Below are 57671 nucleotides of genomic sequence, written 5' to 3'. Positions count from 1 at the left end.
CAGGCCGCAGGTTTCCTTGAGCTTGAGCGCCGCTTCCAGCGCGGCGCCGAACCCGTAGCCGCGACCGACGACGAACAAGTTGTGCACCCCGGCCAGCCCTTGCTCCAGTGCACTCCAATCGCCCTCCCAGCCACGGCGCAGGTCGTTGGGAAGACCTGCGATGGCGGCATGCAGCTTGTCATCGTTGGCCCAATGCGCGGTCAACTGCAATACGGCAGCGAGTGTGGCGAGATAGCTCTTGGTCGCCGCCACGCTGCGCTCGGGACCCGCGCGCAGCGGAATCACCGTATCGGCCAGTGCCGCCAGCGGCGAGTCTTCCACGTTCACCAGGGCAATCACATAAGCACCGGCCTGCTTTGCCGCTTCCGCGCTGCGCAACAGATCGGGGCTCTTGCCGGATTGCGATATCGCCACGAACAGCGCGCCATCGAGCTTCACGTTCGCATCGTAGATGGAGGCAATGGATGGCGATGCCGAGGCGGTGACGAGGCCAAGCCGTGTTTCGAATACGTATTTCGCATACGCGGCAGCATGATCGGAACTGCCGCGTGCGCAGGTCACGATAAAGCGCGGCGGATTCGCGCGCAGGCGTTCGCCGAGCGCTTTGAGGATCGATGCGTTCTGCGCAAGCTGCCGTTCGACGGCGGCGGCGCTTTCCTGCGCCTCGTTGTACATCAGGGTGTCGCGAGCGGATTTCATGGAGACTCCGGAAAAAAATAAGGCGCAGCATGCACTGCTTCCTCTTCCCGCCGGAAAGAGGATTGAGGTGATAGGTAAGCGGGAATGATCAAGTCTGCCGCGGCGGCGCGGTCGACCCGCGTACCACCAGCTCCGGCATGAAGCCTTCGTTGGCCAGTTCGTTGCTGTTCTCGTGCTGCAAACCGCTGATCAGGCGCAGCGCTGCATGCCGCCCGATTTCGCTGGTCGATTGGCGCGCCGTGGTCAGCGCCGGCCATGCCTGCTTGGAGAATGGGCTGTCCTCGAACCCGGCAATGGACAGATCCCACGGCACGTCCAAGCCGGCCGAACGCGCCGCGGCGAGCACGCCCGCGGCAATCTCGTCGTTGCAGCCGAAGATTGCCGTGGGCGGCTCCTTCAGCGCCAGCAATTTGCGCGCGCCGCGAAAGCCGTCGTCGAAGGCGTAGCGCCCGGGCAGGATCATCTTGCGGTTGAGCGCGATGCCGTAATCCTTCAGCGCATCCGCATAGCCCTGGTAGCGCTCCGGACTGGAACGGTGATGCGGTTCGCCCCACAGGAAACCGATGCGCGTGTGCCCGAGCTGGATCAAATGCTCGGTGATCGCATATGCCGCGTCGTGATCGTCCACGTAGACGCAAGGCATGCCGTCCCTGGGGTCTTCGCGCGAGGCGATGATGCGCACGAAGTCCACATCGTTCGCCTTCAGCGTGGCGAGCAGGGCGGATTGCTCCGACATCGGCGGGGCCAGGATCAACCCGGCCAGGCGTGCGCGCTGCACCAGCGATACCAGCTCTTCGGCTAGGCCCGGTGCGGTCGAATCGCAGGGATAAATCTGCAAGCCGAAACCTCGCTCGCGGCAGGCCGACAGCACGCCGTTCTGCATGTCGATCACATAGTGTGCGTTCGGGTTGTCGTAAACCAAGCCGATCGCGTACGCGTGCGAGCTGCTGCGCAAGCTGCGTGCCGAAGGATCCGGGTGATAGCCGAGCTGTTCGATCGCCCGCTCCACCTTTTCGCGGGTCTCGGGTCGTACTGCCGCCTCGTGGTTGATGACGCGCGAAACCGTCTTCAACGAAACGCCGGCGTGTTTGGCGACGTCCTTGATGGTGGGGCTGTGCAACGAGAGATCCTCCCGGGTATTGGGTGGGCATCGTAGCCCAGGGCCCCGGCTTGATGGTGGTGAAAGGGCATGCGCCTGACATCACCAGGCAACCGGGCCTGCTTGATGCGCCAACGCGGCCCGCATGTCCCTCGAGCACCTGCAATGCGGCCGTGCGCGGTTTGGCCGGACGGCCAGTCCGGCGCTGCGCCAGGCACGAACACCGGGCGGGTACTGGGGAACCATGTAAGCCACGCTGAGACATCAAATAGGCTCTTAGCCTGCGTGCGCGCCCACGTTATGCCCGCGCATCCCGTAGTACAGGATGTACAGATAGCACGGCACGATGACAATCACGAACGCGAGCTGGAAGTCGATGTACTGCTTGAGGTGCACGAACGCCTGCGGCAGCAATGCGCCGCCCACGATGCCCATGACCAGCACCGCCGACCCCAGCTCGGTATGGCTGCCCAATCCCTTGATCGCCAGCGGGAAGATCGCCGGCCACATCATGGCGTTGGCAAAGCCCAGCGCGGCCACGAAGGCCACCGATACGTAGCCGTGCGTAAGGAAGGCGCCGATCGCGAACAGTACGCCGAGCACCGCCGATACGGCCAGGTAGCTCTGCTGCGAAATGACGCGCGGGATCAGCGCCGAACCAATGAGATAGCCGGCCAGCATGGACAGCATGGTGTAGGTGGTGAAATGTGTGGTTACCTGCAGCGGCAGGCCGAAGCCCTGGCCGTAGGTATTGATGGCATCGCCCGCCATCACCTCCACGCCCACATAGAGGAACAGGCAGAGCACGCCCAGCCACAAGTGCGGGAAGCTGAAAATGCCGCCCTTGCCGTGGCCAATCGAACGTTCGCTGTTGGCGCCGGAAGGTTTGATCTCCGGCAGCGAGGAAAGCAGGATCCAGATCGCCAGCACCACCAGCAACCCGGCCAGGCTCATGTACGGCCAGAACACGCGCGCGGCGAAATCATTGAGCAGGCTTTCGCGCGCTGGCCCTTCGGCCATGCCGGTCACCTGGCCAAGGAAGGTATCGATGCCCTTCATCACCAGCGCACCGAACGCCAACGGTGCCAGCGCGCCGGCCACCTTGTTGCAGATGCCCATCAATGCAATGCGCTGCGCAGCGCTATCGATGGGGCCAAGAATGCTGATGTACGGATTGGAGGCAGTCTGCAGCAACGACAGCCCCGCGCCGATCACGAACAAGCCGGTGAGCGCGCCCGAATAGATGCGAATGCGCACGAACTCGCCGAACAGCGCAGCGCCGACCGCCATGATGAAAAGACCCAGCACCATGCCCTTTTTCATGCCGGTGCGCTTGAGCACGGCACCAGCCGGCAAGGCGAGCACGAAGTACGACACGTAGAAGGCAAACGGCACCAGGAACGCGTTGATGTCGTCCAGCGTAAACGCCACTTTGACGAACGAAATCAGCGGTCCGTTGAGCCAGGTGAAAAATCCCATGATGAAGAACAGCACGCCGATGATCATCATCGGCAGCAAAGTCGACGTGCGTGGTTCGTCGGCGGTGTAAGTGGTGGACGACATGTAGCGCTTTCCCCGTGGATGAATCCGATGCCGGCAACCGACATCACCGTGATGCAAGACGATCCGGTCCTTTATTGTCCTCAAGGCACAACGTTGTCAATCGAAGGCGTTTTGCAGCACCGACAACGTGCGTCATTTGGTCCTATCGAACGCCTTGATGTGATGCATCGCAGCAGTTTTGGAGCTAGGCCATATGGCCTACATGATCGACCCAAAAATGACGGCATGTCAAAGGGTTAAAAACTTGCACCTGTAACCATGGGCGATGGCATATCGCACTGCGGCACAAGTCCCTGGCGCGCCCATGTTTTCCCCTGTTGACAGCGTTGTCATTCCTGACCAGACTCCGTCACCGAAACGCGCTGAGAGGGTTGCCTGCTGGTTCTGTAGGCAAGCGCGAACAAAACCGTGAGGAGGGGGCGTGGCTCAGGCTGTGGTACATGGCAAGGCGCAATCGGTGCCGTCACCGGAGCCAGCGTTCCTGGCCGCTGATGTCGGCGGCACGCATGCGCGCATCGGCCTGGTCAGCCCGCATCCGGATGGCCGGCGCCCCGTTACGGTGTTGGAATACCGCCGCTACGCCTGCGCCGAATGGCCGAGCCTCACCGCGGTATTGAAAGATTTCGTCACGCAGCTCAGCGCGGGCACGCATGTCGATCATTGCGCCGTGGCCAGCGCCGGCTACGTACTGGGCGATGCCATCGTCAACGACAACCTGCCGTGGCCGGTATCGATCCGCGACATCCGCGAGAGCCTGGGTATCTCCCGCCTTGCCGTCATCAACGACTTCGAAGCGGTCGCCTACGCCACGCAGTTCATGACCCAGGCCGATACCGTGCCGGTGATCGAAAGCAGCGCGCCGCAAGTGGCCGGTCCGGTGCTGGTGATGGGGCCGGGCACGGGCCTGGGTTCGGCGGTGCTGCTGCCCGGCAAGCCGCACGCCACCGTGCTGGCGACGGAAGCGGGACAGATTTCGCTCGCGCCCGGCAACGAATTGGAAATCGACATCCTGCGCTGGCTGGCGCGCGATCGCGCGTATGTCTCTTACGAGCACGCGCTGTCCGGTCCCGGCCTGCTCAATCTTTACAACGCCATTTGCGCCTTGCGCGGTGCAACGCCCGGCCTGCAACTGCCGGCCGATGTCACGCGCAATGCAGTGGAACGCACGGATGCGGCCGCCGTGGAAGCCTTGAACGTGTTCTGCGGATTGCTCGGCAGCTTCGTCGGCGACCTGGTGATGCTGTATGGCGCGCGCGGCGGGGTGTATCTCGCCGGCGGCATCCTGCCGCAGATTCGCGATCTCCTGCTGTCGAGCACCTTCGCCGAGCGCTATTTCAACAAGGGCGTGATGCGCCCTTTTCTGCAACAGGTACCGGTTCGATTGATGGAGCACGGCCAGCTCGGCGTGATCGGCGCCGCTGGTCTGTATCTGGATGGTCAACACGCGCATTGAGTTGCGCGACAGGTGTAGTGGGAAAAGGGGGGTTCAGCAAGAACCGGGCGCAAGCCCTTACGTCATGCAGTACGGACATGCCGCGAACGTTTCCGTGCTGATAAACGCCTCTGTGGGGAGGAAGCCATGTCACATCGCAAAACTCAGCTTGTTGCGAGCATCATCGCCGGCTTATGTTTGTCCGGTGCACTGCATGCGCAAGCGACGAGTCAGGCTGCCACGACCGGTCCCAGTGACCAGCCGGCGCAGCAGGATGCGCACACCCAGAAAACCGATGCCAAGCAGCTTTCGGCCGTCACCGTCACCGGTATTCGCGCAAGCCTTGCCAAGTCGCTGGATACCAAACGCAATGCCGATGCCGTAGTCGATGCGGTTACCGCCGAGGACATCGGCAAGTTTCCCAACACCAACGTCGCCGAGGCGATGTCGCAGATTCCCGGTGTGACCATCGACCGCCGCTTCGGCCAGGGCGAGCGCGTCAGCATCGACGGCACCGATCCCAGCCTCAATCTTTCTTTCCTCAACGGCCATCCGGTCGCGCAAACGCCGTGGCTGCTGGGCGAGCAGCCCAATCGCGGCTTCGACTACACCCAGCTCGCGCCGGAAGTGCTTGGACGCCTGGAAGTCTATAAGTCACCGATGGCCAGCATGCCCGAGGGCAGCGTGGGCGGTACGGTGATCATGCATACGCGCCAGCCGCTGGATCTCGATCCCAACACGATCACCGGCTCGGTGGGTACGGCCTTCAACGACCAGGCCGATCGCGGCCGGCCCAACGCCTCGGTGCTGTACAGCTGGCACGACGCCGCGCGTACGTTCGGCGTGGCGGCCTCCATCGCGCATTACGAAGAACAGGTGGATCGCCAGGGCACCGAGATCTTCGGCTACAGCACGGCGTCGCAGATCGCCGCGGTGAATCCCGCGATAGCCACCGAGGTGGCGAACGGCCAGCTCAACCCGGCCGACAAGATGCCCCAGGAAGTGAACGGTGCCTGGTTCCAGCAGCACCGCAAGCGCGACAGCGTCACCTTGGCGTTGCAATACAAGCCGATCGAAAACCTGGAGCTGGGTTTGAACGGTTTGTACATCCGCGAGAATTTCCAGAACTCCAACCAGTCGTTGTACGGCATCACCACCGACCATCCCACCGGCATCACCAGCCTCACTGCCAACGGCGCGGGCCTGATCTACCAAGGCCACTCGTGCGGCAACGAAACGCCCAGCTGCCCGGACGATGCGCAGACCATCCTCGACGAGAACGTGCGCCAGTCGGTCGTGACCACCCGCGGCGTGGACTTCAATGGCAAGTACCACGGCGATGGCTGGAACATGAGCGGCCAGGCGGGCATCAGCACCGCCGGCAATCCGAACGCGACGGTTGCGCTGTTTTCGCCGCGCTACAACGGCGGCTACACCTGGAACGCCGCGAACGGCGAGACGTTCGATAATCCCGCCGCCGCGCGCAATCCAGGCAACTGGGTGCTGGACAACAACAGCTACCTCACCCGCACGCCGATGCACGCGCTGGATCGCTACGGGCAACTCGACTTCAGCAAGGATTTCCAGAGCTTCATCAACCAGCTGCAATTCGGCGTGCGCTATACCAAGCACAACGAGCGTTCGTCCTGGGATCGCTACTACGTGCCGACCTCGATGAACGGCACCACCATGGCTGACGTGGGTGCGGTGGGCTACACGCCCAACATCTTCAGCAGCTTTCCCGGCATGTCCGGCGACTACCAGCGTCACATCCAGGCTGGCGACCAGACGGCTTACGACTGGATCGTGGCGAACACCCTCGGCGCCGGGGTGCAGCCCGACCCGGCCACCTATCTCGGCAACACCTGGCGTTTGACGCAAAGCGCGAAGGCCGCGTACCTGCAGGCCGATTTCGCCAACGACAACTGGCATGGCAACGTCGGCGCGCGCTACGTGCGTACCACCATCGACACCCTCGGCTACGAGGCCGGCGCCAACGCCGCCCTGCCGCCGCCGCCGGGTTCGGCGCAAACCAGCTCGCGCACCTTCAACGACCTGTTGCCCTCGATCAACGTGGCCTACGACACCAATCACGATGTGGTGCTGCGTGCCTCGGCGGCCAAAGTGATCGCCTGGGCGCCGTACAACGAACTGGTCAACAACACCTCGCTGGTAGACGACCAGCTCACCGGCAGCGGCGGCAACAACAAGCTCGATCCCTACAAGTCCTACAACGTCGACTTTTCCGCGGAGTGGTACTTCTCGGAACAATCGGTGCTGGCGTTCTCGATTTTCCTGAAGCACATCGACAACTACATCCAGACCAACGCGGTGGTCGAGCGCCAGTTCAACTCGCTGTTCGGCACCAATGCCTACACCGCCCTGGAAAACCTGCCGGCGAATCCCGGTGGCCAGGGCAACTGCGACAAGCAAGGCTATTGCGACTACAGCGTGCTGCGTCCGGTCAACGGCGGAGGCGCCAACGTCAAGGGCTTCACCCTCAATTACCAGCAGCCGTTCGGCGATACCGGCTTTGGTGTATCGGCCAACTACACCTACTCGCACGGCAAGGCCAACAACGGTGAAGACCTGCCCTACAACTCGCGCAGCGCCGTCAACTTCAGCCCTTACTACGAAAAGGGCGCATTGAGCGCGCGCCTCACGCTGGGCTACCGCAGCCGCTATCTCGCCGGCGGTTACGTCGCCGGCGCGCCGCCGGCCAGCGTGGGCAACTACACCGACCTGAGCGGCAGCATTGCCTGGCAATTCAATCCGCATCTCTCGGTGAGCTTCGACGCGATGAACCTGCTCAACGAGAACTACTACCAGTACGACAGCACATCGGGCCTCACGTGGAACACGTACACCACCGGACGCCGCTATCTAGCCAGTGTGCATTTCAAATTCGGAGTACCGAACGGGAATGAGTGATGACCACCAAGCAGCGACAACGCTCACTTCCCAACCCTCTCCGTAGCCGGAGAGGACCATCCATGTCGTTGAACAGTTAGAGGGGAGGAAAGAACATGTCACATCGCAAGACCCTGCTTACCGCGAGCATTGTCGCGGGCCTGTGTTGCCTGTCCGGTACGTTGAATGCGCAGGATGCGAGTCAGTCGACGACCGCCAACAATGGTGTTGGCGCGCTGACCAAGAGCCAGGACACGACGAACAGCGCCACCAGCAAAACCAACGCCAAGGAATTGGCCACCATCACGGTTACCGGCATCCGCGCCAGCCTTCAGGCATCGATGGATACCAAGCGCAACGCCGACGCCATCGTTGATGCGATCACTGCCGAGGACATCGGCAAATTCCCTGCCACCAACGTTGCCGAAGCATTGGCCCAGGTGCCGGGCGTCACGCTCGATCGCAGCATCCCTGGCACCCAACGCGTCAGCATCGACGGCCTGGATCCCAGCCTAAACGTCAGCCTGCTGGACGGCCATCCGGTTGCGCAGGCGATCTGGCTGTTTGGCGACAACCCCAATCGCGGTTTCAACTATTCGCTGCTGCCGCCGGAAATTCTCGGCCAGCTGGAAATCATCAAGAGCCCCGAGGCGCGCATCGTCGAAGGCAGCCTTGGCGGCACCGTGCTCATGCACACCGTGAAGCCGCTCGACGTGGCCTCCAACACGCTCAACGGTTCGTTCGGCGTCAACTACAACGACATGGTGGGCAGCCAGCGCCCCAATGGCTCGGTGTTCTACTCCTGGCACAACAGCGACAAGACGTTCGGTATCGACGTTTCCGCCCAGCACTATGAGGAGTACACCTCGCGCGAGGGCATGGAGAACTATGGCTACAGCACCGTGGCGTCGGTCAACGCGGCCGCCGTCGCCGCAGGCAATAACACCATCCAGAACGAAATCAATGCCGGCAGCATCAAGCCGGGCGACCTGATTCCGAACGAACTGAGTGCGGCCAATTTCCAGCAGACGGAAAAGCGCAGCAGCATCCTCACCAATATCCAGTACCGCCCGAATCAGAATTTCGAGAGCACGCTGAGCTTGATGTACATGCGTGACGACCTCGACAACGTCAACCAGTCGACGTATCCGTGGGCCACCAACAAGCCGGCCGGCATCACCTCGCTGACCGAAGGTCCGAACGGCATCATCACCGGCGGCAGCTCGGTGGGTACGCCCTGCTTCAACACGACCAGTTGCACCAGCAATGCATCCACGTTCTCCGATAACTATGCACGCGGATCGGCAGTCACCACCAAGGGCGCGGATTGGAAGGGCACGTACTTCGGTGATGGCTGGCGCCTGAGCGCAGACGCGGGCGTAAGCAGCTCGCGTAACCCGATGACGTCCTTCATCAAGGAAATCTATTACGGCGGCAGCTTCAACTGGAACATCAACAACGGCGTCCAGTTCACCGACCCGAGCACGGCCAACAATCCCAATTACTGGGCAGACAATGGCTGGGGCGGCAATGAGGAAACAATCCTGTACAAGGCTCGCGACACCTACGGCCAACTCGATTTCAGCAAGGATCTCGATGGCTTCGTCAACGAGGTGCTGGTAGGCGTGCGTTATGCCAGCCACTGGGAAAGCCAGGTGGAAAATGCCTATACCGGCCCGCAACAGTTGACCTTGAACCAGATTGGCTATGGCGGCCTGTCCAATTTGTCTGGCATGTCGGATCTGGGACTCTCCGACAGCTTTGTCCGGCACGTTCAGACCAGCGGCTTCAATGCGATCAAGAATGCAGTGCTCAGCACGCCGGGCTTCGGTGTCAACAAGGATGCCAACGTCTACTTCGACAACACCTGGGCAGTGCAGCAGGAGAACGAAGCCGCCTATGTGCAGGCGAACTTCGGCACTGACAACGTGCATGGCAACGTCGGCCTGCGCTTCGTCGATACGAAGTTCACCGCATCCGGCTACAACGTTCCCGGTTATTGCGCTGCCGCCGATACATTCAACTGCGACTTCGGCCCGGGTTTCGGCTGGGTAACGTCCAAGAAGTCTTTCACCAACGTGCTGCCGGCCCTGAACGTCGCCTGGAACATCACGCCGAACCTCATCCTGCGCGGCGCAGCGTCGGAAACCGTTGCCTATGCTCCGTACAACCAGTTGGCCCCGTACTTCGAAGCCAACGACACGGTGCTGACCGCAACTGCGGGCAATCCGGGTCTGAAGCCCTATCGCTCGGCCAACTTCGATGCGTCGATCGAGTGGTATTTCAACGATGAATCGATGTTTGCGGCGTCGGTGTTCTACAAGGATGTCCTCAACTACATCGTCAATGCCGCCACGTACCAGAGCCGGATCAACGGTTCCTGGACCATTCCGGGCTACATGCAAGCAAACGGCAACGCGCAGGTTGCCGCCGGCCTCTGCACGAGCGCCGGCGTTTGCCAATACAGCGTAACGGCACCCGTCAACGGCGGCCGCGCCAAGGTCAAGGGCGCCACGCTGAGCTACCAGCAGGCGTTCGGAGACAGCGGCTTTGGCATGCGCGCCAACTACACCTACTCCGATGCCAGTACCGCGAGCGGTGGTTGGCTGCCGTACAACTCCAAGAACTCCTACAACATCGGGCCGTATTTCGAGAAGGGGCCGTATAGCGCAAGCGTGTCGTACAACTATCGCGACGCCTATCTGGCCGGTGGCTACGTCGCGGGTGCTCCGGCTACCTATGTCGACGGCTTCAAGGAGCTGGATGCTTCCGCAGGCTATCAGTTCAACAAGAACTTCTCGGTCACGCTGAACCTGCTGAACCTGCTCAACTCCAAGTACTACGCGTACCTGGGCAGCAAGACGCAGTTGTCCGAGGAGTATGTGACCGGCCGCCAGTTCATGCTCGAGGCGCATTTCAAGCTCTGATCCAGGTTTCTTCTTCCCCGCCAAGGACCTGGTGATGGTTTGCCAGGTCCATTTTTTTTAAGGGTGGCGATTGCCTCAAGGAGTTGCCGAATGAAGTTTGTTGCACAGTTGATCGTGGCTTGCCTTGCCTCCTGCGTGTTGAAGTCATGGGCGGCAGCGCCGACGATTCTGGTCGATCAGGTCGGCTACGAACGGGCAGCCGGAAAGCAGGCAATCATTTCGGCCGACGCCGGGCAGGCGCTACATGATTTCGAGGTAATCGACGCCGGTACCGGCAAGCCGGCGTATACGGGCTCGTTGCAGGACACGGGCGCTGTGCATAACTGGGGCAAGCAGCACTACTGGCGTGCCGATTTCTCCGCGTTGAAAACACCGGGCCGTTATGTCCTTCAACTGAAAAATCACGACGCCTGCATCCGCTCCGACGAATTCCTGATCCAGGACAACGTACTGGAGCGCAACACGCTCTCCAACGTCATCTATTACTTCAAGGGCCAGCGCGCCAGCGGACTGATGGACAAGGCAGATCGCCGGCTGGCGAGTCCGGATGGCAAGCCCGCTACGCTGGATATCCATGGTGGCTGGTACGACGCCACCGGCGACTATGGCATCCATCTGTCGCACCAGAATCTGACGTCGTATTTCAACACGCAACAATTGCCGCTGGTGGCCTGGAGCTTGTTGCGCAGCTATCAGCAGCTTGAAGCGCGGCATGATCCGGATTTCAGCCAGTATCTGCGCCGCTTGCTTGACGAAGGTTTGTTCGGCGCCGATTTTCTGGTGCGCGACAAGCGGCCGGACGGCTCCTTCTATGAATCGATCGACGCGCCGGGCAAAGACAAGCTTGCGCAGGATCGCCGCATCGGCGATCCCAACTGGCGTACGCAGATCAAGCGCAGCGCCGGTGATGCCGGCGCGCAAATCGAGCAGCCACCGCATGGTCCCCACGCCTATGAGTCCAGCTTCCGTGCCGGCGGCGGCGTGGCGATTGCCGCGCTGGCGCTGGCCAGCACGATGCCTGCCACCGGTGACTTCACCCGGCAGGACTATCTGCGTGCGGCGGAGGATGCGTATCGCTTCCTGGATGCGCACAACAAGGAACTGCTCAACGATGGCGTCGAGAACATCGTCGACGACTACTGTGCGCTGCTGGCGGCAACCGAACTCTATCGCGCCACCCATGATGAAGCCTGGCGGCAGGCGGCCGACCGTCGCGCGCAGAGCTTGATGGCGCGCCTGGTAACGCATGATGGTCAAACGGATTACTGGCGCGCCGACGCGGGAACGCGCCCGTTTTTCCATCCGACCGATGCCGGGCTGCCCGTCGTGGCCTTGCTCGAATACGATCTGATTGCCACGCCCGCGCAGCAATCGGCGGTGCGTGATGCGGTGCGTCACTCGCTAGGCTACGAATTGCACGTGACCGATGAGGTCAACAACCCGTTCGGCTATGCCCGCCAGTTCGTGCGTATGGGTAACGGCACATTGCGCACCGCCTTCTTCTTCCCTCACGACTCGGAAGCCGCGCCGTGGTGGCAGGGCGAAAACGCACGCATCGCCTCCCTGGCCGCCGCGACGCGCATGGCCGAGCCGCTGTTCTCGGGTGATCCCGCGTTTCAGGCGAAGCTGGAAGACTACGCGTGGAACCAGCTGCACTGGATACTCGGCCGCAATCCGTACGACACCAGCATGCTGATGGGTAGCGGCCAGCGCAATGCGCAATACATGTTCTTCCGTTCCTATGAGTACACGAGCGCGCCGGGCGCGATCATCAACGGCATTACGGCGGGCCTGGATGACGAAGACGGCATTGCCTTCAACCTCGGCTATGCGCAGACCGGACGCGACGATGACTGGCGCTGGACGGAGCAATGGCTGCCGCACGATGCATGGTATTTGTATGCGGTGAGCTTGCCGCATGATTGAATGCGCTAACCCACCCACATCCGGTCTTCGTTTCATCCAACAGGAAAACGCATGCGATTCGCCGCCTTATTGCTTTGCCTGACCTGGTGTGGCTTCGCCCACGCCACGCCTGTATCGCTGATCCCGCTCCCCGCGCAACTCCAGCAGGCGAATGGCGCGTTCAAGGTCGTCAATGGCACGGTCATCGTCGTTCCTGCGAATGATCAGGCTGCCCACGATTCGGCGCAGTACCTCGCCGATCTGGTGGCCCGTGTTCGCGGCACCCATTTGCAAGTGAAAGAGGCTTCGTCGGATCGCGCCATCGTTTTCCAGCGCAGTGCCAAGGCCTCGCACGCGGAAGGCTACACGCTGGATGTCACGCCGCAAGGCATTCGTATCCAGGCCCATGACGATGCCGGCCTGTTTTACGGTGCCGTCAGCCTCTATCAACTCCTCACGCAGAACGCGCAGCAGGGCGACGTGCAAGTTCCCGTGTTGCATATCAGCGACTGGCCCCGCTTCGCCTGGCGCGGCGTGATGCTGGATTCCGCGCGCCATTTCCAATCCGTGGACGACGTCAAGGCGCTGCTCGACCAGATGGCCCAGCACAAGCTCAATGTGCTGCATTGGCATCTCACCGACGACCAGGGTTGGCGCATCGAGATCAAGCGCTATCCAGACCTCACGCGTATTGGCGCGTGGCGCACGCCGCCGGATGCCGGACACGATGGCGAACCGCTGCGTTATGGCGGCTTCTACACACAGGACCAGATCCGTGATGTGGTGGCATATGCAGCGGTGCGACACATCACCATCGTTCCGGAAATCGACATGCCGGGCCACGCGCAGGCCGCGGTGGCGTCGTATCCGGAAATCGGCGTTACCGGCAAGCGTCCATCGGTATCGGTCGACTGGGGCGTGAATCCCTATCTCTACAACGTGAACGATGCGACGTTCCAGTTCATCGACAATGTGCTGGATGAAGCGCTGGCCCTGTTCCCTTCGCACTACATCCACGTCGGTGGCGACGAGGCGATCAAGGATCAATGGAAAGCTTCGCCCGCGATCCAGGAAAAAATCCACGCGCTGCATCTGAAGGACGAAGATGCGCTGCAGGGCTGGTTCATCGGCCGCATCGGCAGTTACCTGTCGGCGCATGGACGGCGATTGATCGGCTGGGATGAAATCCTCGACGGCGGCGTGCCGGCCGATGCCACCGTGATGTCATGGCGTGGTACGGACGGTGCGATCAAGGCGGCCAAGCTGGGTCATGACGTAGTGATGTCGCCCGCGCCGGATCTTTATCTGGACAGCCTGCAAAGCAACCTCCCCGATGAAGCGGCCGGCCGCGACCCGGTGCGCAGCCTGCAAGACGTCTATCGCTTCCAGCCCATTCCTGCTGTGTTGAATGCCGCGCAGGCCGCGCACGTGCTGGGCGTGCAAGCGAACATATGGACCGAGCACATGCCGAGCATGCGCCACGTCGAGCATGCCGCCTTCCCACGCCTGGACGCCTTGAGCGAAGTGGCATGGTCGCCGGCTTCTTCCCGCGACTGGACAGGTTTTCTTGCGCGGCTGCCGGCGCAGTTCCAACGTTATGCCGCGCAGCATGTGGACGCCGCCGATAGCGCCTTCGCGCCGGCCATCCAGTTCGACGCCAATGCCGCGTTGAAAACCGGCAAAGCATTAGTGACGCTTTCCGACCAGGCCGGCTATGGCGCCATCCGCTACACCACGGATGGCAGCACCCCGGACCGCCATGCTGCGCTGTATGGCAAGCCGTTCACCGTGGCATGGCCGGCCACGATCAAGGCGGCGGTGTATGCGGACGACGGCGAGACCCTGGCTACTGTGCGCACGCGCGTGATCGATCGCGGCCACCTGCTGTCGCGCGCGGGTTTGGAACTCACCAATTGCGCGGGCAGCGATTTCCGTTTGCACGTGCAACCCATGCCCGATGCCACCAGCATGACGCCGGTCTACGCCGTCAACGTTTTCGATACGTGCCAGCAATATCCGGCCGCGCCACTGGATGGCATCGCCTCGATTCACGTCGAAGTGGCAAGGCTGGAGCGCAACTACGCGCTTGCACACGACATCAAGCTGGTGTTGTCGCGGCCGCATAGCACACCCTACGGTGAATTCGTTGCGCATCTGGATCGTTGCGATGGACCAGTGCTGGCGACAGCGCCGCTGCCCGATCCATCGGCCAGTGCGCGGCGTTTCGCAGTCGATGCCACACTTCCGGCACAGCATGGCGCACACACTTTGTGCCTGGTGTTCACCGCACCGACCGATGGGCCGTTGTATGCCTTCGATCGGGTATCGCTGGTACCTGCTGGCAAGGATAAAACCAGACCGTGAGTAAAAAGCTGTTCCCTTCCCTGCTTGCGGGGCAGAGCCAGGTTCAATGGACTTGAGGGGTTCAATCGCCTCGGATCCAATGCTCGTCATTCCGGCGAAGGCCGGAAGCCAGTTGAGTACATCGTGCGAAGCACGCAAAATCATTGTGCCGTGTGCTACGCACGTCATTTTTTTACTGGATTCCGGCCTTCGCCGGAATGACCAACGAAAGTTTCTGGCAATCGGAAAAGCTTGGGCCCGGAACATGGGACCAGGGCGGGGTGCGAGCGCGCGCTAAAGCACAAGCAACCCCATTCGAACCCTCCTCTGCTGTCACAGGAGAGGGACCCATCACGGAACCCCAGCGCGCTACGGATCTTTGCAATGCGTCCGCGTAATAAGCATCGCGGTCGGCGTCTGCCAGGGTGCAATGGTCGTGGCTGCCAGAATGATGTCGGCTTGCGCCACGTGCAGGCACCGCGCTGTTACGGATGGCTAGTCGTGGTTGCTTGATTTATCCACGGCATTGCGCGAATGCGTTCGACATGTCTTTGTGTTCGGACGGTGTCCCGAAAGGACAGGCCACGCGTGACCGCTGTGCGCAAGCTACTCAAATGATGCGCAATTGCTGTCCGCCAGCTCGCACAGCAAGCGGCGATGAAATATGCACGACACATGCCTTACATATGGAAAGCCTATTTCATCCATATTTTTGTAAAACCCCTTTCATCTATGTGATGAACACTTAACGCCGCGCCGTCCAGGGGCGGCGTTCTCTTCTGTCCCGAATCCATAAACACATGATGCGGCAGCCTGCTGCAGGGCTAGCTGCGCAAAGGATATTTCCGAATGTCTGTTCGTCATATCTCGATTCGCATGTCCGGCTTGGCGCTTGCCGTTGTAGCGGCATTGCATGGCGCGGCGGTTTTCGCGGCCGACAACACTGGTGTTACAGCTGGCGCTGCAGCGCCTGCCGATGCTTCGGTCACCGACAAGAGCAAGGCCAAGTCGCTGGAGGCCATCTCGGTGGTGGCGCCGGGCGAGACCATCCAGGTGCAAAGCGTGTCCAGCGTGGACATCAAGGCGCTGCCGCCGGGCAGCAGCGCATTCAAGGCACTGGACGAGCTGCCGGGCGTGAACTTCCAGTCGTCCGATCCGTGGGGCGCGTATGAGTGGTCCACACAGATCACCTTGCACGGCTTCGACCAGAGCCGCCTCGGCTTCACGCTGGACAATATCCCGCTGGGCAACATGAGCTACGGCGTGACCAACGGTCTGCAGGTTACGCGCGCCATCACCAGCGACAACCTGAGCGCGGCGGAAATCGCGCAGGGTGCCGGTGCGCTGGGTACGCCGTCGAGCACCAACCTGGGCGGCACGGTGCAGTTCTATTCGGCCGATCCGGATCCGGTGGCGGGAGCGCGCGTCAGCCAGGCGGTTGCCTCCGATAGCACGTACCGCACCTTCGTGCGCCTGGATAGCGGCGATTTCCACGGCTATTCCATGTATGTGTCGTTCAATCGCGCCGATACCGGCAAGTGGAAGGGTTATGGCGACCAGGTCGACAACCAGGTCAATTTGAAGAGCCTGTACCAGTGGGGCGACGGCAACCGCGTCAGCCTGTTCGTCGACAGCTCCAAGCGCAAGGAATACGACTATCAGGACCTGTCGCTGACCAGCCAGCGCATACTCGGCTGGAACTACGACTACTGGCAGCCGGATTGGACGTCGGCCGTGCAGACCGCGCTGGCGATCCAGGGCAAGGGCGCCTATCCCGCATCGTTGAATGGCCTGCCGGCCAACTACGACAAAGGCGATGTGAACTATTACGCCGGCGGCGGCATCCGCCGCGACAACCTGGTGGGCTTGAGCGGCCAGTTCGCCCTGGGCAGCAATGCCACGCTGAATCTCGGCACCTACTATCACGGCGATCGTGGCGAAGGCCAGTGGGCTACGCCGTATGTGGCATCGTCGGCGACCGTGCCGATTGCGATGCGCACGACCGACTACGGCCTGGACCGCACCGGTGGCACGGCGTCGCTGAATTTCAACATCGCCAACAATGACATCGAAATCGGCGCATGGGTGGAAGACGCCAACACCAACCAGGAACGCAACTATTTCTACTTGAATGGCCAGTACACCTTCCTCAGCGATTTCTACGATTCCGAACAACCCTTCCTGCGCGGCTTCCTGCAGAACTACCAAACCACCACGCGCATGGGTTACATCGAAGACACGCTGCACTTCATGGATGATCGCCTGACGGTGAACATCGGCACCAAGGCACTGGACGTGGCCACCACAGCCAAGGCGTTGGTGCCGACCAGTGCGCTTTCTGGCGGCCAGGTCACCGCCAAGGACAACTTCCTGCCGCAGGCCGGTGTCGACTACAAGCTCGATGCGCACCAGGACGTGTATGCGTCCTACACCAAGAACATGGCGGCGTACGGCTTCCTGCCGTTCTCGCAGTCGCAGACGTCGTTCGACAACGCCAAGTCCAGCCTGAAGCCGGAAGAATCGCAGACCTTCGAGTTCGGCTATCGCGTGCAAGGTGCCGGCTTTGAAGCCTCGGCCGATGCGTATTTCACGCACTTCACCAATCGCCTGCTGGCGGTTACGCCGTGCAGTGCGGTGCAGACGTGCTCGGCGATCATCAACAACGTAGGTTCGGTGAAGAGCAAGGGTATCGACCTGGCGTTGATCTGGAAGCCGATGGAGCACATGCGCTGGTTGAACACGCTGTCGTACGACAACTCCAAATACCAGAACAATTACCTGGACAATGGCGTGGTCGAGACGTCCGGCAAGTACGTGGTAGGCACGCCGGTGTGGATGTTCACCAGTGCGCTGAGCTACACCCTCGATGGCTTCACCTTCAACATCGATGGCAAGTACACCGGCCGCCGCTACATCACCTACATCAACGATTCGTCGGTGCCGGCGTACTGGTTGTTCAACGCCGGCGTGAATTACGACATCGGCGCGGTATCGATCCTGAAGGACCTGAGCCTGGGCTTCAACATCACCAACCTGGCCAACAAGCACTACTTCGCCACCACGGGTACCAACGGCTACGTGGCGTCGGATCCGAATGGCTACAACCAGACCTTGCAGGCCGGTGCGCGGCGCCAGTACTTCTTCAATATCAACGCGAAGTTCTGATCTGCTTGAAGATGAAAGACTGCTCCCTGCTTAGGCAGGGAGCAGTCCAAAGGCGCTGAAAAGCGGCATGAAAGCCGCGCCTCATCTGCCGGTGCCCTCGATATACTGCTGTCCAGGCGCTTCACGCCTTGGGGAGGCACGCGGCCACGATGATCACGCCCGAACGCATCATGGCCTGGGCCATACCGGGTTTCTTCGTGTTGATCAGCATCGAGTTGCTGGTCGCGAAGTGGCAAAAGCGCGACGTCTACTACGTCAACGATGCGATCAACAGCCTGGGGCTGGGCACGATTTCGCAGATCGTCGGCGTGTTTACCAAGCTGTTCACCATCGGCATTTATGGCTGGTGCGCGGCGCACCTGTCCGCATGGAGCTTGCCGGCAAACAGCATCTGGGTGTGGATCAGTGGCTTGCTGATCTACGACCTGCTTTATTACTGGCTGCACCGCCTCGGCCATGAAGTGAACGTGCTGTGGGCCGCGCACGTGGTGCATCACCAGAGCGAGAGCTACAACCTCACCACCGCGCTGCGCCAGACCGGCAGCGGTTTTCTGCTGGGGTGGATGGCCTATCTGCCGATGGCACTGCTCGGCTATCCCACCGAAGTGTTTGCCGTCATCGCGCTGATCGACCTGCTTTACCAGTTCTGGGTGCATACCGAGGTGATCGGCCGGCTCGGCTGGTTTGATCGCGTGTTCTGCTCGCCTTCCAACCACCGCGCGCATCACGCGGTGAATGACCGTTATCTCGATCGAAATTACGGTGGCATCCTGATTGTCTGGGATCGCCTGTTCGGCAGCTTCGTCGAGGAGGACGACGACGACCCGCCGGTCTACGGCACGCGCGCGCCGCTGCAAAGCTGGAATCCGCTGTGGGCGAACGCGGAAGTGTATGGGGCGATGCTCAAGGACAGCTGGCATGCACACGGTTGGCTGGACAAGCTGCGCGTGTGGATCAAGCCGCCGGGCTGGCGGCCCGCGGACGTGGCCGCGCGTTTTCCCAAGCCGGATTTCGATATCCGGCATGCGCGCTACAACCCACCGATATCGCGGGCGCTGAAAGCTTATTGCCTGGTGCAATTCGGCGTGTTGCTGCTGATTGGCGTGAATTTTCTGGAGGCCGCGCCGAAGATGGCATGGATGCCCGCGGCAGTTTATGCGGCGTACCTGGTGTACAGCTTGCTGGCGATGGGCTTGTTGCTGGAAGCGCGTCGAATCGGCACATGGTTGGAGCTGTTACGCACAGCGGGAACGGCAGCGCTGGTGGCCATCAGCGGGAGCTGGTTCGGCGCCGCGCATCTGGATGCGCGCATCGTCACGGCGCTTGTGGCGGCGTTCGGCATGGGTGCGGCCGCGCTATTGCTGCTGGCGGGTTACGCGCGCCATTCGGCTCGCACCCGGATGACGCAGCCACTGTAGATTGGGGTTCGCGTTTTGCTTATCCGACCTACGGTGCAGCGATGCGAAACGGGTCGTGAAATTTGCTTCGCCATGTGTTGGAACCCGCATCGGTTTGTTCCATAGTGTGCACCAGAGGGTCCGCCTGGCTTGGCGTTGCCCGGCCGGGCGTGTGTGTTCTCCACGGGAGAATGATCATGCGTTACACATCGCTGTTCGAACGTTACAGGGACGTTCTGCTGCTGATCGCCCGCATATTGCTGATGGCCTTGTTCGTGATCTTCGGCTGGGACAAGTTTCTCAATTTTTCCGGCACGGCCGATTACATGGAATCGGTGGGATTGCCGTTTGCCACGCTGGCATCGTTGATTGCGCTCTTCATGGAGCTGGTGGTGGGCGTGGCCATCCTGCTCGGCTTCTACACGCGGCCGTTGGCCTTCGCGCTTTGCTTGTATACCGTGATCACCGCCTTGCTCGGCCACCGGTTCTGGGCGCTGACCGGCGGGTTGCGCCTGGACACGATGATCCATTTCTACAAGAACATGGGCATTGCCGGCGGATTGCTGTTGCTATGCCTGACCGGCCCGGGAAAGTTTTCGCTGGATCGAAGGTAAAGCGTCGCCAGGGCGGTACAGGCCGGGTTAGCGCGCCATGACCCGGCAGCGCTTTGGGCCCGGTCACGTCGGGTAGCGCAACGCAAACCCAACGTGCGCTGCCGTTGCACTGCAGCATCAAGGGCGTGTCGGATATCCCTTCCGGCAGCCGTCCCGGCCGTTTGCTTTCGCTATGATCGGCGCTTTCGTTTTTGGAGAGCCGCCGATGGGTATCCTGAGCAGGATGCTGCGCCACAAGTCCGTCGAACAGTTGCAGGCGGAAGCAGGCCGGCGTGGCGACTTCCGCCGTGTATTGGGGTTGTGGCAGCTCACGGCCATCGGTATCGGCGGCATCATCGGCGTGGGCATCTTCGTGCTGGCGGGGCAGCAGGCGGCTGCGAACGCTGGGCCGGCCGTCGCGTTGAGCTTCATCATCGCCGGCATGGGCAGTGCGTGCGCGGCGTTGTGCTATGCCGAATTTGCCGGACTGATTCCGGTCACCGGCAGCGCCTACACCTACGGCTATGCGGTGCTGGGCGAATTCGTCGCCTGGATCATCGGCTGGGATCTGCTGCTGGAATATGCATTGGTGGTGGCGGTGGTGGCGATCGGCTGGTCCGGCTACGTGCAGGTGTTGCTCGGCTCGGCGGGTATCCATCTGCCGGAATGGGCACAGCAGAGCATGAGCGCGCAGACGATGGAGTACTACCTGCAACAGGTGTTCGGCGTGCATGGCGGGCAGGCGATCGCCGGGCCGAGCGATGGACACCGGTTCAACGTGATCGCCGCTACCGTGTCACTGCTGGTGGCGGCGCTGCTCACCATTCGTACCGAATGGGGCGCGCGCTTCAACACGCTGGTGGTGACGATCAAGGTGATCGGCGTGCTGTTGGTGGTGCTGGTTGGCGCGTTCTACGTGCATAAGACGAACTGGCAGCCGTTCATTCCCGCGCGCATCGTCGATGCACAGGGCATCGGGCACTTTGGTTGGGCCGGCGTGCTGACCGGCGCCAGCGTGGTGTTCTTTGCCGTGTTCGGCTACGACACGCTCACCACGGCGGCGGAAGAAGCGAAATTTCCGCAACGCGATCTGCCGCGCGCGGTGCTGCTGTCGCTGGCGGTGGCGATGGTGCTGTACATCGCGGTGTCGCTGGTGCTGACTGGCATTACGCACTACAGCAACCTGGGCGGCGATGCCTCCGTGTCGCAGGCGTTCGAATCCATCGGCCTGCATTGGTTGAGCGTGACCATTGCCGTTGCCGCGGTGATCGGCGTGACCAGCGTGCTGTTTGCTTTCATGCTTGGCGCCGCGCGCATCTGGTTTGCGCTCGCGCGCGATGGCCTGTTGCCGGCGTGGTTCGCGCATATCCATCCGCGCTTCGGCACGCCGGCGCGGCCGACGGTGATCCTCGGCGTATTTACCGCCCTGGTAGCCGGCTTGCTGCCGATCGGCGAGGTGGCGGAGCTGGTGAACATCGGCACGCTCAGTGCGTTCATCATCATTTGCACGGCCGTGCTGGTCTTGCGTATCCGCAAGCCGCACGTGCCGCGCAGTTTCCGTGCGCCGGCCCTGGCGCTGGTGTCGCCGCTTGGCGTGCTGTTCTCGCTGCTGTTGATCTTTGGCGTGCCGTGGTCGGACGCCCATGGCTGGCAGCGCATCGGCGGTTTGCCGTGGATCACCTTTGAGCGTTTCATCATCTGGATGGCGCTGGGCTGCGTGATCTATTTCGGCTATGGCATGCGGCATAGCCGGATCGAGCAGAAATAACCCAACCCACGCGCGGCGTGCAGTGCAGGAATAGGCAATCGCAGGCTTTTGCGTGATGCAATGCGACAGCCATGACTGCACTTCGCCGTGCAGCTTGAAAACCTGACAACATGACCTCTGGCAGGGGAAGTCGCGTAGGGTCTTCGCTCTAACATCGCCGGCAATCCGCCTGTTGCGCGGTCACTATCCTCTGCTGTCCTTGCGGGCCATCCGCTCGGCGGCGCCTGCCGGAGTTGTCGAGTGAAATCCCAAGCCCTGCGTTTCAGCGTGATTGCCGCCGCCGTGATGGCGGCCTGTTCCTGGTCCGCCATCGCCGCCGCGCAAGATGGATTTTCCGGCAATGTGCCGGCACCGGTCGATCAGCCTTACGCGGGCATGTTGACCGTCAACGTCGATCTCACCGATGCCGCCAAGCGCATTTTCCGTTCGCACGAAACCATTCCGGTCAAGCCGGGTTCGCTCACGCTGTTCTATCCGAAGTGGATTCCCGGCGAACACGCGCCCTCCGGCCCGGTGTCGAACGTATCGGGCCTGATCATTCGCGCCAATGGCAAGCAGCTGTCGTGGCGCCGCGACTTGCGCGACATGTACGCGATCCACGTGGACGTGCCGCAGGATGCCAATCAGCTCGACCTGGAATTCGAATTCCTCTCGCCGGGCGAGGGCGAAGGCAGCAACTTCGGGGCAAGCGTTTCCACCTCGCCCGAAGTGGTGGACATGGAGTTCAACCAGGTGGCGTTCTATCCGGCGGGCTACTACACGCGCCAGATCCAGATCCAGCCGAGCGTGCAGTTGCCGCAAGGCTGGAAATTCGGCAGCGCGCTGGAGGTGGACAACCAATCCGGCAACACCATTCGTTTCAAGCCGCTGAGCTTCAACAACTTCGTCGATTCGCCGCTGATCGCCGGCGCGCACTTCAACCGCGTCGACCTCACCCCCAAGGGCGGTGCGCCGGTGCACTTGAACGTGGTGGGTGATTCGGCCAAGGCCGTCAAGCTCACCGACAAGCAACTTCAACAGCAGCGCAACGTGGTGGCGCAAATCAACGATTTGTTCGGCGCGCATCACTACAGCCATTACGATTTCCTGCTGACGCTGTCGGACCACACCGGCCACTTCGGCCTGGAGCATCACCAGTCCAGCGATGATCGCCTGCCGGAAGATTTCTTCACCGACGACGACATGCACCTGGTGGCCGCCAGCCTGATGCCGCACGAAATGGTGCATTCGTGGAACGGCAAATTCCGCCGCCCGGCGGATCTGTGGACGCCCAACTTCAACGTGCCGATGCAGGATGACCTGCTGTGGGTGTACGAAGGCCTCACCGATTACTGGTGCGGCATTCTCACCGCGCGTGCAGGCCTGTGGACGCCGGAGCAGTATCGGGACTCCATCGCCAACATCGCCGGCGCCATGAGCTATCGCACGGGGCGCGCCTGGCGTTCGCTGCAAGACACCGCCGATGCCGCGCCGCTCACCTATTACGGTTCGGAAAGCTGGATCAACTGGATCCGCGATACCGATTTCTATCCGGAAGGCCAGCTGCTGTGGCTGGACGTCGACACCAAGATCCGCGAACTCAGCAACGGCAAGCATTCGCTGGATGATTTCGCGCATGCTTTCTATGGCATGGACAACGGCAGCTACGTCACCAAGACCTACACCTTCGACGACGTGGTCAGCACGCTCAACCAGGTGCAGCCGTTCGACTGGACGAAATTCCTGCGCGACCGCCTCGAGTACACCGGCAACGAGCTGCCCGAGCACGGTATCGAGCGCGGCGGCTGGAAGCTGGTCTACAACGACACGCCCAATGCCGAAGAAAAAGCGTGGGAGGGCATTCGCCACGGCATGAACCTGGCCTATTCGATCGGCTTGACCGTCAACCAGAAAGGCCGCATCGGCGACGTGCAATGGAACGGTCCCGCGTTCAAGGCCGGCCTGGTGCCGAACCTGACCATCGTCGCGGTCAACGGGCGCGACTTCTCCACCGACGCGATGAAGGATGCGATCACCGCCGCCAAGACATCCTCGGCACCGATCGAGCTGCTGGTGAAGAACGTGGATGTGTACAGCACGGTGAAGGTGGATTACCACGAGGGTTTGCGCTATCCGCACCTGGTGCGAGCAGACGGCAAGGATCTGCTCGACGACATTCTGAAGCCGCGCAGCAAGTAACGCAGACGTGTTTGTAGGCTGGGAAGAAATCCCGGCATCGACACTCGTAGCAAGGCCGGGATGCCATCCCGGCCTTTTTTCACTGTCCTTGACGTGTAATTACGCTGTGGGATGAGGACGCCATTGACTACTTCAAGTCAATTTCCGAGAAGGTCGGCATTCCTTACCAGAGCTTGATCAATCTCTATCTGCGGGATTGCGCTGCTACGCATCGCACGATCAACCTGTCCTGGAAGTAGCACCTGGATGAAAAAGCGCCCCTGGCTTCCATGAAATCCAGCCGCCGGGACTGCGCCCGTCCTGCGAACTGAAGCTTCTCGGTTCCCCGGCCAGGACGTGTAAGGAAGCTACCCCCATCAAGCCCCGCCGACTCCTGCCGATATCTGTCCCAAGGGGACAAGCCTGGGCGGGACATGAGCGGATTCTGGAAGCGACTGTTTGCAGCGGACGAGCCGGCCCCAGAGCGGCCGCGTCTCAGCGTGGTCTTGCCGTGGCCGGAAGAAAGCAAGCCGCAGGAGCCGGTCCCGGCGCTGGGCAGCGCGGACGTCCAGGATTGGTTTTACCGCCTGGTACTGGGCATGCCCGGTTCCGAGGCGGCGCAGATGCGGCCGCAGGAACAGGTGATGCTGCGCCGGCTGGACGAGTTGTGCGGCGGCGATCGTTTCGACATCACCACCTTGCCGCGTTTGCCGGAGGTGCTGCCGCAGCTGCTGCGCCTGCTCAAAAGCGACAGTTCCGACGGCACCAAGGTCGCCAAATTGATCGGGCGCGATCCGGTACTGGTCGGTGAAGTGATGCGGGTCAGCCGCAGCGCGCACTATCGCACGGCGCGGCCGATCAGCAGCCTGCAGCATGCGGTGGTACTGCTGGGCCACGACGGCCTGCGCCAGATGGTGACGCAGCACGTGATGAAACCGATCCTGCAGGCCAGCGCGGGCATGCTCGCCCATTCGGCGGGCCAGCGTCTGTGGGATCACGCGGAACGCTGTGCGCACGTCAGCACGTATCTGGCGCGCGGCCAGGGCGATCCGTTCGAGGCGTATCTCGCCGGCATCGTCTGCAATGCGGGCGTCGGCGCGATGATCCGTGTGCTCGATCAGGAAGCGCCGCCCACGCTCGGGGTTTTCAGCCGCGCTTTCCTGCTCAATTTCGTGCACCTGGCCAACCATCTCACCTTGCGCGCGGGCAAGCATTGGGAGCTGCCGCCGAACGTGATCGTGGCCTTGCGCGAACGGCTGGAGGTGCGCGGCAAGGCACCCGTCACCGAACTGGGCAATGCGCTGCTCGCCGCCGACCACCTGGCGATGATCCAGATGCTGGCCGACAACCATGTGATCGACCGCGCCACGCCGCCGGCGCCGGTGCGTTCGGATCGCCTGCCGGAAGTGCTGGTGGAGCGTGCGCAGCAGGAACTGCGCAGGGTGTTCCGAACGTAGAACGCGTAGCTGGGATGAAATCCCGGCATCGGAGCGGCAAGGTCAGCCGTTGGTTGCCGCCAGCCGTTCCTCGAACTTCTCCGGCGGCATCGGCGCACCGAACAAGAAGCCCTGCATGTGCGAGCAGCCGGCATCGCGCAGGAACGCGCTTTGCACTTCGGTCTCCACGCCTTCGGCGATCACATCCTTGTTGAGGCTGCGCGCCATGCCGATGATGGCGCGGGTGATCGCCGCCGTTTCCAAATCCTGCGCGATGTCGCGCACGAACGCGCGCTCGATCTTCAAGGCGTCGACCGGGAAATGCTTGAGATAAGACAGGCTGTTGTAGCCGGTGCCGAAATCATCCAGCGACAGCCGCACGCCGCGCTGGCGGATGCGCCGCAGCAGGCGGATGATGCCGTCGCCGCCGCTCATCATGGTGCGTTCGGTGAGTTCCAGTTCCAGCAGGCTCGGGTCGAGGCCGGTCTCGTTGAGAATGCCGTCGAGCCGTTCGTAGAAACCCGCGTATTGGAACTGCAACGGCGACACGTTGACCGAAATCGAGATGGGATGCCCCTCGCGCTGCCAGGTGCGCGCCTGCTGGCAGGCTTCGCGCAGCGCCCAGGTGCCGATCGAAACGATCAGGCCGGTATCTTCGGCCACCGGAATGAACTGGTCCGGCGTGAACATCTCTTTGCCATCCACGTACAGGCGCAGCAGCGCTTCGGCGCCGACGATATGGCCCAGCTTCGCATCCACCTTGGGCTGGTATTGCAGCTTGAGCTCGTTGTGCATCAGCGCGTGGCGCAGCACGTTTTCGATGCGCTGGCTGGCGGCCGAACGCTGGCTCATTTCCGGCGCGTAGAAACAGTAACCGTCGCGGCCCTGGGTTTTCACTTCGTACATGGCCGCATCGGCGGTGCGCACCAGTGAATCCGGTTCGATGCCGTCGCGCGGGAACAGGCTGATGCCGATGCTGGCGCGCAGCTCGAGCGGCGGCACATGCGATACCTGCGTTTGCGCACACGCATCGAGCAGCTTGCGCGCGAAGCTGGCGGCTTCGTCCGCATCATCCACGCGCGGCAGCAACACCACGAATTCGTCGCCGTTGTAGCGGAACGCCATGTCTTCGCTATCACGCAGCACGCCGCGGATCTGCTGCGCCACCGCTTGCAGCACCTGGTCGCCCACGCCATGGCCAAGCGTGTCGTTGACGCGCCGGAAATGATCCAGGTCCAGGTAAAGCAGCGCGCACTGGCGATGGCGCTGCGTCGCCATGGTGGTGGCCTGCTCGATGCGCGCATACAGCAGAGTGCGATTGGGCAGGCCGGTCAGCGTGTCGTGCTGGGCCAGCTGGATCATCTTCAGCGCCAGCGTGCGGTTTTCGCTGATGTCGTGACACACCAGCACGCCGCCGGTCACGGTGCCGGTGTGATCGTGCAGCAGGGCCGACGAGGTTTCGATCGGCGTCTCGAAACCGTTCCGATGAAGCAGGATCGCCCGCCCGCTGAAGTCGACGATCACGTTGCGCCGCATCGCCTGGCGCAGCGGGTTGTCGAGCGGCTGGCGGTTGTTGATGTCGCGCAGGCGGAAGACATCGTCGAGCGGGCTGCCTTTGGCATCGGCGCTGGACCAGCCGGTCATCGCCTCGGCGATCGGGTTGAGCGAGGTGACGTTGAGCGCCACGTCGGTGGTGATCACCGCGTCGCCGATCGAATTCAGTGTCACTTCGGCCAGCTGGCGTTCGCGGAACAGTGCCTCTTCGTAATGCTTGCGCTTGGTGATGTTCTGCACCTGGCTGACCAGGTAATTGAGCTGTCCGGCATCGTTGCGCACCTGCGAGATGCTGAGCAGCACGTACACCACGTGCCCGTCGCGATGGATATAGCGCTTTTCAGTCTGGAACGCTTCGCGCCGGCCGCTGATGACCTGTGCCGCCAAGGCATCGCTCACCGGCAGATCATCCGGATGCGTCACATGGCGCCAGGTCATCGTGTGCAGCTGCGCCTCGGTGTAGCCGAGCATGTTGCACAGCGCCTCGTTGACGCGCTGGTAGCGGCCGTCCGGAAGCACCAGCGCCATGCCGACGGCGGCGTGCTGGAACGCCTGCGAAAAACGCTGCTCGCTTTCGCGCAGCTGCTCTTCCAGCGCGTGGCGTTCCGTGATGTCGGTGAATACGGTAAAGACGCCACGCAACCGGCCGTGTTCGTCGCGATCCGGCGTGAAGCTGCCGTGCACGTAGCGGTCCTGGCTGCGATTGAACAGTGGCCCTTCGTAGCTGGCCTCATGTCCGCCCAAGGCCTGCAGCAAGGCAGCGCGCACGCGCAGATAGCTTTCCGGATCGAGCACGTCGCTGACCGGCTTGCCGATGATCTGGGCCGGATCGAGATCAAACCAGCGGCGGTGTGCCTCGTTGGCGAACACGAAGTATTCGCGCGGATCGATGTAGGTCATCAGCGCAGGCACGCCCTGCACGACGTGTGCAAGCAGATCCTGGCCAGATTCGTGGCCGGACGGATGGCTGTCGGCGGGATGCGTCACCTTGGACATGCGGTTTCGGTGCGGCCGTGAGTCCGCACATCATGCGCCGGATCGTGCTTTGTTTGCACCTGCGGGACGGCGTGGCGCAGCAGCCTGGTCAGGAATTTCCGGTGCACGGGCGGCGGGATGCACCCCGCCTGCTTTCAATGCAAGGCAACGGCAGGTGCCGCCAGCACGCCGCGCTCATCAAGCTGGATCTTGCCCAAGGCATGCAGATCGCTCGCCGCGCCAAACCGGTCTGCCAGCACGGAGAGCAGCGATCCGAGCGCCGCCGAGCGCAGTGGATAGCCATGCGCCAGCACGCTGGCACGTCCCGCCGAGCCGCGTTGCGCCACGGTGACGGCCACCACCCCGAGGCCGGCCGCTTCGTGCGCGAACAGGGTCGGCGCGCCATAGGCGGGATCGGGCGGTGCCACGGTTTCGACCAGCCAGCCCGATCCTTCCGTGACCGCATCGCCTTCCAGCTGCAGCGTCACGCCATGGGCTTGCAACAAGGCCGCGTATTGGCGCAATTCGAATACGGCGCCGGCAAACGCGTGGCTGCGTTCGGCGATCTCGCCGCTTTGTGCCGCCAGCCATTGCGCCGGCGATTGCATCCACACCTTGCCATCGGCATAGCGAAGCGCGAGACCGCGTGCGCTCAAGGTGGTTTCGGGCCGGTAAGGCGTCAGCATCGCCGCTTCCAGCACTTGCCATAGCGGCGCGAGGTTGACGTGCTCGTATTGCACGCAGGTGAGGGCAAGCAGGTCGTTGCGGCTGAGATAGCGTGCATGCTCCAGGCGGACGCCGAACGTACGCATCAGCCAGTCGGCGGTGCGCGCACCGGCTTCGCCGCGGCCGACCAGTTCCACTTCCAGGCGCTCCGATAGCGCATCGGCCATCTCTTCGGCGGCGAGCAGGCTCAGCGGCAGCAGCCGCATCGGGCCATCGGCGTAAGCAGGCTCCGGTTCCAGCGGCTGGGCCGGCATGCGGCCTTCGTAGTGGCCAAAGGCGACCACGTTGCCGAGTGGGCCACGCGGCACGCGGCGAGCCAGCTCGTCGAGCGTTGCCCATACTGGAAACCCGGGGCGCAGCAGCTCCACCGCATCGAACACCGCCCCGCCCAGGGCCAGCCGCGCCTGGGCGACCTCGGGCACCAGCGTGTGCAGGTCATCCGCCACCAGGGCGGCCAGGTCGGCGGCTTCGTCGCGGCTCAAGCTCAGGCGTTGCGGATGCTCGCCGGGGGACAGTTCCACGGCCAGGACGATGGACAGGGCGACGAGTGAGCTGGCGGATTCCACGTGATCGATACCTCAGGCCTGATGCTGTCGAGACATACCTTCGACACGCAGCACGTGTATGGGAAACAGCCAGCAAGTCTAACATTCGCTGATCGAGCGTCCGTGCGGGGTTCCGCCGGGGCGCCGCGCGGGTTAGCCTTGCTGGATCGGTGCATCGGGACCCATTCAAGGCTATGGAAAACACGCAGCAGCGCGTTGGTGTCATCGGCGGCGTGCGCATCCCGTTCTGTCGCAACAACACTGCCTATGCGGACGTCGGCAACTTTGGCATGTCAGTGAAGGTGCTGGGCGCGCTGGTCGAGCGTTTCGGGCTGCACGGCATGGAACTGGGCGAAGTGGCGATGGGGGCGGTGATCAGGCACTCCTCGGAGTGGAACCTGGCCCGCGAGGCCCTGCTCAGCTCCGGCCTGGCCCCCACCACGCCGGGCATCACCACTGCCCGCGCCTGCGGGACCTCGCTGGACAACACCATACTTATCGCCAACAAGATCGCCGCCGGGCAGATCGAGGCCGGCATCGCCGGCGGCTCCGATACCACCAGCGACGTACCGATCGTCTATAGCCAACGCCTGCGCAAGCGCCTGCTGGCGGTCAATCGCGCCAAGACCCCGCTGGAAAAGCTGCAAACCGCCGTGCGCGGTTTTTCTTTGAGCGAGCTGAAGCCCTCGTTTCCCGGCGTGGCCGAGCCGCGCACCGGCATGTCGATGGGCGAACACTGCGAAAAGATGGCGCGCGAATGGCATATCGGCCGCGAGGCACAGGATCGCCTCGCCCTGGACAGCCATCGCAAGCTGGCGGCTGCCTATGACGCCGGCTTCTTTGCCGACCTGGTCGTGCCGTTCCGCGGCATCAAGCGCGATGGTTTTTTGCGCCCCGACACCAGCATGGACAAGCTGGCCGGGTTGAAACCGGCGTTCGACAAGCGCTCCGGCCACGGCACCCTCACTGCCGGCAATTCCACCGGCCTTTCCGACGGCGCGGCGGCCGTGCTGCTGGCCAGCGAGGCGTGGGCAACCCAACGCGGCTTGAAGATCCAGGCGTACCTGCGCGACGCCGAGGCGGCGGCGGTGGATTTCGTGCACGGCGAGGGCTTGCTGATGGCGCCCACCATTGCCGTGCCGCGCCTGCTCAAGCGCAATGGCCTCACGCTGCAGGATTTCGATTTCTACGAAATCCATGAAGCCTTTGCCGCGCAGGTGCTGTGCACGCTGCGTGCGTGGGAGTCGGCCGATTACTGCAAGAACCGCTTGGGCCTGGATGCGCCGCTGGGCAGCATCGATCCGGCCAAACTCAACGTGCATGGCTCCAGCCTCGCGGTGGGGCATCCGTTTGCCGCCACCGGCGCGCGCATCGTCGCCACGCTGGCGAAACTGCTCGAACACAAAGGCTCCGGCCGCGGCCTGATTTCCATCTGCACCGCCGGCGGCATGGGCGTGGTGGCGATTCTCGAACGCTGATTTCCCGATGCCCCGCTTGCGCGTCACAGGTACGTTGAGTTTGCTTGCCCTGGCCATCGGGGCGGCGGGTACGCAGTGGCTGAGCGACATGACGGCAGGACGCGCCACGCCGCCGGAAACCGGTCCGCTGCTGACCGCGCATCCCTCGCATCGTCGCATCACGCATCCCAAGCCGGTGGTAATGGTTGCGCGGCCGCGCTACACCCCTGCACAAGATGAAGTCGCTGCCGCACCGGCGGTGGCTATGAGTTCCAGCGTGACGCTTGTTCCGATCGCCACGCCCACCTCGTCCGTACCGACCTCACGCATGGAAAACCATGCGCTAGGCAACGTGGTGCTGCACGTCACCGTCGATGGACAAGGGCAGGTGACCGCTACTTCCATCGCTCAAACCAGCGGCGACGACGTGCTCGATGCAAACGCAATGGACATTGCGCGGCATTGGCGCTTTGCCGTGCCGCCGGATCACCCGCAGGGATTGAGTGGCGATTTGCCGATGCGCTTTACCGGTGAGTTGGCGCCGCTGGCGCAAATGCCCTGATTTGATACCCCTATTTTGTAAGGATGCCATGTCGTCAATACGCGGCAACACTTCAACAACTGCCAAAGATCAGGGCATTGCCTACCGCTTGCATATCCAGCTACTGGATATTGAACCGGCTATCTGGCGCGAAGTGATCGTGCCGGCTTCCATCAAGTTGCCGGTGCTGCATCACGTATTGCAGATTGCCATGGGCTGGGACGACGGGCACATGCATGACTTCGCCTTCGACGGCACTCGCTATGGTGGTGACGGGCGGCGCGAAGCCGGGGTGGCGCTGCCCGATGCGTTGGGTACGAAGCGAAGCTTCGAGTACACCTACGATTTTGGCGATGACTGGCGCCACGCCATCAAGGTAAACAAAGTCGACAAGCTCGATCCCGCCAGGCGTTTGCCTTTCTGTGTGGATGGCGAGCGTGCATGTCCGCCCGAGGATGTTGGTGGCCCGTGGGGCTATGCCAATTATCTTGAAGCTATCGGTGACCCATCGCACGAAGAGCATGAAGACATGCTCGAATGGGGCGGCGACTTCGATCCGGAGGAATTCGATCTCAAACAGATCAACCGCGAACTGGCGGGTATTCGGCTCCTTTAAGGAGCAGGGCAGGTTTGGGCAATCACATGGACTCGCCCTCGCCCAATGATGACGGTGAACAGTTTTACTCTCCTCCGCTGGCCCGAGAGGCCTTATCGGAGCGGAGGCGCGTCCATGTGATTGCAAAGGTGGGCGCCCATCAATGCGGGCGTTGCTCCGCAAACGAATACACCTGGTCTGCCCACTGCGTGGCCGCGTAATACGCGCCGGCCATCTTGCGGATGTTCTGCGGATGCATGTGTGCGCCCTTGAGATCGCCGGCTTCCCATGCGTAGACCTGTTCGAGCAAGGGCGCGAACGGGCCACGGTCTTCCACCAGCGCATCGCGGATTTCCGGCGCCAGCGGCAGATGGCTCAGCACGAATTCCATCGGCGCGCACAGCAGCGTATCGAGCAGTGACAGCAGGCCCGCCATGAAGGCCATTTCCTGCTGGCCGGACGGCATGCCCTGCGCCAGCTTTTCGCACATGTGCGCGCGGATCAGCGCGGTGCGCAGGAGCTCCGGCGGACGGTCGTCGGTGCTGGCCAGCGCCATGGTGTAGATCCAGTTGCGCAGGCGCGCCACGCCGAAGAAGATGGCTGCCTGCTGGATCGACTTCAGCTGGCGCGGCAGCGCGAAATAAGCGGAGTTCACGCAACCCAGCAACTTGTAGCTGAGTACGGCGTCGTCGCGGATGATGTCGCCCAGTTCCACCGGACCTGCGTTGCTGTCCTGCAGTGCGCTCATCAAGCGCAGCATGCTGAGGCGGCTGGGCGTGAGCACCGGCACTTCGATCTGTTGCGGCACCAGCAGGTAGCGGCCCTGGATCGCCTGGAACGGCAGTTCCTTGCAGCGTGCATAGGTAGGGTGGTCATCGACGTTGCCGGCGATCACGCCGATGCCGCGCTCGAACAATTGCTTGCAGCGGCTGGCCAAAGTATCGGCATCGAGTGCCTTGGCATCCAGGCGCACGTAGCTGGCCAGGCGCAGCAGCGGTTCCAGTGCGCTGTGCGGTTCGCTGGCATTGGGATCGGCGTCGCCCAGGTCGAGCAACAGCGGGCACTTGCGCAGCGCGAGTTGCTGCAAACGTTGCAACACGGCCGCGTCGCGCACATAGATCGGATGCACGATCACGCCCAGGCGCGGCGTGTGCGCCAGGATGTCGGTTTCTTCCAGCAGCAACTTGCGCGGCAGGCGCATGAAGGCGCGGTTGCCGCGCACCAGGCGGGTGATCGCGCCGTCGGTGATGCCGGAAAGCACGCCGCCCACCAGGGTGGTGTCGGCATCGGTGCCGGCACCCTGCCGGTAAAAGATCAACTCGTAGGCGAACAGCTCTTCTTCGCGGTCCAGCATCGGGCTGCGCACCACCGGCAGCAGCATGTCGCTGAGCGTGCCGGCGTCGTTTGCCGAGGGCTTGGTGGCGGAGGCGGCTGTACTCGTCGTCATGGCATGAATACCGAACTTTTTTTGTGGTGGAACGACTGCTACGAGATGGGCACCGGCATCACGGTGCCCGGAAAAGCGTCATGCCTGCGCGAGCTGCACCGATCGATGCGTGTCCTGCAGCGCGCCGTTCTGGCCGTAGGTGCCGGTTTGCGTTTCGCTGCCGGTGAGCACCGCCAGCGCACGCCGTACCTGCGCCAGGCGTTGCCCGACCAGCGCGCCGTTGCGTTGATTCTTGTCGCGGCAAACCGTCAGCGACTTCAGCAATTCCTGCCATTGCGTCTCGACCTGCTGCGCGGCCTCGGTGGATGTGCTGCACAGGTGCAGGCGTTCCACGTCGAGTTGTTCGAGCCGGCGCATCAGCATCTGCTTGGCTTCGCCCGAGCGGTTGAGCGCGTTGGCGTCGGCGACGTTGAGCGCTTCGCGTTCCTCGTCCAGCACGGTGATCAGCTGCGAGGTAGTCGCGCTCATCTCGTCCAGGACGGCGCGCAGTGCGGCACCGAGTTCAGCCTGCAGGTTCGGGCTCATGGCATGGGTTTCTTATTTGGAGCCGCCGATCTGGCCTTCCAGCGAAACCAGGCTGCTGGCGATGGCGTGTGGGTTGACCTGGTAGGTACCGGCGGCCAGCTGCTGCTTGATCTGCTCCACCTTGTGGGTGTCGACCGGCGCGTTGGCGCTGCTGGCCTGCTGCAGGGCACGGGCCGAATCGGTCAGATGCACGCTGTCGTCAGTCTGCGAAACCGAGGAGCTGGCCGACGGGGTCGCCGTGGCGGTCTGGGCGGCGCCGTTTTCGGCGTTGGTCGTCGCGAGCGGGAGCTGCGGCAAGCCATTGGACGAGATGGTTGTATTCATGGTTCTTGGCGTTCTCTCGATGTACCTCGGTAAGGGTATCGGCGGCGTCCGGGAAAACTTGAATGCGCCGATCGCCCTTCAGTATGTAGGTTCGTCCAACGTTAAGGTAAGGCCCTCACCTGGCCTTCTCCGATCACTACGCCGCTGATAATTCGGCCGGAATTGTCATTGCGAACCCTCAGGCGGGCGCCGGTGTCCCCGCCATCCAGGGCCATGCCATGGGTGCGCACCTCGATGCCGTCCACCTGGGCCACCAGTTCCACATCCTCGCCGGAATGCACGGTCTCCCGGCCGGCAAAGTCGCCCGGTTCCAACACCACGCCGGCAATCAGCGGGCGGCCCAGCGAGTGGCCGAGGATCTGGTCGAGGCTTTCGATATAGCCATAACCGAGCCGCGCCACGTCGCGTTCTTCGCTATGCACGTCGCCCGGACCGGGGATGTCGCCGCGCGCCATCGGATGGCTGGTGACCAGTACGTTGCGGAATACCTGCATCTGCACCGGTACCTGGATGCTCCAGCCCGGAGCGCCGGCGCAGCTGACCGCGACGGCCACGCGCGAGGGAATGCCTTGGCGCATCGGCAGGCGTGTCTGCAAGGCATGCGGGCAGGTGGCGAAATGCAAGCGCGGGTTGAGCCGCGTCGGCACGATCACGACCCGGCTGCCGGCCGTGCCGTATTGCGTGCGGACGGCTTGTTCGGCGGCGGTGCGCAGGTCGGCGGCGGTGGTGTCGGCGTGGGCTGGGGTGATGAGTGCTAGTAGCGATGCTGCTGCCAAAGCAGTGGGGTTTCGCGCAATGCTCGTTCTTGCCTTGTCGTCATTCCGGCGAAGGCCGGAATCCAGTTTTAATACGCTGTGCGAAGCACTCAAAACTAATAATGTGTCCTTCGGACGCATATTTAGACTGGATTCCGGCCTTCGCCGGAATGACGGTAAGGAAAGCATGCGAGCCGGCAAAAACCTCATGCCCCCTCGCCAGCCAGAATCAAAGCCAGCTGGCTATTGATCGCCTCGCGCTCACTCTCCAATTTCTCCGACATCTGCGCGGCCTGCTCGAACTGCCCGTTGCCGAGCAATTCCAGAAACGCCTCGCCGTGTTCGCGCAAGCGTGCAGCGGATGCATGCAGGCTGGCGCTCGACGGGCCATTGCCGCAGCGTGCCGTAAGCCGATCGAGGCTGCGCTTCAACACATCGGTATCGAACCAGCGCCGATCGAGCGAGGTGGGCTCCTGCAGCGCCAGTTCCATGCTCTGGCGCAAACCGATCACCGACTCGCGCACAGTCAGGCTGAGGCTGGCCGTGTCGTTGCCGCTTTCGCCTTCCAGCCAGCCGAGGCACAGGCGATGCGCGAGCGCCGCCGCACGGCCGAGCGCCTCGCCATGGCGGCGCGTTTCATACGCGCGGCGCTGCAAGGCGCCCAGCGTGGCTTTCAAGGCGGTGGCGCGCACGTGCGAACCATCCTGGCTGTCGCGTAGCGAACGCAAGCGCTCGCCTGCGCCCTGCAGTGTTTCGCTGCCTTGCTGCAACGTGCGTTCGGTGGCGTTGACGCCGGTCTGTGCACGCTCCAACCGTTGCAGGCTCTGCTGCACGTTGCCGTTCATCTGCAGCGAGAACTCGCCGATGGAACTGGTGACGGTCTCGATCTCCGCCGTCGCCTGCGCGGTTTTCTCAGCCAGCTGCTTCACCTCGTCCGCCACCACGGCAAAGCCACGGCCCGCATCGCCGGCACGCGCCGCTTCGATCGCGGCGTTCAAGGCGACCAGGTTGGTTTGATGGGCGATGTCCTGCACGCTGGTGGTGAGCGCACGAATTTGCGCGACCTGCTCGGTCAGCAGGCTCTGGCTCTGGTTCATCGCGGACAACGCGCTGCGCAGCAGGCGCAGCTGGCCGTTGAGTTCGCTGACATTGGCCGTACTCTGCTCGCCGGCCTTGGCCGCTTGCTCGACGCCGCCCTGCGCCTGCTGCAGCGTGGCCGACATGCCGGCGCTGCCGTCCGTCAACTGTCCGACGCTGTCGCGGCTTTCGCCAATCGATTGTTCCAGGGCGGACTGCTCGCGATGCAGCACCTGCGCATGCGTCAGTACCAGGCTTTGTTGCTCCAGCGACTGCAAGGCCACCACGGCCGGCGCACGCGGCGCCAGGCGCGCGAACACCGGCTCGAGCAGCTTGGCCGCACGGGGATGCTGGTGGCGCAAGCGTGCGACTTCAGCCTCGTTGCCAGCCACTGCGGCTTGGATCAAGGCGGCCAGATGCTGGCTGCGGATCAGACTCATAGACAAAAGAGTTCCGTTGATGGGTTTTCAGACATCGGCGGGAAAGGTCGAAAGTTGAGGAAGCAAAGCATGTGCCACGCTGTTCCGTGGTTGGCATGCGGCTCAAGTCGGCACACCTCGCGCCGATACATGCATGTCCCACATTGCATCCAGGAACCGCATGAGCACCGCCACACTGCTGGACAGCGTGGAAAGCCACACCCGCCTGGCCGGCCACAATCGCGTGGCGATGCTGCTGTTTCGCCTGGGCGACAAGCAGCTGTTCGGCATCAACGTGTTCAAGGTGCGCGAGGTATTGCGCAAGCCGGCGATGGAAAAGCTGCCAGGCATGCATCAGTGGCTGGCAGGCAGCTTCGACTACCGCGGCAAAACCATTCCGGTGATCGACCTGGCCCTGGCCATGGGCTATCCGCCGCTGACCGACGTAGCGTCCGCGCACGTGGTGGTGACCGAGTTCAGCCGTTCCATGCAGGGTTTCCTGGTGGCGGATTTCCAGCGCATCGTGCATTGCACCGGCGAATCGCTGGAGGCGCCGTCGGTGACGCTGGGCTTCGGCAATCGCGTCAACGCAGTGAGCCGCATCGACGGCCAGCTGATGGCGGTGGTCGACGTGGAACACGTGCTGGCCAGCATCGAAGAGGTGGCAACCGAGATCTCGCCGCATCTGCAACAGCAGGCCGGGCTTCGCCAGCTACCCACGCGCCGCATCATGGTGGTGGACGATTCGGTGGTGGCGCGCGGGCGCCTGATCCACCTGTTCAAGCAGGTCAACCTCGAATGCGTGATTGCGCAGGACGGCCAGGAAGCGCTGGAGCTGCTTACCGGCATGATGCAAAACGATGGCGAACGCGTCGCACTGGTGATTTCCGATATCGAGATGCCGCGCCTGGACGGCTACGCGTTGACGCGTGCGATCCGCGAAACGCCCGCGCTGCGCCAACTCAAAGTGGTGCTGCACAGTTCTTTAAGCGGTGTCTTCAATGAGACCCTGGTACGCGACGTCGGCGCCGATCGCTTCATCGCAAAGTTCCAGCCCGATCTGTTGGCGAAAACCGTGCTCGAGCTGATGGACCCGTCAACAAATTGACGGCGCCTGCGCCGCAGCGGTGATGTCGGGAATCCGTCCCGGCGCGCCGGTATAACGTCGCCGCACATCATGCGCAGCTGGTGCAACTGGCTGCAAATGGCTTTGCGATGCGGTTTGCACGGCCTTGTCAAGCCGTGGCATGCAACTTGCTCAAATCCCTCCGCAGGCGGTTATCGGCCGCGGGGACGCATTCATGAGCAATCTTCTCGACAACGTGTTCGGTTTGAGTGGCCAGGCACTGGATGTGTGGCAGCGCCGTTCCGAAGTGATTGCATCGAACATCGCCAACGCCGACACGCCCGAATACAAGGCGCGCGACGTCGACTTCCGCCAGGTATTGCAGCAAGCAAGCGGCGAGCCTTCTGGGGCGCTTGCCTTGAGCACGCCGACACCGGGCCAGATGACGAGCACGAGCGAATCCGCCGATAGCTTGAAATACCGCGTGCCGCTGCAACCGAGCATGGACGGCAACACCGTCGATGCGCAGGTCGAGCAATCCGCATTCGCCAGCAACATGGTGCATTACCAGGCCAGCCTCAGCTTCATCAACAGCACGATCCAGCAGCTGCGCCTGGCCATCAATGGTGGAGGACAAAGCTGATGTCCCTGATGAAGATTTTCGACACCGCCGGTTCCGGCATGTCCGCCGAATCGCTGCGGCTCAACACCGTCGCCAGCAACCTCGCCAACGCCGACAGCGTCAGCAGCAGTCCCAATACCGCTTACAAAGCGAAGGAGCTGATGTTCGCGCCGGTGCTGCAGCAACAGAGCGGTGCGGCGGAAGGCGAAGCCAACGCGAACGTCGGCGTGCGCATGGCCGGCGTCACCGAAAGCCAGCAGCCGGTGGAGTCGCATTACGAACCGGGCAACCCGATGGCGGATGCCAACGGTTTCGTCTACGGCAGCAACGTCAATCCGATCGATGAGCTAGTGAACATGATTTCCGCGTCGCGTTCGTATCAGAACAACGTGGAAGTGATGAACACCACCAAGCAGCTCATGATCAAGACCATCAACCTGGGCAGCTAAGAGCCTCCTTAGGGTCTCGGCGTGGCCCGCGCCGGATCTGTTTGCTTGTAGGGCAAGGAGGAACGAAGGCGTGTATGTCGATACACAACTGAGAGAGGACGCCGCCCGGCGAGCAAACAGCTCCGGCCCGAAGGGTTGCCACGGTGCGTCCACCATGCGGCAGCGCGCGGCTTGGCTTGCCAGCCAGGCAAGCGCTGCGCCGCACACTACCACCTGGCGGACGCACCGTGACAACGCGGGCTACGCCGAGACCCTAAGGAGGCTCTCATGAGCGCCGTAGGCAGCAGCACCAATAGCTATTCCGCTTCAGGCCTGAGCCTCACCGGCAGCACGGTGACCAGCACCCCGAGCGGTTCGACCATGACGCAGTCGGATTTCCTGCAACTGCTGACCACGCAGCTCACCGCGCAGGATCCCACCCAGCCGATGGACAACTCGCAGATGGCGGCCGAGATGGCGCAATTCGCGCAGCTTGGCACCTTGCAGAACATCCAGAGCAGCCTTACCGGATTGAGCAGCAGCATCGGCGCCAATGCGCAAAGTGCGCAGGTGCTGAGTTCCGCCAGCCTGGTCGGCCGGCAGGTGCTGGTGCCATCGAACGCACTCACCTATAGCGGCGGCTCGGTCAACGGCGGCGTCAACGTCAGCACGGCCGGGGATGTCGTGGTCACCATCAAGGACACCAACGGCAACGTGGTCAACACCATCGACCTCGGCGCGCAGCCGGCCGGCCTTTCCTCGTTCAGCTGGAATGGCAAGGACAGCAGCGGCAACGCCGTCGCCAATGGCACCTACGCCGTCTCGGCCAACAATGGCGGCAACAGCGCCGCGCTCACCACGTATGTGGCCGGCTCGGTGACCGGCGTCGGTTACGGCGGCAGCAGCACGGGTACGTATTTGCAAGTGGCGGGTATCGGCGGCGTGCCGCTGAGCCAGGTCGCACAGATCAACTGACGACGCGCGATCGCGCACACCGTCATCCATCAGGGGGTACAAACAGCATGGCTCTCAATCAGGCGCTCAGTGGCATCAACGCGGCCCAGGACCAGTTGAACGTCATTTCCAACAACGTCGCCAACGCGGGCACCGTGGGCTTCAAGGGGTCCACTGCACAGTTCTCCGAAGTGTATGCAGTGACCGGCCTTAACTTAAGTTCGGTGGCCGTGGGCAGCGGCGCGGAACTCACCGGCGTTGCGCAAGGCTTTTCGCAGGGCGACCTGGAAACCACCAACGGCAGCCTGGACATGGCGCTCAGCGGCAACGGCTTCTTCATCGTCAACAACGGCACCGGCGATCAATACACACGCGACGGCGCCTTTCATGAAGACGCCAACGGCAACGTGGTGACCGCCGACGGCTCCAAGCTGCAGGTCTATCCGCCGAATGCAGCCGGTGGTTTCAACACCAGCACGCTGACCAACCTGCAACTCAATACCGCACAGAGTGCGGCGACGCCGACCAGCACCATCTCGGTCAGCTCGAATTTGCCAGCCGGCGCAGCGCTGCCGGTCGACACGCCGTTCAGCCCGACCGATGCGAACAGCTACAACAACGCATCGACGCTTACCGTGTACGACTCGCAGGGCGGTTCGCACTCGGCGACGGTGTATTACGTGAAGACCGCCAACAACACCTGGAACGCCAACCTCTACATCGACGGCAACAGCGCCGGTACGGCAGCGATGACGTTCAACAGTGCCGGCACGCTGGTCACGCCGGCCAATGGCAATCTCAGCTTTACGCCGACCCAGCCCACCAACGGCGCCACGTTCCCCGCCACCATGACCTTGAACGTGGCCAACAGCACGCAGTTCGGCACGGCGTACGCACCGGGCACCATCAACCAGAACGGCTTCGAAGCCGGCGTGCTGGAAAACGTGGAAATCGGCACCGACGGTATCGTCACCGCGGTCTACTCCAACAACCAGACCAGCCAGCTCGGCCAGATCGCGGTAGCCAATTTCGCCAACCTGCAGGGCTTGCAGCAAGTGGGCAACAACCGCTGGCTGGCGACGCAATCGTCCGGCACCGCGGTGCTCGGCACGGCCAGCGTCGGCCAGTTCGGCAACATCGAGCAGGGCCAGCTGGAAACCTCCAACACTTCCGACACCACCGCGCAGCTGGTCAACATGATTCAGGCGCAGCAGGACTACGAAGCGAATTCGCAGATGCTGGGCACGGTGAACTCGCTGTCGCAGACGTTGTTCCAGGCTGTGTCACGCGGGTAATAGCGCATGGATCGTTCCGTCTACATCGCCATGACCGGTGCCACGCAGACCATGCGTGCGCAGGATGCGGTAAGCCACAACCTGGCCAACGCATCCACCACCGGTTTCAAGAGCGAGCTGAGCGCGTTTCAAAGCGTGCCGGTGCTTGGGCCCGGCGCCAGCACGCGCATCAACGCGGTGGCGCACGGCCTGGGACAGGACGACACGCAAGGCACGATCCAGCATACCGGCCGTTCGCTCGACATCGCCGTGAACGGTCCGGGCTGGATCGCCGTGCAGGCGCCGGATGGCACCGAAGCGTATACGCGCGCCGGCGACCTGCAGCTCGGACCCGATGGCAGCCTTACCGATGCGCGCGGCAACCCGGTGATGGGTTCGGGTGGTCCGATCACCATTCCCGACAGCGCGAAAATCAGCATCGGCAACGACGGCACCATTTCCACCGTGCCGATGGGGCAGGGGCCCAACACCATCGCCGCGGTCGGCCAGATCAAGCTGGTCAATCCGGATCCCACGCAGATGAGCGAGGGCGCCGATGGCCTGATGCATATGAGCGATGGCAGCACCGCCGATGCCGACAGCACGGTGACGCTCACTTCCGGTGCGCTGGAAGCGAGCAACGTCAATCCCTCGTCCGAGCTGGTGAAGATGATCTCGCTGTCGCGGCAGTACGAAATGCAGGTGCGTTCGATCAAGACCGCCGAAGACGACGCGGATGACAGTACCAAGTTGTTGCAGTCGAGCTGATGCCATGTCCAAGCACTTGCCACACGACGCACACGCATCCACCGACAAAGAAGAGTACGTAGCGCTGCAAATCATCGGCCGCCTGTTGCTCATCACCAAACCCATCTGGAGCTAAACCCATGTTCTCTTCCCTCTGGATCGCCAAGACCGGCCTGGATGCGCAGCAGACGCAGATGGACGTGATCTCCAACAACCTGGCGAACGCCAGCACCACCGGCTTCAAGACTTCGCGCGCGTCGTTCCAGGATTTGATGTACCAGAACGAAGGCCAGCCCGGCAGCCAGACCACGCAGCAGACGGAAGCGCCATCCGGCTTGCTGCTCGGCACCGGCGTAAAGGTCGTCGGCAGCGAGAAACTCTTTACACAAGGCGCGATCACGCAGACCGGCAATTCGCTGGACGTTGCCATTCAAGGCAACGGTTTCCTGCAGGTAACGATGCCCGATGGCACCGTCGCCTACACGCGCGACGGTTCGCTGCATGAAGATTCCACCGGCCAGCTCGTCACCGCCGACGGCTATCCGCTGGTGCCGGCGATCACGCTGCCGGCAAACGTCAACAGCGTCACCATCGGCACCGACGGCACGGTCAGCGCGACCAGCAACGGCTCCACCGCGTCCACCACGCTCGGCGTGGTCCAGCTGGCCAATTTCGTGAACCCCGCCGGCCTGCAGCCGATGGGACAGAACCTCTATCTGGAAACCCAATCCAGCGGCACGGCACAGACCGGGCAGCCCGGCATCAACGGCATGGGCACGCTCGCGCAAGGCTCGCTGGAATCGTCCAACACCAACGTGGTGGAGGAGATGGTGAACATGATCCAGGCCCAACGTACCTATGAAATGAACTCCAAGTCGATCAGTGCCGTGGACGACATGTTGCAGTTCGTGATTAACAAGACTTGATGGTGATTTATGACTTATGCATCCGTGTTATGGCGCATCGCTTCGCTTTCGCTGCTCGCCGCGGCGCTGGCCGGTTGCGGCGCCATCCAGGAGCGCCAGAAACAGGATGACGCGAAATGGGCCGCCACCGCGCCGGTCGAGGAAACCTCGCCGCCGCCGCCGGATGGCTCGATCTATCACGACATGCAGAACATGGAGCTGTTCAACGATGCGCGTGCGCATCGCGTCGGCGACATCCTGACCATCAACCTGGTCGAGTCGATGCAGGCAAGCAAGAAATCCGAAACCACCACCAGCAAGAGCGACAAGGTGAATGTGGGTGCGCCGCAGATCCTTGGGCAATCACTGCGTATCGCCGGACAGTCGGCCAATTCCTCGCTCAATTCGGCCAACAGTTTCGATGGTGCAGGCAGCAGCACGCAGAGCAACCAATTGAGTGGCCAGATCACCGTGACGGTAGCCAAGCGCCTGTCCAACGGCGGCCTGCTGGTGCGCGGTGAAAAATGGCTGACCATCAACCAGGGCCAGGAGCTGATACGCATCTCCGGCATCGTGCGTCCCGAGGATATCGCGCAGGACAACTCGGTCGATTCCACGCGCGTGGCGGATGCCAACATCACCTACACCGGCCGCGGCACCTTGAATGAGGCCAATACGCAGGGGTGGTTGGCGAAGTTCTTCAATTCGAAGTGGATGCCGTTTTGAGCTTTTCACTCCTTCGCGCCAAGAACCACCAGCTCCCTCTCCCCTCCGGGGAGAGGGTGGGGGTGAGGGGCGAATCTAGCGACGAACGTAAATCGGGCGCAATGCATATGCAGATCATCCATCGCAGTAAAAGTGAGCTTGGCGACAAGAGCCGCCCCTCACCCCCACCCTCTCCCCGGAGGGGAGAGGGAGCTGGCTTAGTGGCGCTGTTGGTTCTCTTGCTGGGCTTCATCCCCACCGCCCACGCCGACAAAATCCGCGACCTGGTTCAAGTCGCCGGCGTCCGCAGCAACCAACTCGTCGGCTATGGCTTAGTGGTAGGCCTGGACGGCACTGGCGACCAGACCACGCAGGCACCGTTCACCACGCAAAGCCTGGAAAACATGCTCAAGCAATTCGGCGTGTCGGTTCCTTCCACCGGCATCCAGCCGCAGCTGAAAGACGTCGCGGCAGTGACGATCACCGCCGAGCTGCCGCCGTTCGCCAAGCCCGGGCAGACCATCGACATTACGGTGGCCTCGATCGGCAATGCCAAGAGCCTGCGTGGCGGTGAACTGTTGATGTCGCCCTTGCGTGGCGCGGACGGCAATGTCTACGCCGTCGCGCAAGGCAGCGTCGTGGTCGGTGGCGTCAGTGCATCGGGCCGCAGCGGTTCCAGTGTGCAGATCAATATTTCCGCCAGCGGCCGCATTCCGAATGGCGCATCGGTCGAACGCACCGTGCCCAATTCCTTCAATCATGGCGGCGACATCGTGTTGAATCTCGACACGGCCGATTACGCCACCGCCAACCACATCGTCGATGCCATCAACCATTTGTATGGCTCCGGCACGGCGCGTGCGCTGGACGGCGGTTCGGTATCCGTGCGCGGGCCGGTCGATCCCAGCCAGAAAGTGGCGTGGCTGGGCGCGATCGAAGCGCTGGACGTCGATCCCGGTGAAGCGCCCGCGCGCGTGATCGTCAACTCACGCACCGGCACGGTGGTGATCGGCGCGGACGTGCGCGTGACGGCCGCGGCGGTGGCGCATGGTTCGATCCAGGTGACCATCAGCGAGCAGCCGCAGGTCAGCCAGCCCGGTCCTTTCAGCAATGGAACCACGCAGGTGGTGCCGAACAGTTCGGTATCGGTGACCCAGCAAGGCGCGCACATGTTCAAGTTCGGTCCCGGCGTCAGCCTGGATTCGATCGTGCGCGCGGTGAATCAAGTGGGCGCGACGCCGACGGATCTGATCTCGATTCTCGAGGCGCTCAAGCAGGCCGGCGCCTTGCATGCGGATCTGGTGGTGATCTGATGGCTGACATCGGCAACGTCGCGGCACAAACGCTGAACACATGGACCGACCTGTCCGGGTTCAGCGCGCTGCGTCATCAGGCCGATACCGACAGCAACGCCGCGTTGCCGGCCGTCGCCAAGCAGTTCGAATCGATGTTTACCGAAATGCTGCTGAAGTCGATGCGCGAGGCGAACTTCGGCGATCCCTTGTTCGAAAGCCAGGCCACCGATGCCTGGCAGGACATGTATGACCAGCAGCTCTCATTGAATCTCTCCCAGCATGGCAAGGGGCTGGGCATCGCCGACTTGCTGATCCATCAGCTCGGTGGCCACGGCCAAGGCGATGCAGGCAAGGCCGGTGCGGTGGACCCGAATGCCGCCGGCCTGGTCGATAACTGGAAGCAACGCTTGTTCGACCTCGCCGATGCCACGCAATCGGCAGCGCGCAAGGCGATGGCATGGGTGCCGCAGGATGCCGAGGCCTTCGTGCGCGAACTCGCGCCGCAGGCCAGCATCGTGGCGAAGGAGTTGGGCCTATCGGTGCGCACCGTGCTGGCGCAGGCGGCGCTGGAAACGCAATGGGGCAAGCACATGCCCGTGCATGCCGACGGCAGCAGCAGCTTCAACCTGTTCGGCATCAAGGCCGGCGGCGGCTGGGGCGGCTCGCGCGTGAACGTGCCCACGGTGGAATACGAAGGCGGCATTGCCGTGCGCAAACAGGCGCAATTCCGCTCCTACAAATCGACGGCCGAATCGCTGGCTGACTACGCCGACCTGATCGGCAAGGACCCGCGCTACGCCGGCGCGCGCGGCCGCGGCGACGACGTGCTCGGTTATGCCCATGCGCTGGTCGAGGGCGGCTATGCCACCGACCCGTCGTACGCCGGCAAGGTGGCGGCCATCGCCAACAGCAGCGTGATGCGCCAGGCCCTGGAAGCGCTCAAGAAATCGGTAGGGGTGCCGAATTTATGACTAGTCGACGGGTACCAACCCACCTCGCCGTCGTCATTCCGGCGCAGGCCGGAATCCAGTTCGAATACGGCGTGCGAAGCACACAAAACCTTTTAAGTCGTGTGCTGCGCACAGCGTGTTTTAACTGGATTCCTCGCTCCTCAAGGCTGAGCACATCCATGTGCTCTCCCCGCGTACCGGCCTGCGCCGGAATGACGGCTCATTGACCAAGGAAATGCCCCTCCCATGTCCAGCATCCTCAACATCGGCATTTCCGGTCTCAACGCAGCCCAGGTCGCGCTGAGCACGGTCAGCAACAACATCGCCAACGCCAGCACCAGCGGCTACAGCGAAGAAAGCGTGTTGCAGTCCGAAACGATCGGCCAGAGCAACGGCCAGTACACGATCGGCTCCGGCGTGAACGTCACAGCCGTGCAGCGCGCCTACAGCCAATACCTGACGCAGGCGGTGTGGAGCAGCAACAGCAACCTGCAAGGCGCGACCACCACCAACACGCTCACCACCTCGCTCAACGGTTTCCTCGCCAGCAGCGGCAACCTGCAGACCTCGCTGGATAACCTCTACAGCGGCTTCAGCAGCGTGGCCAATTCGCCGAGTTCGTCTTCGGTGCGGCAGGCGGCCTTGGGTAGCGCTTCCTCGCTGACCAATGTGTTCAACACGCTCGGCCAGCAGCTCGGCAAGCAATCGGCGCAGGTCAATCAACAGATCGGTGGCACCGTCACCAGCATCAACACGCTGGCTACGCAGATCGCCAAGCTCAACAACCAGATTCTGCAGGCCGGCAGCACCGGCAACCCGAACGCCCTGCTTGATCAGCGCGACACGCTGGTGCAGCAACTGTCCGGGCTGACCGGTATTTCCGCATCCACCAACAACGACGGTTCGATCAGCGTCTACACCTCGGCCGGCGGCACCCTGGTAAGCGGCGCGCAGTCGTATGCGCTGGCCAGCGGCGCCAATCAATACGATCCAGGCAGCACCGATGTGTACGACAGCGCGGGCAACGACATCACCTCACAGCTGAGCGGCGGCACGCTGGGTGCGCTGGTGAACTACCGCGACACCGTGCTGCAGCCTGCGCAGAACGCGCTGGGACAATCGGCGATTGCATTGGCTTCCAGCGTCAACGGCCAGCAGGCGGCCGGACTGGATCTCAATGGCCAGCAAGGCAAGCCTATTTTCAGTGTCGGTTCGCCGGCGGTGTTGCCGTCGAGCAAGAATTCCGCCGGCGGCGCCACGGTAACCGCGTCGGTGAGCGATGTGTCACAGCTCACCACGTCCGACTATCTGCTGCGCTACACCGGTGCGGGTACCGGCACCAATGGCTGGACGCTATCGACGACGAGCGGCCAGAACGTGGCGCTTACCGCCAACGGCAACGGCACGCTGTCCGCGGATGGCCTTACCTTCGGCGTATCCGGCACGGCGCAGACCGGCGACAGCTACGAAATCGAACCGACGCGCAGTGCGTCGACGTCGCTGTCAGTGGCGATGACCGATCCGAACGGCATTGCCGCCGCTGCCGCGCTGACGGCTTCGGCAGGCACCGGCAATATCGGTACCGGCAAGGCGGGTCCGGTCAGCGTGAGCAATTCGGCCAACAGCAATCTGCTTGCCGGCGCCACCGTCACGTTCGGCGCGGGCGGCAATTACTCGATTACCGATGGCGCGGGCAACACCACCACCGGCACGTACACGTCAGGACAGCCGATCACGGCCGATGGCTGGAGCCTGAGCCTGACCGGTGTGCCGGCCAGCGGCGACACGTTCAAGGTAGCGGCCAATACCAATGGCCTCAATGACAACAGCAATGCTCTGTCACTGGCTGCGCTGTCGGAGGCAGGTGTGACCAATGGCGGCAAGACCTCGGTGATCGCCAACTACGCCAACCTCACCGCACAGATCGGCAGCGCCGGCAGCCTGGCCAATGCCGATCTCACCACGCAAACGAATATCTACAACCAGGCCATGAGCACGCAGCAAAGCTATGCCGGCGTCAACCTCAACCAGGAGGCGGCCAACATGGTGCAGTTCCAGCAGGCCTACCAGGCTTCGGCGCAGGTGATCTCCACCGCCGAGCAGATCTTCACCAGTCTGATCACCGCCCTTCAGAACGGCTAAAGCCAAGGTTTTCCGATGCGCATCTCGACTTCCTGGATGTATCAGCAACAGCTCAATACCATGCTCGACCAGCAAAGTGCGCTGGCGCAGACGCAAAACGAAATCAGCACCGGCAATGCGATCAACGTGGCGTCGGACAATCCTACCGGTGCCGCGCAAGTGGTGCAGCTGAGCCACATCCTGGCGCAGAACACGCAGTACGGCAGCAACATCAATGCGGCCAATACGCGCCTGTCCACCGAATCGACCACGCTCACCACCGTCAACAATCTGCTGAGCAGCGTGAACGACATTGCCCTGGGCGCGATCAACGGCGCCATGTCATCCGCCGATCTCAACAACATGGCCACGCAGCTGACGCAGTACCGCGACCAGTTGGTGCAGCTTGCCAACACCACCGACGGCAACGGCCAGGCACTTTTTGCTGGAACCAGCACCACCACGACGCCCTTCGTGTCGAACACCAGCACGGGCGCGGTCACGTACGCCGGCAACGACCAGCAATCCTTCACCGCGATCGGCAGTGGCTTGCAGGTCGCCAGCAGCGATGCCGGCAGCGACATCTTCATGAACCTGGCGGCGGGCAACGGCTCGTTCGTGGCCAGCGCGGCCAGCAGCAACACCGGCACGCTGGTGGTGGGTTCCAATAGTGTCACCAACACCGCGGCATGGAGCGCCGCCACCGCATCCGGACCCATCAACGACACCATCACTTTTGGCGCGAACGGCAGCTACAGCGTGACCGATGCGGCTGGCAATCCGGTCACCGACAGCAGCGGCAACCCGGTGACCGGCAGCTACACCGATGGCGGCAGCATCAGCTTCAACGGCATCACCATCAACATGAGCGGCACGCCGAACACAGGCGACACGGTCAAGCTGCAGTCGGACAACGCATCGAACACGCAGGACGTGTTCACCACGCTCAACAACATGATCACCGCGCTGCAGAGCGGCGGCAGCTCGACGTCCATCACCAACACGCTCAACCGCCAGCTCGAATCGCTCAACCAGTCGATGAATGCGGTGTCCAATGCACAGGTTTCCGTCGGCAGCCGCATCGATACGCTGCAGCAGCAGGGCAGCGCCTATTCCGACCTCAGCATCACCTACAAGAGCGCGCTGTCCGACGTGAAGAACGTCGACATGGCCTCGGCCATCAGCAATCTCTCGCTGCAATCCACGGCGTTGCAGGCATCGCAGCAGGTGTTCGCCAAGATCCAGGGCACCAGCCTGTTCGACTACCTGCGTTAATCGACTTATTTACCCAAGGCCACGTCATGCTGCGGCAAGTTCTCAAAGACTACACACAGATCGATACCATCGACACGCAGCTGGTGCCGGGCGGCGAATCGGCGGCGCCCAAGGAACTGATCTTCCACATCATGCAGGACAACGCCGCCAACGTCGAAGTGCTGGATATCGGCTTCGGCAAGGGCGGCCTGGGCGAACTGCTCAAGAGCCACCCGGCCACGCAGCATTGGTCGGTCGATGCGGTGGATGGTTTCGAAGGCGCCTTCAACAACCAGGCCCTGTTCGAACGAAAGATCTATCGCAACGCCTGGCACGGCCTGGCGCAGAGCATTCCTTCCGATCGCCTTGCCAGCTACGACATCATCTGCCTGCTCGACGTCATCGAGCATCTCAATGCGGAAACGGCCAAGTGGCTGCTGCGCACGCTGCTCACCAGCATGGGCGAAAATTCGTTTCTCTTCATCAGCACGCCGCTGTGGTTCTACCCGCAGCACAGCCAGCAAAGCGGCGACCTGGAAGAACACCTGATCGGCGTGCCTGCCAGTTCCATGATGGCGCTGGTGCCAATGATGTACGCCGTAAACCCGCCATTGATCGGCGGCTTCGTACTCGGCAAACGCAGCCTGGACTTCATCGAATTCTTCCAGCCGACGGCGGACAAGAGTTTTTCGTACCAGCGCGGCACGATGCTGGCGAGCGCAACCGGGTTTCAGAATGTGCCGGGGAAGTTGTTCAAGCTGATGTAATAAGTTCGTCCAGAGCCACGTAGGCTGGGATGAAATCCCCGCCTACAACTTACTGAAGCGAATTACTGAAGCGAACGCTCCCACATCTGCCCGACCAGGTCATGGCCAAAGCTGTGGTGCGGCTCTTCCGACACCAGCGAAAAGCCGGCGGCCTGGTAGATACGGCGGGCGGAAACCAGGATGTCATTGGTCCATAGCAGCATCCTTGAATAGCCAGCGTCGGTCGCAAAGTTGATGCATGCATCGACCAGCCGTTTGCCGATGCCAAGCCCGCGTGCTTTCGGATCGACCAGCAGGCAGCGCAGCTGCGCAGCGGAAGGATCATCCGCATTGCGCACCACGAACACGCAGCCCACGCGTTCGCCATCCACTTCGGCCACCCACATGCGTTCCCTGGCCGGATCGTCCCTGCTGGCGAACTGCGCAAACAACGTGGCGACCAAGGCTTCGAATTCGCCATTCCAGCCGAATTCGTCGGCATAAAGCTGGCCGTGCCGCTCGATCGCCCAGCCGATGTCGCCGATGCGATGCGTGCGCACCACAACCTGGTTGCCGTGATTGGCGGGCGACAGCAGCCGCTGCATTTCCTGCATCAAATTCAGCAGGCGCTGGCGCCCGGGTTCCGAAAGGCGGGACAAATGGAATGCGGTGAGCCGATGCGACATACGATCCAGTTCGCGGAACGCTTTGCGCCCTTCTGGGGTGAGCGACAGCAACCATTGCCGGCCGTCCTCTTTACATGGCTTTCGCGCCACCAGTCCCTGTGCGATGAAACCCTGCATCACGCGACTGAGATAGCCGGCATCCAGACCCAGCAAATCGCCGATTTCGCGGGCTATGATGGCCTTTCGGATGCCAAGCTCAAACAGTACGCGCGCCTGCGTCAAGGTGAACGAGCTACCCAGCAATCCCTCGTCGAGCACGCCGATCTGTTGCGTGTAGAAGCGGTTGAAGTCGCGTACGGCTTCGGCCTGGTGGGACAGCGACTCGGAAATGGGCATGGTGGGTCTCCTGCCGTTTTCCGAACGGTATGCCGGACTAGTTGACTCAGTCAACTAATTCGGCATGGGCGCAACGAGGACCACTACAGGAGCGAGTGATGCGTTATTGGTTTTTTATGGCTGTTGCGATTGTGACCGAGGTGATCGGTACGCTGGCGATGAAATTTGGCACGTTCCTTGACGCACGCGGCCTGGGATTGGCTGTGATGTACGTGATGCTGGTGCTTTCCTATACCGCGCTTGCCCTGGCTGTGGCGCGTATTCCGCTGGCGGTGGCCTATGGTGCGTGGGAAAGCCTGGGGTTAGTGCTGATCACGCTGTGCAGCTTCTGGCTGTTTTCGGAAACGCTAAGCGTGGTCAAGCTTGTTGCGATCGCCGTCATCATCATCGGTATCGTACTGCTTGAGCGTGGTACGGAAGAGCAGCCGCATTCACCCAATGGAGGCGATCATGCTGCCTGATTTCGCGCCGGTCCATCTGCTTTACCTGGCCATGGCCATCGCACTGGAAGTCACCGCGAACGTATTGATGAAGCTTTCCGAAGGCTTCAAACGGAAAGCCTGGGCTATCATGGCCATAGTGTGCGCGTTGGCGGCATTTACGGCGCTGAGCTACGCGATCGAAGGCATCCAGCTCTCGGTGGCCTACGGCATTTGGGGTGGCGTAGGGCTTGTTGTCACGGCTGTATTCGGAATCGTGATGTTCAAGGAGCGACTGCGGGTTTCGGGGTGGATAGGGTTGGGGATGATCATGGGCGGTGTGGTGTTGTTGAAGTTCGTGTAAGGGGATGCGACTCGTGGACTGGGCGCCGCTTTCAAGCAGCAGGCTGATAGCGAGATGTCATCCCGGTCTACGGAGATCAATTCGGCATCCACGCATCCCGCCAAGCCACCAATTTGTCGCCTTCCAGCATCCAATCCTTCAGCACGGCATCGCGCAACGCATCGCCTGTCTTCGCCGTGGCATCCAGATCATCCAGGTGCATGCGGATCGCGCTGATCCACTCCTTGTAACGATTCTTCACGCGCGTCACCGGCAAACCGCTCTGATACGGCACGATATCGGTGCAGATCACCGGAAACCCGCAAGCGCCGTATTCGAGCAAACGCAGGTTGCTCTTGCATTCGTTGAACGCATTTTCTTCCAACGGCGCCAACGCAAGATCCAGATTCAACGAAGCAAGCTTGCGCGGGTATTCCTCGATCGGCACGCCGGTGTGGAACTCATGCACGTACGGGCGCAGCTTGTCGGGGCACATGCCGAAGAACACCCATTCCACTTCATCGGCCAGGTCGCGCACCACATCGGCGATCAGTTCCAGGTCGCCGCGATGGCTGGAACCGCCGCCCCAGCCGACGCGCGGCTTACGGCCGACGCGGCGTTGCGACGACAGGTCGCTCCACCAATCCACTGGCAGGCGGTTCAGCACCACGCGGATATCCGAGTGGAAGCCTTTGAATTCATCCGCCAAGGCGTCGGTGGAAACCACAAAGCGGTCCATCGTCGACAAGGCGCGGCGCAGCGACTTCACCACGTCCTTCGGCATCAGGCCGTGGAACATGCTTTTCACGGGAATCTGCTGGATCAGGTCATCCAGCTCGAACACCTTGAATGCCCTGGAATAGTCGCGATAGCTTTCCAGCAGCTTGATCTGGTGTTCGTTGATCTGCCGCTGCATCACCAATGACGTCGGTTGGAAGCGTTCCATCGCCACCGGCGTCAGGTGCACGCCGGCGATGGTGCCTTCCACCATGCCTTCGCGTTGCATCGAGGCGAACGGTTGGCGGATGCGGTAGTGCCCGCAGCCGTGTTCGTCGGCGGCGACACAGAACATGCGTGGCAACAACGGACTGGCAAACGGCTGCCACGCCTTGCTGCGCAGCGGGTCGAGTTCGAAGCCCGAGCCGTCGATGCTGAGGTTGGTGCTGTAGGCGGGATCGCGCGCCAGCAGGGCCAGCCACTTGCGGTACATCGCGCTCTGCTCGCCTTCGAAGCGTTTCTGTTTGGCCTCCTGCGCGGTCTTGTCGACCTTGGTCTGGCTGACGCTGCCCACGTGCATCAGGCGTGCGTACGGCGTCCATACGGCGAGATAGCCAGCCTTGTGCACTTTCAGGCACAAGTCGACGTCGTTGTAGGACACCTTGAAATCCTGCTCGTCCAGCCCGCCCACTTCGTCATACACGGATTTGCGGATCATCAGGCACGCGGCCGTGACGGCGGTGTAGTTCTGATCCACGCGCAGGCGATGCATATAGCCATCCGCTTCCATCGGCTGGCCGATGAACGGATGGTCGGCCGGGCCGCGCAAGCCCAGCACCACGCCACCATGCTGGATGCGGCCGTCGGGGAAATGCAGCTTGGCGCCGACGATGCCGACTTCCGGCCGTTGCGCATGGTTGAGCAGTGCTTCGATCCAGTCCGCATGCAAGACGGCGGTGTCGTTGTTGAGCAGGATCAGGTATTCGCCGCGCGCCTGTGCCGCGGCGAAATTGTTGATCGCCGAGTAGTTGAACGGGTGCGGATAACGCAACACGCGCAACTGCTGGCTGTTCAGGCGCTCGATGCCGTCTAGATACGCGCACGCCGCCGGCTCGCCGGTGTTGTTGTCGACGATCAGCAATTCGTAATTGAGATAGCTGGTCTTGGACAGCAGGCTGTCGATCAGGCCGTTGAGCAGCGGCAGCTGGTCCTTGGTCGGCACGATGATCGACACCAGCGGTTGCCGCGCATGCTGGTACAGCACGCGGTTGAAGCCGGGCAGCGCCCCTTGCTCCATGCGGTGCGGCACGCGGATGCGCGTGAGGTGGTTGGCGACGATCGCCGCGCTGTGCGTTTTCACCGTCTCCGAGGCCAGCCACTGGCTGTACGGCAGCGCGGCACGCAGCATCACTTCGGCGACATGCCCAATGGCCTGCAGGCCATCGGTTTCGATCAGGCGGAACAGCAGGTCGTATGGCGCCAGCTCGCCGTAGTGCGGCTGCAAGTTGCCAAGCTCCAGGCAACGCGTGCGCTGGAAGGCGAGTGCGCGGCCGACATACGGATAGCTGCGCAGCATGTCGAGATTGAAGTCCGGCTTGAAGATCGGCTGCTCGAATGCGCCGTTCACGTGCGCGTCTTCATCGGCATAGACGGCGCGCAGATACGGATGCGCTACCGCGCGCTCGGCCAGCAGCAGCAAGGCGGCGGGATGCAGCTGATCGCCGGCGTAAAGCAGCTGAACCCAGTCGGCATCGCTGGCGGCGATTTCGCCATGCAGGCGTTGCATCACGTCGTCGTCGCTGCCGATCACGCTCAAGTGATGGTGCGGGTAGTGCTGTGCTTCCAGGCTGTCCTGCGTGAGGCGTACGGCGTCCACATCGTTGCCGCGATCGATCACGATCACCTGCACGCGCGGCGCGCCATGCGCCTCGATGCGGCGCATCGCCTGCGCCACCGCGATAGCGCCGAGTTGCTGCTGCGCCTGCCAATGCTTGTAGAGATTCGAGGGCGGCGGCGGAATCAGCCATTCGGGGAGGATCTTCAGGTGGCGATCGGTGCGGTTCCAGCAATCGCCCTCGTGGATTTCGCGCGCAAAGGCTTCATTGATGTTGCGGCCGTGGCCGATCCACTCCGCCGAGGCGTCGATCAGCAGACGCTTGCACAGCCAGGTGACGCGCTCGGCCGGCGCGGCCAGGCCGAGCAGGGTTTCCAGTCCCGCTTCATAAGCGATCTGCCACAAGCCCACATACACCGGAATCTGCTTTTCCACCGGCTGCCGGGCACGCCATTCGCCACCGTGGAAGGCGAGGCTTTCGCCATCCGCGTCCAGGTAGATATGGGCGGGCAGGGCATCGAGCCATTCGGCGGGAATCTTGTCTTCGTCGTCGGCCTGCGCATAGATCAATGCGCCCCATTTGCGCAGCAAGGCAACCAACAGATCGGCGCGTTGCGCGTGGATGGCTTTGCGGATCAGCACCAGCAGCGAGCGTCCCGGTGCGAGCGGATACGGCTCGCGCACGGGATCGAAGGCCGAGCCGACCCAGGTTGCAGCCGGCGACAAGGCGCGTGGCACCACCTGTACGGCGCCACGTTTCCCAATGTATTCGGTGACCGTATTGCCGGCCGGTACGCGATGATCGGCAAAGCTTTGTGCCAGCACGTTGGCGCGCAGCGGCGAAGGCGTGCCGCTGCGCCGTGCGACCAGCAGCAGGCCGGGGGCGTGTTCGGCCAGCGTGCCGGCTTCGAAATGCATTTCCCATTGCGTCGCTTCCTTGCCGGCCTCGCGCAGCAGCGGGCGTTGGGCGATCAGGTCGTCCAGGCGCAGCGCGGGCGCGGTGTGCTGCGCCTGTGCGGAAATCAGCACTTCCGGCAGCAAGGCGTCGGGGAAGGCGAGGCGCGTGTCGATCTCGGCGAGTCCCGTCGCGCGCAACGCGGCTTCGAGGCTGGCGCGCGATGGAATGTCCCGGCGTTCCGGCGCGGCCTGGCGATTGGGCAGCGCCAGCATGAGGATGCCATCGGGTTTCAACGCGGCCGAGGCGATGGCGATCGTTTCGCGCAGTACATCGCCACGCGGCCACGCTTCGGCGTAACCATCCGCGAAGGTGAGCGACACCACGTCGTAGTCGGGTTGCAGCGCGAGTTCGCGCAAGGTCGCCTGAAACACGCGCGCTTGCGGGCAGTCACGCAAGCGTGCTGCCGCCACGCGCGCCCAGTGCGGGGCGTATTCGATGGCGTCGACGGCGCAGCCGCGTTCGACCCATGCGCGCGTCAGCACGCCGCCGCCGCATCCGATTTCCAGCACGCGCGTGCCGGCGGGAAGATCCTCCCATGCCTGCAGCAGGTTGGCGCGGCGGGGCGACAGCTGCAAGGCGCTGCTGCGGCTGTGGATTTCCTTCACCAGTGCCGCGGAATACACGCTGGTATCGGCGGCCTCTTTCACCACGTCGTACACCTGCGCGGCAAGCGCGTGCAGCGAGGTGTGCACCGGGCGGTTGCGCAACGGCGCATGCCACACGCCCTCGTCGTTCTGCAGGAAGGCGTCCAGGGGCCAGCTGGACGGCAGCACGCCCAGTTGCGCCACCACGCGCAATACGGTGTCGTCGTGGGCGCTGTTGAGGATTTCGTCGTGCGCCAGGAATTCGTTCCAGTCGCGCGAGCCCTTGCCATCGGCAAAGCCCTTGTCGAACTTGCGGCGGCATTCCTCTTCCGATTTGCTCCAGTAATGATTGATGCGCAGCTTGTTCACCGAGACCCTGCTGGTGAACGGGCCATCGATCGGCTGGCCGTTCTCGTCGACCGCCCGCGCGTTGTCGGCATAGAGCATGAAATGCGCGTTCTTGCAGGCCGCCACCTTGGACGGCTGCACGATGCTTTTTATATGTGCGTTCTCCGAACGGTAGCTGCCGTCCGGCAGGCGCAGGTGCGCGTACGGCACGCCGCCGTTGAGGTCGCCGCGGCGCAGGTAGTTCTCCAGCACGCCGCCTGGCGGCTTTTGCTGGTGCCCGGCGGAGCCGAACATCACCCAGTTCACGCCCACGCCGGGATGCTCCGCGTAGTCGGCCAGCACGTCCGGCAAATAGTTGGCATCGGGGGCGAACAGGAATTCGTCCACGTCGATGAAGGCGATCCAGTCCGCTTCGCTGCCGTGCGTCTTCAGGCAGTGCTCGTACGCCTGCAACTGCGCCGGATGCTGCGGCCATTCGTGCAGCACCACCGCGCCGGAGGCGATATGCGGTTGCAGTACATCGAGGTAACGATCCGCGCTGTTGTTGTTGTAGAGATAGAAGCGTTCCACGCCCATGAGCTGATGGAACTCGATCCATTCGCGCAGGTAGGCGGCTTCATCCTTGAATACGGCGCAAATCGCAAGCACGCAACGCATGGGGTTTCCTCGTCTGGTCTATGTGCCATGGACGCGCGAGCGTCGGAAATCTGACGCTTCCGGCGCGTTCCAGGCCGGGTATGCGAGGGTGGGAGCAATGTTGGTGCCAACTTGGGCGCTTACCCTTCTGGGAGAGGGTTGGGGTGAAGGACAGCCTCGCGCTGGCGTTGGTATTACTTCGTCTTCGTGCCGGCTGAGGTCGGCATCCGGGTCGAGTACGCGCTGTGCGAAGCACCCGCCGACATAACGCACTGTCGCTGCACTTCGCAGATTGAGGCATTGCCTGCGGCGCTTTCGGTCGCCGTAGGCGACCGAGTCACTTTTCTTTGCTGGCCCAAAGAAAAGTAACCCAAAGAAACGGCCTCAAAGGCTCGCGGCACAGGAAAATAAAAGCCTGAACGTTTACGGCCTTTGAGAAATCGTTGGTCGCCACAGGTTCTACCTTCCCGCTATACCGCAACGCGCCGAAGCGTTGAGGGCTCAAAGCGGTACTCGATCAAGCTCAACTGTTTGCGAGCTTTAAGTCCTCAGTGCTTTGGCGCGTTGCGGTATAGCGGGGCGGCGTGAGCTTGGTCCGCTAACGATCAAGGCATGGCGTCAAACCTCCAGGCTTGTAACCCGCACTACGCCATGAGCTCTTCAGGCCATTTCTTTGGGTTACTTTTCTTTGGGCCAGCAAAGAAAAGTGACTCGGGCCCTTTAGGGTCCGAAAGCGCCGCAGGCAATGTCGCAACAATGCGTCGAGAGCCACCGCGCAAAGAACCCCATCGACGTACCGCGACAACCAAAAAAACCGCACGCCTCGACCGCGCCATCAAAACCTTTAGCGCTCCCCATCACACTTTTCGCACCCATCTCTTTGGCCAGACAACAAAAAATTTCTCAAGTAATCCTCGCCAGCGCCGAAAAAGTCCCTGAGGCGGTCGGCACAGCAAAACGTGACTGGATCCCGCCGGCTTGAGTACCACTTATCCGGTTTCAGGAGACTTCCATGTCACTCGTTCTAAACACCAACATTGCTTCGCTGACTGCCCAGAACAACCTGAGCAAGTCGGGCAGTGCGCTGTCCACCGCCACCCGCGACCTGTCGTCGGGCCTGAAGATCAACAGCGCGGCGGACAATGCTGCGGGCTTCGCCATTGCTAGCCGTTTCCAGACGCAGATCGGCGGCCTGGGACAAGCCAGCACCAACGCCAGCGATGCCATCAACCTGGCCCAGACCGCGGGTTCCGCGCTGAGCCAGATCACCTCCAACCTGCAGTCCATCCGTGACTTGGCCGTGCAGTCCGCCAACGGCACGTACCAGTCCTCCGACCGCGCCGCGATCGACACCTCGGTGCAGCAGTACCTGTCGGAAATCACCCGCATCGCCAACCAGACCAGCTTCA

41 protein-coding genes and 1 pseudogene (1 of these 42 running past the window's edge) are annotated in these 57671 nt (G+C 62.5%); 30 read left to right on the top strand and 12 right to left on the bottom strand.

From position 1 onward, the window contains the following. The 3 genes from V7M64_RS12190 to V7M64_RS12180 form a co-directional block, all read right to left on the bottom strand. A protein-coding gene (locus V7M64_RS12190) for an SIS domain-containing protein (RefSeq protein WP_333679420.1) crosses the window boundary here: on the bottom strand, positions 1 to 699 show its 5' portion. Its footprint begins 336 nt before the window's first position; 699 of the gene's 1035 nt are visible here — the first part of the coding sequence; it begins with the start codon at positions 697 to 699; the stop codon falls past the left edge of the window. A gap of 88 nt (positions 700 to 787) precedes the next feature. Next, positions 788 to 1819, bottom strand: coding sequence for a LacI family DNA-binding transcriptional regulator (locus V7M64_RS12185; protein ID WP_333679419.1), 1032 nt, complete (start codon positions 1817 to 1819; stop codon positions 788 to 790). 255 nt (positions 1820 to 2074) lie between these two features. Further along, entirely contained in the window at positions 2075 to 3361 is a 1287-nt protein-coding gene (locus V7M64_RS12180; RefSeq protein ID WP_333679418.1) for a sugar MFS transporter, read from the bottom strand. A gap of 421 nt (positions 3362 to 3782) precedes the next feature. On the opposite strand from V7M64_RS12180, the gene V7M64_RS12175 reads away from it, so the two are divergent. The 11 genes from V7M64_RS12175 (at position 3783) to V7M64_RS12125 (ending at position 25415) form a co-directional block, all read left to right on the top strand. Beyond that, the gene (locus V7M64_RS12175; protein WP_333679417.1) at positions 3783 to 4814 is read left to right on the top strand and encodes a glucokinase; all 1032 of its coding nucleotides are present in this window, start codon (positions 3783 to 3785) and stop codon (positions 4812 to 4814) included. A 126-nt stretch (positions 4815 to 4940) separates the two neighbouring features. Further along, the gene (locus V7M64_RS12170; protein WP_333679416.1) at positions 4941 to 7724 is read left to right on the top strand and encodes a TonB-dependent receptor; all 2784 of its coding nucleotides are present in this window, start codon (positions 4941 to 4943) and stop codon (positions 7722 to 7724) included. Between the two features lie 95 nt (positions 7725 to 7819). Then, positions 7820 to 10630, top strand: coding sequence for a TonB-dependent receptor (locus V7M64_RS12165; RefSeq protein ID WP_333679415.1), 2811 nt, complete (start codon positions 7820 to 7822; stop codon positions 10628 to 10630). Positions 10631 to 10720: 90 nt separating this feature from the next. Next, positions 10721 to 12556, top strand: coding sequence for a glycoside hydrolase family 9 protein (locus V7M64_RS12160; RefSeq protein WP_333679414.1), 1836 nt, complete (start codon positions 10721 to 10723; stop codon positions 12554 to 12556). Between the two features lie 51 nt (positions 12557 to 12607). After that, positions 12608 to 14899, top strand: coding sequence for a family 20 glycosylhydrolase (locus V7M64_RS12155; RefSeq protein ID WP_333679413.1), 2292 nt, complete (start codon positions 12608 to 12610; stop codon positions 14897 to 14899). 828 nt (positions 14900 to 15727) lie between these two features. Next, entirely contained in the window at positions 15728 to 18043 is a 2316-nt protein-coding gene (locus V7M64_RS12150; RefSeq protein ID WP_333679412.1) for a TonB-dependent receptor, read from the top strand. 149 nt (positions 18044 to 18192) lie between these two features. Beyond that, positions 18193 to 19461 carry a sterol desaturase family protein gene (locus V7M64_RS12145; protein WP_333679411.1) on the top strand — a complete coding sequence of 423 codons (1269 nt, stop codon included), beginning with the start codon at positions 18193 to 18195 and terminating at the stop codon, positions 19459 to 19461. Positions 19462 to 19637: 176 nt separating this feature from the next. Continuing rightward, positions 19638 to 20054 carry a DoxX family protein gene (locus V7M64_RS12140; protein ID WP_333679410.1) on the top strand — a complete coding sequence of 139 codons (417 nt, stop codon included), beginning with the start codon at positions 19638 to 19640 and terminating at the stop codon, positions 20052 to 20054. 205 nt (positions 20055 to 20259) lie between these two features. Continuing rightward, positions 20260 to 21801: an amino acid permease gene (locus V7M64_RS12135; protein ID WP_333679409.1), complete on the top strand. Its 1542-nt coding sequence runs from the start codon at positions 20260 to 20262 to the stop codon at positions 21799 to 21801. Between the two features lie 240 nt (positions 21802 to 22041). Next, positions 22042 to 23979: a M61 family peptidase gene (locus V7M64_RS12130; RefSeq protein ID WP_333679408.1), complete on the top strand. Its 1938-nt coding sequence runs from the start codon at positions 22042 to 22044 to the stop codon at positions 23977 to 23979. 413 nt (positions 23980 to 24392) lie between these two features. Further along, on the top strand, positions 24393 to 25415 hold the full coding sequence (locus V7M64_RS12125) for an HDOD domain-containing protein (RefSeq protein WP_333679407.1): 1023 nt from the start codon (positions 24393 to 24395) through the stop codon (positions 25413 to 25415). Between the two features lie 42 nt (positions 25416 to 25457). Here the strand turns inward: V7M64_RS12125 and V7M64_RS12120 are convergent, their stop codons facing one another. Both V7M64_RS12120 and V7M64_RS12115 read right to left on the bottom strand, forming a co-directional pair. Continuing rightward, on the bottom strand, positions 25458 to 27944 hold the full coding sequence (locus tag V7M64_RS12120; RefSeq protein WP_333679406.1) for an EAL domain-containing protein: 2487 nt from the start codon (positions 27942 to 27944) through the stop codon (positions 25458 to 25460). A 134-nt stretch (positions 27945 to 28078) separates the two neighbouring features. Further along, complete coding sequence (locus tag V7M64_RS12115) at positions 28079 to 29215, bottom strand: hypothetical protein (RefSeq protein WP_333679405.1); 1137 nt, start codon at positions 29213 to 29215, stop codon at positions 28079 to 28081. Positions 29216 to 29388: 173 nt separating this feature from the next. On the opposite strand from V7M64_RS12115, the gene V7M64_RS12110 reads away from it, so the two are divergent. Genes V7M64_RS12110 through V7M64_RS12100 form a run of 3 tightly spaced genes read left to right on the top strand, consistent with a single transcriptional unit; the run spans position 29389 to position 31808 of the window. Continuing rightward, positions 29389 to 30672, top strand: coding sequence for an acetyl-CoA C-acetyltransferase (locus tag V7M64_RS12110; protein ID WP_333679404.1), 1284 nt, complete (start codon positions 29389 to 29391; stop codon positions 30670 to 30672). A gap of 7 nt (positions 30673 to 30679) precedes the next feature. Further along, positions 30680 to 31213, top strand: coding sequence for a TonB family protein (locus V7M64_RS12105; protein ID WP_333679403.1), 534 nt, complete (start codon positions 30680 to 30682; stop codon positions 31211 to 31213). Then, positions 31182 to 31808 carry a plasmid pRiA4b ORF-3 family protein gene (locus tag V7M64_RS12100; RefSeq protein WP_333679402.1) on the top strand — a complete coding sequence of 209 codons (627 nt, stop codon included), beginning with the start codon at positions 31182 to 31184 and terminating at the stop codon, positions 31806 to 31808. Before V7M64_RS12105 ends, V7M64_RS12100 begins: the two co-directional genes overlap by 32 nt. 139 nt (positions 31809 to 31947) lie before the next feature. Here V7M64_RS12100 and V7M64_RS12095 read toward each other — a convergent pair whose 3' ends face one another. From V7M64_RS12095 to V7M64_RS12075, 5 genes are all read right to left on the bottom strand, one after another. Continuing rightward, positions 31948 to 33234, bottom strand: a complete 1287-nt coding sequence (locus V7M64_RS12095) for an HDOD domain-containing protein (RefSeq protein ID WP_333679401.1) — start codon at positions 33232 to 33234, stop codon at positions 31948 to 31950. Between the two features lie 78 nt (positions 33235 to 33312). Next, positions 33313 to 33759, bottom strand: coding sequence for a flagellar protein FlgN (locus tag V7M64_RS12090; RefSeq protein ID WP_333679400.1), 447 nt, complete (start codon positions 33757 to 33759; stop codon positions 33313 to 33315). Between the two features lie 12 nt (positions 33760 to 33771). Next, on the bottom strand, positions 33772 to 34083 hold the full coding sequence (gene flgM / locus V7M64_RS12085; protein ID WP_333679399.1) for a flagellar biosynthesis anti-sigma factor FlgM: 312 nt from the start codon (positions 34081 to 34083) through the stop codon (positions 33772 to 33774). Positions 34084 to 34184: 101 nt separating this feature from the next. Continuing rightward, positions 34185 to 34859, bottom strand: a complete 675-nt coding sequence (gene flgA, locus V7M64_RS12080) for a flagellar basal body P-ring formation chaperone FlgA (protein ID WP_333679398.1) — start codon at positions 34857 to 34859, stop codon at positions 34185 to 34187. Between the two features lie 185 nt (positions 34860 to 35044). Beyond that, positions 35045 to 36355 (bottom strand): methyl-accepting chemotaxis protein, encoded by a 1311-nt coding sequence (locus tag V7M64_RS12075; RefSeq protein WP_333679397.1) that lies wholly within the window; start codon positions 36353 to 36355, stop codon positions 35045 to 35047. Positions 36356 to 36515: 160 nt separating this feature from the next. Here V7M64_RS12075 and V7M64_RS12070 point away from each other — a divergent pair, with 160 nt between their 5' ends. The 13 genes from V7M64_RS12070 (at position 36516) to V7M64_RS12010 (ending at position 49422) form a co-directional block, all read left to right on the top strand. Then, positions 36516 to 37442, top strand: a complete 927-nt coding sequence (locus V7M64_RS12070) for a chemotaxis protein (protein WP_333679396.1) — start codon at positions 36516 to 36518, stop codon at positions 37440 to 37442. Positions 37443 to 37635: 193 nt separating this feature from the next. Next, positions 37636 to 38043 carry a flagellar basal body rod protein FlgB gene (gene flgB / locus V7M64_RS12065; RefSeq protein WP_333679395.1) on the top strand — a complete coding sequence of 136 codons (408 nt, stop codon included), beginning with the start codon at positions 37636 to 37638 and terminating at the stop codon, positions 38041 to 38043. Continuing rightward, complete coding sequence (flgC, locus tag V7M64_RS12060; protein WP_333679394.1) at positions 38043 to 38471, top strand: flagellar basal body rod protein FlgC; 429 nt, start codon at positions 38043 to 38045, stop codon at positions 38469 to 38471. Before flgB ends, flgC begins: the two co-directional genes overlap by 1 nt. 267 nt (positions 38472 to 38738) lie before the next feature. Further along, positions 38739 to 39425 (top strand): FlgD immunoglobulin-like domain containing protein, encoded by a 687-nt coding sequence (locus V7M64_RS12055; RefSeq protein WP_333679393.1) that lies wholly within the window; start codon positions 38739 to 38741, stop codon positions 39423 to 39425. Positions 39426 to 39472: 47 nt separating this feature from the next. Then, on the top strand, positions 39473 to 40699 hold the full coding sequence (locus V7M64_RS12050; RefSeq protein ID WP_333679392.1) for a flagellar hook protein FlgE: 1227 nt from the start codon (positions 39473 to 39475) through the stop codon (positions 40697 to 40699). Between the two features lie 6 nt (positions 40700 to 40705). After that, positions 40706 to 41446, top strand: coding sequence for a flagellar basal-body rod protein FlgF (gene flgF / locus V7M64_RS12045; protein WP_333679391.1), 741 nt, complete (start codon positions 40706 to 40708; stop codon positions 41444 to 41446). Positions 41447 to 41565: 119 nt separating this feature from the next. Continuing rightward, a complete protein-coding gene (gene flgG / locus V7M64_RS12040) occupies positions 41566 to 42351 on the top strand; it encodes a flagellar basal-body rod protein FlgG (protein WP_333679390.1) in 786 nt (261 codons plus the stop codon). Positions 42352 to 42360: 9 nt separating this feature from the next. Next, positions 42361 to 43056 carry a flagellar basal body L-ring protein FlgH gene (gene flgH / locus V7M64_RS12035; RefSeq protein WP_333679389.1) on the top strand — a complete coding sequence of 232 codons (696 nt, stop codon included), beginning with the start codon at positions 42361 to 42363 and terminating at the stop codon, positions 43054 to 43056. A 200-nt stretch (positions 43057 to 43256) separates the two neighbouring features. Next, positions 43257 to 44348 carry a flagellar basal body P-ring protein FlgI gene (locus tag V7M64_RS12030; RefSeq protein ID WP_333679388.1) on the top strand — a complete coding sequence of 364 codons (1092 nt, stop codon included), beginning with the start codon at positions 43257 to 43259 and terminating at the stop codon, positions 44346 to 44348. Continuing rightward, entirely contained in the window at positions 44348 to 45301 is a 954-nt protein-coding gene (gene flgJ / locus V7M64_RS12025) for a flagellar assembly peptidoglycan hydrolase FlgJ (protein WP_333679387.1), read from the top strand. Before V7M64_RS12030 ends, flgJ begins: the two co-directional genes overlap by 1 nt. 225 nt (positions 45302 to 45526) lie before the next feature. Beyond that, positions 45527 to 47422: a flagellar hook-associated protein FlgK gene (gene flgK / locus V7M64_RS12020; protein WP_333679386.1), complete on the top strand. Its 1896-nt coding sequence runs from the start codon at positions 45527 to 45529 to the stop codon at positions 47420 to 47422. Between the two features lie 15 nt (positions 47423 to 47437). Beyond that, positions 47438 to 48676: a flagellar hook-associated protein FlgL gene (flgL, locus tag V7M64_RS12015; RefSeq protein WP_333679385.1), complete on the top strand. Its 1239-nt coding sequence runs from the start codon at positions 47438 to 47440 to the stop codon at positions 48674 to 48676. A gap of 26 nt (positions 48677 to 48702) precedes the next feature. Further along, positions 48703 to 49422 carry a methyltransferase domain-containing protein gene (locus V7M64_RS12010; protein WP_333679384.1) on the top strand — a complete coding sequence of 240 codons (720 nt, stop codon included), beginning with the start codon at positions 48703 to 48705 and terminating at the stop codon, positions 49420 to 49422. Positions 49423 to 49484: 62 nt separating this feature from the next. On the opposite strand, the gene V7M64_RS12005 is transcribed toward V7M64_RS12010, so the two are convergent. Then, positions 49485 to 50423 carry a helix-turn-helix domain-containing GNAT family N-acetyltransferase gene (locus V7M64_RS12005; protein ID WP_333679383.1) on the bottom strand — a complete coding sequence of 313 codons (939 nt, stop codon included), beginning with the start codon at positions 50421 to 50423 and terminating at the stop codon, positions 49485 to 49487. 98 nt (positions 50424 to 50521) lie between these two features. Here V7M64_RS12005 and V7M64_RS12000 point away from each other — a divergent pair, with 98 nt between their 5' ends. Beyond that, positions 50522 to 50884 (top strand): SMR family transporter, encoded by a 363-nt coding sequence (locus tag V7M64_RS12000; protein ID WP_333679426.1) that lies wholly within the window; start codon positions 50522 to 50524, stop codon positions 50882 to 50884. Next, the gene (gene mdtI / locus V7M64_RS11995) at positions 50874 to 51206 is read left to right on the top strand and encodes a multidrug/spermidine efflux SMR transporter subunit MdtI (RefSeq protein WP_333679382.1); all 333 of its coding nucleotides are present in this window, start codon (positions 50874 to 50876) and stop codon (positions 51204 to 51206) included. The genes V7M64_RS12000 and mdtI overlap by 11 nt, the downstream gene beginning before the upstream one ends. Positions 51207 to 51282: 76 nt before the next feature. Here the strand turns inward: mdtI and V7M64_RS11990 are convergent, their stop codons facing one another. Then, on the bottom strand, positions 51283 to 56283 hold the full coding sequence (locus V7M64_RS11990; RefSeq protein WP_333679381.1) for a glycosyltransferase family 92 protein: 5001 nt from the start codon (positions 56281 to 56283) through the stop codon (positions 51283 to 51285). A gap of 991 nt (positions 56284 to 57274) precedes the next feature. Between V7M64_RS11990 and V7M64_RS11985 the strand changes: the two are divergent. Further along, a pseudogene (locus V7M64_RS11985) lies at positions 57275 to 57671 on the top strand (flagellin/flagellar hook associated protein); the annotation flags it as partial.

The sequence above is a fragment of the Dyella sp. genome (genome assembly GCF_036746095.1).
Lineage (GTDB): Bacteria > Pseudomonadota > Gammaproteobacteria > Xanthomonadales > Rhodanobacteraceae > Dyella_B.
The sequence above is the reverse complement of the archived record's forward strand: the minus strand, read 5'-3'. Positions and strand labels throughout refer to the sequence as shown.

Coding starts and splice junctions, on each gene's coding strand:
- V7M64_RS12075 (WP_333679397.1), bottom strand. CDS start 36,355: ATGAGTCTGATCCGCAGCCAGCATCTGGCCGCCTTGATCCAAGCCGCA.
- V7M64_RS12150 (WP_333679412.1), top strand. CDS start 15,728: ATGTCTGTTCGTCATATCTCGATTCGCATGTCCGGCTTGGCGCTTGCC.
- flgK (WP_333679386.1), top strand. CDS start 45,527: ATGTCCAGCATCCTCAACATCGGCATTTCCGGTCTCAACGCAGCCCAG.
- flgJ (WP_333679387.1), top strand. CDS start 44,348: ATGGCTGACATCGGCAACGTCGCGGCACAAACGCTGAACACATGGACC.
- mdtI (WP_333679382.1), top strand. CDS start 50,874: ATGCTGCCTGATTTCGCGCCGGTCCATCTGCTTTACCTGGCCATGGCC.
- flgB (WP_333679395.1), top strand. CDS start 37,636: ATGAGCAATCTTCTCGACAACGTGTTCGGTTTGAGTGGCCAGGCACTG.
- V7M64_RS12000 (WP_333679426.1), top strand. CDS start 50,522: ATGCGTTATTGGTTTTTTATGGCTGTTGCGATTGTGACCGAGGTGATC.
- V7M64_RS11990 (WP_333679381.1), bottom strand. CDS start 56,283: ATGCGTTGCGTGCTTGCGATTTGCGCCGTATTCAAGGATGAAGCCGCC.
- flgM (WP_333679399.1), bottom strand. CDS start 34,083: ATGAATACAACCATCTCGTCCAATGGCTTGCCGCAGCTCCCGCTCGCG.
- V7M64_RS12120 (WP_333679406.1), bottom strand. CDS start 27,944: ATGTCCAAGGTGACGCATCCCGCCGACAGCCATCCGTCCGGCCACGAA.
- V7M64_RS12110 (WP_333679404.1), top strand. CDS start 29,389: ATGGAAAACACGCAGCAGCGCGTTGGTGTCATCGGCGGCGTGCGCATC.
- flgH (WP_333679389.1), top strand. CDS start 42,361: ATGACTTATGCATCCGTGTTATGGCGCATCGCTTCGCTTTCGCTGCTC.
- flgG (WP_333679390.1), top strand. CDS start 41,566: ATGTTCTCTTCCCTCTGGATCGCCAAGACCGGCCTGGATGCGCAGCAG.
- V7M64_RS12170 (WP_333679416.1), top strand. CDS start 4,941: ATGTCACATCGCAAAACTCAGCTTGTTGCGAGCATCATCGCCGGCTTA.
- V7M64_RS12050 (WP_333679392.1), top strand. CDS start 39,473: ATGGCTCTCAATCAGGCGCTCAGTGGCATCAACGCGGCCCAGGACCAG.
- flgF (WP_333679391.1), top strand. CDS start 40,706: ATGGATCGTTCCGTCTACATCGCCATGACCGGTGCCACGCAGACCATG.
- flgC (WP_333679394.1), top strand. CDS start 38,043: ATGTCCCTGATGAAGATTTTCGACACCGCCGGTTCCGGCATGTCCGCC.
- V7M64_RS12125 (WP_333679407.1), top strand. CDS start 24,393: ATGAGCGGATTCTGGAAGCGACTGTTTGCAGCGGACGAGCCGGCCCCA.
- V7M64_RS12010 (WP_333679384.1), top strand. CDS start 48,703: ATGCTGCGGCAAGTTCTCAAAGACTACACACAGATCGATACCATCGAC.
- V7M64_RS12055 (WP_333679393.1), top strand. CDS start 38,739: ATGAGCGCCGTAGGCAGCAGCACCAATAGCTATTCCGCTTCAGGCCTG.
- V7M64_RS12160 (WP_333679414.1), top strand. CDS start 10,721: ATGAAGTTTGTTGCACAGTTGATCGTGGCTTGCCTTGCCTCCTGCGTG.
- V7M64_RS12145 (WP_333679411.1), top strand. CDS start 18,193: ATGATCACGCCCGAACGCATCATGGCCTGGGCCATACCGGGTTTCTTC.
- V7M64_RS12005 (WP_333679383.1), bottom strand. CDS start 50,423: ATGCCCATTTCCGAGTCGCTGTCCCACCAGGCCGAAGCCGTACGCGAC.
- V7M64_RS12180 (WP_333679418.1), bottom strand. CDS start 3,361: ATGTCGTCCACCACTTACACCGCCGACGAACCACGCACGTCGACTTTG.
- flgL (WP_333679385.1), top strand. CDS start 47,438: ATGCGCATCTCGACTTCCTGGATGTATCAGCAACAGCTCAATACCATG.
- V7M64_RS12140 (WP_333679410.1), top strand. CDS start 19,638: ATGCGTTACACATCGCTGTTCGAACGTTACAGGGACGTTCTGCTGCTG.
- V7M64_RS12095 (WP_333679401.1), bottom strand. CDS start 33,234: ATGACGACGAGTACAGCCGCCTCCGCCACCAAGCCCTCGGCAAACGAC.
- V7M64_RS12090 (WP_333679400.1), bottom strand. CDS start 33,759: ATGAGCCCGAACCTGCAGGCTGAACTCGGTGCCGCACTGCGCGCCGTC.
- V7M64_RS12165 (WP_333679415.1), top strand. CDS start 7,820: ATGTCACATCGCAAGACCCTGCTTACCGCGAGCATTGTCGCGGGCCTG.
- V7M64_RS12105 (WP_333679403.1), top strand. CDS start 30,680: ATGCCCCGCTTGCGCGTCACAGGTACGTTGAGTTTGCTTGCCCTGGCC.
- V7M64_RS12135 (WP_333679409.1), top strand. CDS start 20,260: ATGGGTATCCTGAGCAGGATGCTGCGCCACAAGTCCGTCGAACAGTTG.
- V7M64_RS12070 (WP_333679396.1), top strand. CDS start 36,516: ATGAGCACCGCCACACTGCTGGACAGCGTGGAAAGCCACACCCGCCTG.
- V7M64_RS12155 (WP_333679413.1), top strand. CDS start 12,608: ATGCGATTCGCCGCCTTATTGCTTTGCCTGACCTGGTGTGGCTTCGCC.